The organism is Mesorhizobium sp. B2-4-15, from assembly GCF_006658505.1.
GTDB lineage: Bacteria > Pseudomonadota > Alphaproteobacteria > Rhizobiales > Rhizobiaceae > Mesorhizobium.
Genome location: NZ_VFUZ01000017.1, coordinates 1 through 56,142 on the forward strand (window position 1 = coordinate 1; position 56,142 = coordinate 56,142).

Sequence of the window (56,142 nt, forward strand, 5' to 3'; positions counted from 1 at the left end):
CCCACGGGCTTCATGGCCCAAAGATGCGTCGGCCTCTCGTCCGCCACCGCTCCCGCCATCATAACGGATTCGGCAAATGACAAGTTACAAGGATGCCGGCAGGCAGGTGAGGGGCGGCGCCAGCGGGTCCGAGGTTCGCGCTGCCCCTCATCCGCCCTTCGAGCACCTTCGCCCCGTATGGTGACGGGGAGAAGGTAGGAAACCTACGGCCGCCGAAACCCTGTCGGACCGCCATAGAGATAGCCGATGCGGCCGATGGCATCCTTCAATCCTTCGCGCGAGACCAGCATGGTGTGGCCATTGGCGTGGATCATGGTCTCGGCATCGGTCATGATGGCGACATGGCCTTTCCAGAAGACGAGGTCGCCCCGGCGCAATCCGGCATAATCCGGGCCCGGATCGAGCGGCTCGCCGATGCTTGCCGCCTGCATGTCTGAATCACGCAGCACGTCCCTGCCGGCCATGCGCATCGCCAATTGCACGAGGCCCGAACAGTCTATGCCGAAGCCGGAAACGCCGCCCCAGAGATAGGGCGTACCGAGAAATGTCTCGGCGACCGAAACATAATCAGAGACAACTTCGCCGATTGGCCGCAAGTGGCCGGCGATGATCGCCTCGCCGGAAGCCAGGACGGCATAGTGCGTGCCGCGCGTTTCGGCGGCGTCCGTCACCGTCACCCTCGATCCCATCGACAATTGGCCCGCAACCGGAAAGCGCAGGTCCGGACCCGGATAAAGGAAGGTGCGGGGTACCGAGACGATATGGGTGGGCGCATGGTCGCGTCCGCCCAGCATAGTCTCGGCGACATAACCGACATAGCCGTCGCGTTCGGCCTGGATCCAGGCCCAGCCGTCGGCATCCTCGAAAACCAGCACATCGTCGCCGAACAAGGCCTGCGTGTTGACGCCCGCATCCGGGCGCGGCGCCTTGCGGATATCGGCCATAGGGACCGAAATCCGTGCCGGCCGGCCGGCCACGAAACGGTCGGCAACGATCTCTCCTTTCAACCTTGCATCGGCGAGATCGGTGCGGAAGGCATGAAGGCGTGGATCGTGAACGGTCAAAATCGGCAACCCTGTTGTATCGGCAATACGGTCAGATCGGCAGTTCGTGGGCCTTGGCGATGATACCATCACCGAAGCGCTCGACAAAGAGCGCGCCCTCGACCGTGCGCTTGATCAGCACATTGCGCTTGTCGAGTTCGTCGCGATGGCGTGACACCAGCTTCAGCGCACCCATCGTGTCGAGTGCGCGCGTGATGACCGGCTTGGTCACATTGAGGCGAGCGGCGAGCCCGCGCACCGTGTGCGGCGGCGGATCGAGATAGATGGTGAACAGGATCGCCGTCTGGCGCATGGTCAGATCGGGCGCGTCTTCGCGCACCTGCGACAGCATCACCTGCTGCCACAGTCGCAAGGCCTGGCTGGGGCGCATCGCAATCGACATCCGCCCAGCATGACGGCAAATTGTTTCGGTTCCGTTTCAGTTTCAGCAATCTGCCGGCTCCGCCCGCGGCCGCCACATCAGCCAAACCGTGCCGAGATGACCCGCTCCAGGGCGCGGATGCCTTGCGCCTCGCCTCCGGCGGGACCGTGAGGGCGGTCGGCAGGGTTCCAGGCGAAGATGTCGAAATGCGCCCAGCTTGCCGTCTTCTCGACAAAGCGCTTGAGGAACAGTGCCGCCGTGATCGAACCGGCGAAACCGTCGGTGGTGACATTGCTGATGTCGGCGATCTTCGATGACAGCTTCGCATCGTAAGGCCGCCACAGCGGCATGCGCCACAACGCATCCTCGACCGCCAGCGACGCCGCCGCGAGCTCCGAGGCCAGCGCCTCGTCACCGGTATAGAAGGGCGGCAGGTCGGGGCCGAGCGCGACACGGGCGGCTCCAGTCAGCGTCGCCATGTCGACCAGGAGCTGCGGCTCTTCGTCGTCGGCCAGCGCCAGCGCGTCCCCCAGCACGAGCCTCCCTTCCGCGTCGGTGTTGCCGATCTCGACCGTGATGCCCTTGCGGCTCGCCAGCACGTCGCCCGGCCTGAAGGCATTGCCGGCGATCGAATTCTCGACCGCGGGGATCAGCACCCGAAGCCGCACGTTGAGCCCGGCAGCCATGATCATCGAGGCCAGACCAAGGACATTGGCGGCGCCGCCCATGTCCTTCTTCATCAACAGCATGCCGGAGGACGGCTTGATATCGAGGCCGCCGGTGTCGAAACAGACGCCTTTACCAACCAGCGTCACCTTCGGCGCGCCCTGTTGCCCCCATGTCATGTCGATCAGGCGCGGCGCGCCGGTCGAGGCGCGGCCGACGGCATGGATCATCGGGAAATTCCGTGCGAGCAGGTCGTCGCCCTTGACGACGGAGACTTCGGCCTTGTGGGTTCCGGCCAGGGTCCGCACCGCCTTCTCCAAATCATCCGGTCCCATGTCGCTGGTCGGCGTGTTGACCAAGTCGCGCGTCAGGAAGACGCCGTCGGCTATGCGGCGCACGCGAGCCGCGTCGACACCGGCCGGCACGTCAAAGCGCAGCGCCTTGCCCGGTTTCTTGCCGTAGCGGGTAAAAACATAACCGCCGAGCGCCAACGCGATTGCCGCCAGTTCCGGCTCGGCGAGCGCCGAGGCGAAATGCCAGTCCCCCTCCGGCAGGGTCTTCGACAGCGCGCCGAGAGCAAGCGCGCCCTCTCCATCGCCAACACCGAACAAGGCGCCGGCAAGCGCGCCGTTTTCGCCGGGCACGGCTAGCGTCCTGCCTGCTTCACCCGAAAATCCATTGGCCCTGGCCCAGGCGATCACGGATGGCGCAAGGCCGGCGGCCTCCAGGCCCTCACCGGCGACCAGGTGCACCGGCAACGCGCCATCCAGTTTCTTCTCGACGAGTTCAACAGGCATTCGATGTTCTCCATGCCGAGCCCAGGCCCCGAGTCGGCGTTTCTTAACTCTCCGTTAGGGTTAACAGAATATTTCTGCGGGAGGGAAGATGGCCACGCAACGGCCACGCGTATGAATGGAGGCTTAGGTGCCGATGCCGACCAACCGCACAGTGAATGCAAGGGGAAAACGGCTTGTCGCCACGGCCCTCATGCTGGCGCTCGCGGCGGGCGTCGCCGGTTGCGGAACCAGCAGGCTCACGACTGGCTCGATCTCCCGCACCAGCGGCAAGCCGCTGGAGTCCATGTCGGCTGGAGAATTGCATAATGCCACCGCAGCACTTGGCCAGTCCTACGCCAGGAACCCCAACGACAAGCATATAGCGACCAGCTTCGCGGCCGCGCTGCAGATGGACGGCGATGCCGACCAGTCGCTTGCCGTGATGCGCAAGCTGGCGATCGCCTATCCCAAGGACCGCGACGTGCTCGCCGCCTATGGCAAGGCGCTCGCCGCCAATGGTCAGTTCGAGGCGGCGCTCGATGCCGTGCGTCGCGCACAGACGCCGGAATATCCCGACTGGAAGCTGGTGTCGGCGGAGGCGGCCATCCTCGATCAGATCGGCCAGAAGGACGAAGCGCGCCAGCTTTACCGCAAGGCCCTCGAACTCAAGCCGAATGAGCCTTCGGTTCTCTCCAATCTCGGCATGTCCTACGTGCTGGAAGGGGATCTGCGCACCGCCGAGACCTATATGCGTTCGGCCGCCCAGCAGCCTAATGCCGACAGCCGCGTGCGCCAGAACCTGGCGTTGGTCGTGGGCCTGCAAGGCCGTTTCGACGAAGCCGAGAAGATCGCCTCGCAGGAACTCTCGCCCGAACAGGCGCAGGCCAATGTCGCCTATCTCAGGCAGATGCTGGCCCAGCAGAATGCCTGGAGCCAGCTCAAGGATCAGGACAAGGCGAAAGCCGCGACCAACTAAGAGCGGTTCAGCGTTTGATGGAATCGTTGACCCGGTCTGACTCTTTGCTTTTACGCAATCCCGGATGGAAAAAACCGCTACGCACTTTTCGTTTTCACGGAAACGCCAAGCCGCCGATCCCTTCTACCTTGCGCAAACTCCGTTGCGACACCTGCAGGCATGCGGCGTCCAATCACCGAACCGTGCCAGACAAGAAGGCCGCGCTGCACGCCGCGCGGTTTCTTGTCTGAATGGATACGTCACGGGCTACTGGACTTGTGCTGATCGCCGAAGATGCCGCGCTGGCTGACCTGGATGCCGGCAGGGCCAAGGATGATGGCGAAAAGCACCGGCAGGAAGAACAGGATCATCGGCACGGTGAGCTTGGGCGGCAAGGCCGCGGCCTTTTTCTCGGCGGCGTGCATGCGCATGTCGCGGCTTTCAGCGGCAAGTACGCGCAGCGCGTGCGCCACCGGCGTGCCGTAGCGCTCGGCCTGGACGAGCGCCTGCGACACAGACTTGACCGATTCCAGGCCGGTCCGGCTTGCGAGATTCTCGTAGGCCTGCTTGCGTTCCTGCAGATAGGAAAGCTCGGCGTTGGTCAGGATGAACTCTTCCGCCAGCGGCACCGACTGAGCGCCGATCTCGTCGGCCACCTTGCGCAGCGCTGCTTCCACCGACATGCCTGATTCCACGCAGATCAACATAAGGTCGAGCGCATCAGGCCATGCCAACTGGATCGACTGCTTGCGCTTGGTGGCGCGGTTGTTGACGTAGAGCACTGGTGTGTAGAAGCCGCCATAGGCAACGAGCACGCAGACGAACAGCCGGACGACCAATGGCTTGTCCGGCAATCCTCCGAGTATGAACATGTAGACCAGAGCCAACGCGAAGCCGACGAAAGGGAGCACGAGACGGAAGAAAAGAAACCGCGTCAGCGGATTCTGCCCACGAAAGCCGGCGACCTTGAGCTTCTGCAAGGTGCTTTCGTCTGCCAAAGCGCGCCGCAGATCGAGCCGGTCGACAATGTTGCGCATGCCGATCGACTGTTGCTCGCGCAGGCCCTTGCGGCGGCGATCGGCCTCGCTCGCAAGCCGCGCGCGCTGTTTGGCGCGAAGCTCATCGCGCTCCAGCGCCACCGATTTCATGCGCGCCTTGAGCTGGTTTCCGCCCAGGGCCGGCAGCAGCGTAAACACGGTCGCGAACACGGCGATGCCGACCAGCAGCGCGATCAGAAGGCTGGGATCCGTCAGTGACTTGACGACTTGTTCGCTCATGCCGCGGCCCTAGACTTCAAAGTTCATCATCTTGCGCATCACGAAGATGCCAATCGACATCCAGACGCCGGAAACGCCGAGGATCAGATTGCCAATGCTGGTGTTGAACAGCGGCATCAGATAGTTGGGGCTGGAGAGATAGACGAGAAAGGAGACGATGAAAGGCAGTGCGCCGATGATCGCGGCGGAAGCCTTCGCCTCCATGGACAGCGCCTGGACCTTGGCCTTCATTTTCTTGCGATCGCGCAGCACGCGCGAAAGATTGCCCAGCGCCTCGGAGAGATTACCGCCGGCCTGCGACTGGATCTGGATGACGATGCCGAAGAAACCCGCCTCGGTGCATGGCATGGTTTCGGGCATGCGCAAGGTCGCATCGGGGATCGACAGGCCCATCTGCTGTGAATCGACGATACGGCGAAACTCTGCCTTCACAGGCTCGGGGGATTCGTTGGCGATCAGGCGTATGGCATCGTTCAGCGGCAGGCCCGACTTGACCGCGCGCACGATGATGTCGAGCGCGTTCGGAAATTCGTTGAGGAATGCCTTGACCCGGCGCGCACGGCGAAACGAGACGAACCAACGCGGCAGGCCGAACGCACCAGCCACCAGCACACCGGGCAGGACCAGCAGCGGCGCTCCAAGCATGAAAGCGACAATGGTCAGCGCGAGGCCGCATATCACGGAATAGATATAGAAACGCTCGATCGTAACCTTCATCCCGGCCTGCCGAATCTGCACCTTGAGCGGCGGCTTCTTGACGGCGTTGTCCTTGAATTTTTGCTTCTCGTCGAGCTCCTTCAGCGAATCCTGCACGGATTTACGGCGCTTGGCCGCATCCGTCGCGCGGTCGCGCGTGGCCTTGACGATGGAGCGGTCGGTCTCGGCGGCCTTGATCGTTTCCAGCCGCTTGCCGGCCTGTTTCTCGTTGCTGATCCGGGTGAACAGGAATGCATAGGCGACCGCGCCGGCGCTGAAGCCGGCGAGCACGACAAACGCCAATACGGTGCCGTCAATTCCAAACATCGACCAGAACCTTCACGCCTGCGGATGCGTCAGTCAGCACGTTTCTCCATTGCCTCGAGCGCATTGGCTAGGCGCTGCTCCTCGCCGTAATATCGCGCCCGATCCCAGAAATGCGGGCGGCCGATGCCGGTCGAGACGTGCTCGCCCAGCAGCCTGCCGTTGGCGTCCTCACCCTTGATGTTGTAGAGAACGATGTCCTGGGTGATGATGACGTCGCCTTCCATGCCGATCACTTCGGTGATGTGGGTGATGCGCCGCGACCCATCGCGCAGACGCGCCGCCTGGATGATCACGTCGATCGAGCCGACGACGATTTCGCGCACGGTTTTCTGCGGCAGCGAATAACCCCCCATGGCGATCATGGATTCGATACGGTTCAGGCATTCGCGCGGGCTGTTCGAGTGGATCGTTCCCATCGAGCCGTCATGACCGGTGTTCATGGCCTGCAGCAGGTCGAACACTTCGGGTCCGCGCACTTCGCCGACGATGATGCGCTCCGGCCGCATGCGCAGGCAGTTCTTGACCAGGTCGCGCATCGTCACCTCGCCCTCGCCTTCGAGGTTGGGCGGACGGGTTTCCAGGCGCACGACATGCGGCTGCTGGAGTTGCAGTTCGGCCGAGTCCTCGCAGGTGATGACGCGCTCCTCGCGGTCGATGTAGTTGGTCAGGCAGTTGAGCAGTGTCGTTTTGCCGGAGCCCGTGCCGCCCGAGATGACGATGTTGCAGCGGACGCGGCCGATGATCTTGAGAACTTCGGCGCCTTGCGGCGAAATGGCACCGAACTTCACCAGCTGATCGAGCGTCAGCTTGTCTTTCTTGAATTTGCGGATTGTGAGCGCGGTGCCATCGATGGCAAGCGGCGGTGCGATGACATTGACACGGGAGCCGTCGGGAAGACGGGCGTCGCAGATCGGGCTGGATTCATCGACACGGCGGCCGACCTGGCTGACGATGCGCTGGCAGATGTTGAGAAGCTGCTGATTGTCGCGAAAGCGGATGGTGGTCTGTTCGACCTTGCCGTTGACTTCGATGTAGACGTTCTTGGAACCGTTGACCATGATGTCGGCGATGTCGTCGCGTGCGAGCAGCGGCTCGAGCGGCCCATAGCCAAGCACGTCGTTGCAGATGTCCTCGAGCAGTTCCTCCTGCTCGGCGATCGACATCGCGAAATTCTTGATCGCGATGATGTCGTTGACGATGTCGCGGATTTCCTCACGCGCGCTTTCGGGGTCGAGCTTGGCGAGCTGCGAGAGGTCGATCGTGTCGATGAGGGCCGAGAAAACCTGGCTCTTGGTGTCGTAGTAGGTTTCGCTCTTTTCGCGCGGGCCTCGCTTCTGCTCTGGCGCGATGGGCGGCGCATCGACCGCGCGGCGAGCCGGCGGCGCGACAGGGGCACTCGGCGGAGGCGGCGCCGCGGGCCGGGCAAGCACCGCCGTGTCCGCCGAACCCGCGGCCGCCGGCGTGACGGGCGCCGGTGCTGGCTGGCGGAATTCCGGCTTGAACCGGTTGCCGTCGTCGTTGCCTCTTTTACCAAACATGATCGACTACCGGTCCCAAAAGCGTCACTTCTTGTTGCGCGAGAGCTTGCCGAGCAGGCTGCCGAGGCCCGCCTTCTTTTTCGTCCTGATTTCGCTGCGCCCGGTCAGCACATGGGCGATCTCGTTGATGATGGCGACCACCTGGTTCTTGGCATCCATCTCGCCGAGCATACGCCCGTTGTTGGCTGCATTGCCGAACAGCATCGGATCAAAGCCGATGACCGACATCGGCGTGAGGCCGAGCGGCTCGGCGAAATCGGACGGCGAAATCTCCGGGCGCTTGGGAACACCGGCCTGGTTGATGATCAGCTTCGGCGGCGGGTCGTTGGGGCGAAGCCGCTTGAGCATGTCGAGCAGGTTCTTGGTGTTGCGCAGATTGGCCAGTTCCGGCGTCGCCGTGATGACGATCTCGTCGGCCTTGACCAGCGTGTTCTTGGCCCAGCCCGTCCAGACATGGGGAAGGTCCAGAACCAGCAGCGGCACGCTGCGCTGCGCGGTATCGACAAGCTGAGCAAAGGCATCGGGATCGAAGTCGTAAACGCGCTCCAGCGTCGAGGGCGCCGCGAGCAGCGACAGATGTTCGGCGCACTGGGTCAGCAGCCTGTCCAGATACACCTCATCGATGCGTTCGGGCGAGAACACCGCTTCGGCGATGCCCTGTGCCGGATCCTGATCGAAATTGATATTGGCGGTGCCGAAGGCGAGGTCGAGGTCGGCAACGACGACCTCGGATTTGAACAGCGAAGACATTGCCCAGGCCACGTTATGGGCGATCGTGGACGAGCCGACGCCACCCTTGGCGCCGACAAAGGCAACCGAGCGGCCGAGCGGCTCGGCCTCCGGATCGACGAAGATCGACGAGACGACACTGACGATATCGGCCATCGACACCGGCGCGATGACATATTCCGAGATGCCGGAGCGGATGAGCTCACGATAGAGACCGACGTCGTTGTAATGACCGATCACCACCACCTTCGAGGAGGGGTCGCAGTATTCCGACAGCTGGGCGAGCTGTTCCAGCAGTTGCTTGGGTTCGCTGCGCGACTCCAGCAGGATCAGGTTAGGCGTGGGCGCCGACTGATAGAATTCAATGGCGGTGGGAATGCCGCCCATATGGACCTTGAGATGTGCCTTGGTCATGCGGCGATCCTCGCCGGCACGCTCGACCGGATTGGCAACGCCCTCCGTCTCGCAGAATGCCTGGATCGAGATGCGCGGAACCGGTCGCAACGCCTGCATCGCGGCGATGTCCTGCGGCGAGGTGTCGCCGCCGTCCACGGTGGCGTCATAGGCAAGGTTGCTCATGGTCATGCTCTTTCCGTGGCCCGTTCTTTCGCTGGCTTCTCTTTCCCGAGGGCGGCTCAGTAGGTCACTTCCGAATTGCCGAGGAATTCACCCGAAATGCCCCTGCTGCGATAGACGTCGATCACCGCGCCACGATTTTCCGCGTCGATCGTGGTCTGCTTGCGCGGACCAATCAGGTCGGCCGGGTTGGCCATCTGAGCGGCGAGATTGTTCTGGTAGGAGCAGCCGAAGTCGGCGTAGTGCTTGTTTTCCGACGTCTCGACCAGGTCATCGGGCCAGCGTCCGCATTTGTCGGTCTGGGCTTTTACCGAGATATAGGCGACGCGAACCGGAGCGGATATTTCGCTCGATCCGGCCTGGTAGGCGACCACGACGATCCGGTTGCGCTTGACGCCGCTGGCGACCGCGAGCCTGGCGAAATCACGACCGGCCGCCGTCGCGGCAACCTCGTTGGCCGATCCGCGGGGAATCTGGATCGTCAGCGTCGGTGCGGCACTCTTGTCATAGCCGTCGAGGAAACCGAGAAGCGTATCGCGCTGCGAGCCGGTCATGCCGCGGTCGCCAGCGCCGACGGGAAGGTCGATCTTTTGGTTCTTCTCCGCGATGACGATCGGATGGTTGGTGCGATAGTCATCCGGAATGGCACCGACAGTGACGCTGTCGCGCTGGGCGCAACCGGCCAGCAAGGCCGTCGCCGCAACCGCCAGGAACGGGAGGGCCCGCAGGCGCGAACGGCTGGTGCTCGTCGTCTTGGTGGTCCTTGTCTTCAACGCTGACTGAGACATGTCCGCTTCCCCATTCACTTATAGATGAAGCCGACAACGCCGTGATAGCGGCCGTTGGGCTTGTCGGTCTGCATGGTGCCGTAGACGCGATTGACGCGCCCGAGGAACATGCCGGCGCCGTCGCTCGGAGGATTGAAATTGTCGTCCGGCTTGGCGAGATCGTTGCGTGCAACCGGCCGTGCCAGATAGGGCGTGATGATGATGACGAGTTCACTTTCGTTGCGGACGAAGTCCCTGCTGCGGAAAAGCGCGCCGAGCACTGGAATCTTCGTAAGCCCAGGCAAGCCGTTGACGGCTTGCCTGACATCGTCGCGAACCAGGCCTGCGATCATCATGGAACCGCCGGACGGCAATTCCACGGTCGTGTCGGCAAGGCGCTTGCGCAGCGACAGGGCATTCATGCCGGGACTGGTCACGCCTGAGGACAGCGACACGGATCCCTCGGTGGTCGGCTCGGAAACCGAGGTTCTGACCTTCAGGCTGATGCGGCCGGGAGACAGCACAACCGGCTGGAACTCCAGGCCGATGCCGTACTCGATCTTGTCGATCGTATAGGTCTTCAAGCCTGTCTGGTTGTCAGTGGATACGTTCTGGGAGACCCCGCTCACTATATTGTATTCGCCACCGACCTTGAAGGTCGCCTTCTCACCGGACACCGCGGTCAACGTCGGCTCGGCCAGGGTCTTCATGACCCCGGACTGCTCCATGGCGTTGATGTAGGCCCTCAACGCCGAGTTGCCGATGTTGAAGCCCGAATTCGACAACTGCTTGCCGAGGCCCGTGAAATTGTCGCTGAGCGCGCCGTAGCTGATGCCATTGCTGCCGCCGTTGCCGACCATGTTGACGCCGAGCTGCTTCATTACGGACCGGCTGACTTCGGCCACCGTCACCTTCAGCGTGACTTGGTCGTCGCCGATGATCTGCAAGAGATTGACAATCTTAGAGGTGCGGCGCTGCGTATCCGGGTTGTTGATGTCGACACCGCTCTGGGCCGAGCCGCCGGCCGCGGTCTGTGAATATTGTCCCGTCGTCGCTTCACCGCCCGAGACGAAGATCGTCGCCAGATCAACCGCCCGTTTCGCGTCCAGAGGCGTGTCGACCGTCCCGGTCAAGATGACGTTGTCGTTGAGCAATTCCACCTTGATGGCCGAAGTCGGAAGGAAGCGCTTGATGTAGTCCTCCAGCCCGGCGACGTCGCGTTCGATGGCCAGGTCCAGACTGGCGATCTGTTCGCCGTTCGGACCGAAGACGAAGATGTTGGTCTCGCCGACCGCCTTGCCGAACAGGTAGATCCGCCTCGCGGTCCGGGTTACGGCATCGGCAACTGTCGGGTTGGCGACAAGGATGTCATAGGCATCGCTCGGCAGGTCGATGACGACCGATTTGTTGAGGCCAAGCTTCACGCGTTGGGTGGCCGTCGTGGCTGACACCTGCGTACTCTTCGCCTCGACGACGCCCTGAACATTCGTTCCGACGAGCAGCAGGCCGAATGCCGTGGCTATGATTGCCGGCAGTTTACCGCTTAGCCTCATTTTCTTGCCCCTACTTCGGAAACTTCACCCGACTTGATCAGCCTCACCGTTCCCCTGCGGCCATTGCCGGAAACGAGATAGTCGGCCTCGCCCGGATTCTTCTCCTGGGTGTCCGTGATCGACCGCAGCGCCAGGGTCAGGCGATCGGCCATCTGCTGGGCAACGGTGATGATTTCCGCCTGCCGGGGTGTCAGCTCCAGCGTAGCGGTCTGGCCCACCCTGGTCTTCTTGCCTTCCTCGTCCTCCTGGATGGTCTGGTCGATTGCCAGGACGCGGATGTTCTTGAGGATGGTTTCGGTGTTGAACCCGGTGCTGCCGCTGCTGGCATCCGCCCTGCGGGTCATGATCACGTCGACGAAATCGTTTGGAAGGATGAAGCCGCCTGCCGAAGTGTCAGCCGAAATGGTCGTGGCGACCGCCCGCATCCCGGAAGGCAGGATGGACGACATGAAGCTTTGCCCCTCGCCGATCAGCTTGGAACGCCGCACGGGCTCGCCCGCGTACATCGCCACGCGGGCTATCGACCCTTTCAGTTTCTCAAGCGCGTCGGGGGCGGTCGCCTTGGTGATGAAATTGGCGTTGATGCCGTCAGCCGGCCAGGATTGCCAGGTGATGTTGTTCCCGAGCGCGCTGCCCATCGCGACATCGCCCGACAGCACAAGCACGTCCTGCAGAGATACGGCGGGAGCCTTGGGGCCGGAATCGATGACGATCTGGGGCGGCGGCGCCACGACCATGTTTTTCGCGACATAACCAGCGCCACCCGCCGCGGCCACCGCCACGCTTAGAATAATCAGTCGGGATGCTGGCATTTGTCCGAACCTCGCCTTGGCAAACCTAGCCAAGCCGGACTTTGCAGCGGCAATCGTCAAAACAAGGTTAATGCAATGCTTACGATCGTGATTAATTTAAGGTTTACATAAATTGGATGGAGTGTGTCGCCATGCGTGCAAGTATCGGCCGGTTCCTTCAAAGCCAGGTCGGACAACGCGGTGGGAGATGGGGAAATCAGATCGTGTTCAGCCGGCCAGCCTTGCCAGCGCCCACACCATCAAAGGCGAATCCGGATAGGTCAGCAATCCGCCCAGGCCGAGCGCGATCCCATAAGGAACCCCCGCCGACTCTTCCGCGAAGTGACGCAGGAATGGATTGCGGCCGGTAAATACCGCCAGCGGCGACTTCCGGTAAAGCAGGATGGCGAGCGTCAAGAGGCCGCCAATGAATGTCGAGACGACAAGGTATTCAACGAGATGCACGTTGAGCCCCATCCACACGGCCGTAGCGGCCAGCAGTTTGGCGTCGCCTCCACCCATGCCACCCATCGCGAACAGACCGAACGTCACGGCCAGAACCAGGGCCCCGGCGGCGAAATGCCAACCATAGGCCGCCCATTCCATGCCCGTCAGCGGTGCCACCAGCGCGAAGACGACGACAAGCAGCACCGGCACGCGATTGGCGATCGTCATCGACAGCATGTCGGAGATCGCGGCAAACAGCATGCAGAACGGAAAGACGACGAAGATCAGGGCTTCAAGCATCGGCGCTGTGCCTATTGTCCACGGGGCTCAATCTAGAATGAATCAATTAACGATTGATGAGGCCTGCAATGCAAACACGACCGTTGTCGGCCGCGACATGAACACGCAACACAAAACAGGGGCCACCATTTGGCGGCCCCTGTCCAGAACACGATCTGAACGTTCAGCAATAAGCCGATCAGCTGCCGCTGGAATTCAGGGTGGTTCCGATCGAGGTGAACTTGGCGTTGATGGCATTGCCGAGCGCGCCAGCGCCGGTGATGATGGCGAGTGCGATGAGAGCGGCGATCAGACCATATTCGATAGCGGTCGCGCCGGATTCGTCCTTCACGAAACGTGCAATGAGATTAGACATTCGAGAGCTCCTACTCCACGTGTTACAGCACTTCCGTCAACTTCTGTGATGGTTGATCGGATGCTGCCAATCTAGGGAGAAGCTCTTTCGATCGGCTTAATAAACAGCCTTACCGATTCCTTTCCCGGATCGAACATAGTGCGTGGTTAACTCCGCGCTAAGCGCCGGCTAAAGCACCATTTCCCAGGCCAACACCCCAGAAGGCAAGGGCTTGGCGAAGCTTGCGGCCCAGCCCGGACCTGGCCACGCGAGCAGCGGTGCCGACCGCGACAACCGTCGGCGAGGGTCGACTTAACCGTTGGTTCACCAATCTCGTTCATGTTCCGTTGAACAGTCCGCTTGCGTGGAGCGCCATAATGGCCTTGCCGAGACCCTCAATCCTGATTGCCGTGCTCCTTGCGACCGCGAGTTTGATCACGCCAGCCAGGGCCGGTGCCGGCATCGAGGTCACCATGAACCAGGCCAAGATCGTCAAATTGTCGCGCCCCGCCGACACGGTCGTCGTCGGCAACCCGGCAATCGCCGATGCCTCCGTCCAGGACGCCTCCACGATCGTGCTCACAGGCAAGGGTTTCGGCGTCACCAATCTCGTCGTTCTCGACCAGGAAGGCAGCCCTATCGTCGACGCGCAGGTTACCGTCGTGCGGCAGGCAGCCTCGTCTGTCCGCATTTATCGACGTGCCGAGGTCCAGACCATGTCTTGCACGCCCTATTGCGAAAGCTCCTACAAGAGCGAGGCGGAAAAATCCTCAGAGGCTGAAATGAGCGTCAGCAAATAGGCCGCGCGGCGGACCGGCGGCCGGGTTACCGCCCGGTTAAGACCCCCGCGCCGACTTTAATGATCATTCAAACCGGACCTCAATTGGTTTGCGTTAGTACCCCTGTCGGGACCGTCCAGGGATGGCAGGAACAGTATGGGCAAGGCAATCGGTTCGACGGATCAACGCAAGATGGCGCGCGCCCGGTCTTTCAGGCGCTTCGTTCGCGACCGGCGCGGCAGCACGGCCCTGGAATTCGCGCTGCTTGCATTGCCTTTCGCTCTCCTGGTGTTCGCCATCCTCGAGAGCTGCATCTCATTCGCCGGCCAGGAGGTGATGGCCAACATCACCGACGATGTCGCGCGCCAGCTGCGCACCGGCCAGTTGCGGCCGGCCGATGTCGCTGGGAATAATTTGACAACCCTGATCTGCAACAAACTGGAAATCATCGTCTCCACGGATTGCCCACAACAGCTGCTCGTCGATCTTCGCCAGTATTCGACTTTCGCCGACGCGGCCCAGGCGGGCTTCAAAATCCAGAACGGTGATGTCGTGCTGATGCAGGGCACCAGTTCCCAGACATTCGTGAACTCCCCGGGGCCGGCGGAATCGAAGAATATGCTGCGGGTCTTCTACAAATGGCCTGTCATGACCGACCTGATGGCCAAGTCGATGGCCAATCTGAGTGGCGGCAGGACGCTGCATTTTGCGTCGGTGACTTGGCAGAACGAGCCGTTCAATTGAGTTCGGAAGCACCGACAAGAAAAAAGGCAATGGTATGATGCGTGCGGGGGCACATCTGGAAATTGCAGGGATCCGGAGCAAGGCGGTTGGGTTCTGGTCCAATCGCCGTGGCGTGGCGGCGGTCGAGTTTGCCCTTATCGTGCCTATCCTGCTGATCCTGTATTTCATGACCATGGAGGCTTCGCAGGCCATCGAGACCAGCAAGAAGGTCAGCCGTATCGGCAGCATGGTGGCCGATCTCGTCACGCAACAGCCGACCATCGTGAAGGCGGATCTCGACGCCATCATGCAAATCGGCACGTCAACCATCCAGCCCTACAACCGCTCGACGCCCAACATCACCATCACCGCGATACAGGTCACCACCGACACGCCGCCCAAAGTGCTGGTGGTGTGGTCACGCAAGGTGGCCAACGGCGTCAACAGCGTCGGCGCCACGGCAGGCTCGGCCACCACGGTTCCGACAACGCTCAAGGTCGCCGGCACCTTCCTGATCCGCGTCGACAGCACACTGGGCTACCAGCCCATCATCAGTTGGACCGCGGACACTCAACAGAAGCTTGGATTGACCGCCGCCCTCGCCAACGGCATATCGATGGGCGAGACTTACTATCTGCGCCCCCGCAGAAGCCTGACGATCCCCTGCGGCGACTGCTGAGCAATTCCAGGAACAGCATGCAGCGTGCCTTTCGGCCGGAATTGCGTAAAAACAAAGACTTAGAGCGGCTCGGCGATTCCATCAGACACTGGATCGCTGGGGCTTTTTTACTGCTGCCCACCATCGGGCGAGACCATGCGCACGATGGCTTCCGCCGTCGCATAATCCTTTGGAGCCACGGTCAAAAACCCGCCAGAGTGCTTCGTTTCCAGGAGATCGTAGACGTCCGGCATCGTCGATTTGAGGTTGGTGAGGAACACGGTCAGCCGCCGTTTGGCTTCCGGGTCGAGATCGCTGCGCACGGTGTGGGGACCGTATCTCAGCAGCGCCGATGTCCACACGACCTGGAGAGCGGATGCCGAAAGGCCGGCCACCTCGAGCCTTGCCTGCGTGCCACCAGATAGGTGCGGCTGGCCATCAGCCGCGGCCCTGACCCAGCCGAACATGGCGTCGGCCTTGCCGTCGACGAGCATCATTTCCACCGCCGACGCTGAATCCGCGTGGATCAGAAACGGTGCATCTTCGGCAACCTTGACATGCTCGGCGGCCAGCCCTGCCAGGGGCAAAAGCGAACCCCCGACACTGTCAGGCGGCGGCATGGCGATCCGATGGGTCTCCATATCAGCCAGGCCAGGCAGCTTGCCGTCCCTGGTCAGCAACACGGAGCGAATGCCCGCCGCACCGTCGGAATCGACGGGAGCCACGAGCGGCTCGACGCATCCGCAGCGTTGCCGCGCGGTGGCATAGGCGATCGCCGAATAGATGGCGTATTCGATCCGGGCATTGGCCTGCGCCTCGATCAGCGCGGCATAGTCGCGGGCAACGACGAACTCCACCTTCATGCCCAGCGCATTGGTAAAGGCCTGCGTCAACTGCGCCACACCCGGAACGGTGTTTCCGCCACCAGGCCCGGCGACAATGCCGATGCGAAACGTGCCGATATCATCGCGCCAGTCGGCCCGTGCCGGACCACACCAGAATGCGCCGTGCAGGGCGATGAGAGCAGCGCCTGCCTTGAGTGCAGCCTTCATGACAACACCGTCATTGCGTTTTGTTCGATCCCTGCGTTGGCCGGTCGCGACGCATTGTCTCGCGGCGCACTTTTGGGCGACATGCATCGGACTATCGCGCCAAGCCGTTGCCGTTCGGTTTCCGATTTGCCAACGCCGCCGTGGAACCCTATGTCTGGTCGTCCACACTGGCAACAATGATCCGATGGCGCGTGCTTTCCTCTTCGTCCTGGATTCCTTCGGCATTGGCGGCGCGGCCGACGCCGAGCGCTATGGCGACGCCGGCGCCAACACCCTCGCGCACATCGCCGAAGCTTGCGCGGAAGGCCGCGCCGATCGTGAAGGCCTTCGTCAGGGCCCGCTGTTTGTTCCCCACATGGCATCGCTCGGGCTTGGCAAGGCGGCCGAGACGGCGACAGGACTGGGTTTTGCCCATTTCGGAACGGATGTGCTCGCCAATGCCTTCCATGGCGCGGCGCAAGAAGTTTCGAGCGGCAAGGACACCCCTTCCGGTCACTGGGAGATCGCGGGCCTGCCGGTCCGCTTCGACTGGGGCTATTTCCCGGATACCGTTCCCGCCTTCCCGGCCGATCTGACCGAGGCGATGATCCGCGAGGGCAAGGTGCCTGGCATTCTCGGCAACTGCCATGCGCCGGGCACCGAGATCATCGAGCGGTTCGGCGAGGAGCACATCCGTACCGGCAAGCCGATCTGCTACACGTCGGTCGATTCGGTCCTGCAGGTCGCCGCGCATGAAGTCCATTTCGGGCTGGAGCGGCTTTATGAGTTCTGTCAGGTGGTGCGCCGACTGGTTGACCCATTGAGGATCGGCCGCGTGATCGCACGGCCGTTCGTCGGCGAGACCACCACGACCTTCGCTCGAACCTACAACCGCCATGACTACGCCGTGCCACCGCCAGAGCCGACCTTGCTCGATAGATTGACGGCGCGGGGAAGCCGCGTCATCGCCGTCGGCAAGATCGGCGACATCTTCGCCCATCGCGGGATTTCGGAAGTGCGCAAGGCCGCCGGCAACATGGCCATGTTCGACAAGGCGCTGGGCGCAATGGACGACGCCGGCGACCGCGATCTCGTCTTCGCCAATTTCGTCGATTTCGACACCGAGTTCGGCCATCGCCGCGATGTCGCCGGCTATGCCGCCGCGCTCGAGGCCTTCGACCTGCGGCTGCCGGAGGCATTCGCAAGGCTGCGGCAAGGCGACCTTCTCATCCTGACGGCCGATCACGGCAACGACCCGACCTGGCGGGGCACCGACCACACGCGCGAGCGCATTCCCGTCATCGGCACCGGGCCGGATCTGAAAGGCGGCGACATAGGGCTGAGGGCAACCTTCGCCGATATCGGCGAGACCGTAGCCGAACATCTCGGGGTGGCGCGCGGCCGCTACGGCACTTCTTTCCACGCGACGATTGGCGGCCATGCCTGAATTGCCCGAAGTCGAAACGGTCCGGCGCGGCCTGCAGCCGGTTCTCGAAGGCGCCCATCTGGCCCAGGTCGAGGCGCGGCGGCCGGATCTCCGGTTTCCGTTTCCCGAACGGTTCTCGGAACGGCTGACCGGCAGGAAAATCACCGCGCTCGGCCGCCGGGCGAAGTACCTGACCATGCATATGCAGGATGGTCCGGTTCTGATCTGCCATCTCGGCATGTCGGGCTCCTTTCGCATCGAGACCGACGACAGCGAGATGCTGGGCGTGTTCCACCACGAACGCTCGAAAAGCACGGTGCACGACCATGTCGTGTTCCATGTCGTCTCCACGGCCGGCGTCCGGTCCCGCGTGATCTTCAGCGACCCGCGCCGCTTTGGCTTCATGCTTTTTTCAGAAGAGCCGGCGGAGACGCATCCCATGCTGGCCGGATTGGGCGTGGAGCCCACGGGCAATGCGCTGGACGGCGTGCTGCTCGCCTCGCTGCTGAAAGGTCGCAGATCGCCGCTCAAGGCAGCGCTTCTCGACCAGAGGCTGATCGCGGGGCTTGGCAATATCTATGTCTCGGAGGCGCTGTGGCGTGCCGGCCTGTCACCCCTGCGCGAGGCGGGCACCATCGCCAAGCCCGGCAAGAAGGCAAAGGGACAGAGCGAACGCCTCGCCGGGGCGATCCGCTCGGTCATATCGGACGCCATCGCCGCCGGCGGGTCATCGCTGCGTGACTATGTGCACGCCGACGGGTCGCTGGGCTATTTCCAGCACTCCTTCGCCGTTTACGACCGCGAGGGAGAGTCCTGCCCAAAGCCCGGCTGTGGCGGTCACGTCGAGCGCATCGTGCAGAGCGGACGCTCGACCTTCTATTGCCGGACGTGTCAGAGCTGAGTTAGACCGGGGTCGAGCGAGGAGGAGCAGCATGGCCTATGAGACGATCATCACCGAGACGCGCGGCAAGGTCGGGCTGATCACGCTGAACCGGCCGCAGGCGCTCAACGCGCTGAATTCCCAGATCCTCAATGAACTCGTCGCAGCCGTAAACGGTTTCAGCGCCGATCCCGGCATCGGCGCCATGGTTGTTACCGGCTCCGACAAGGCGTTTGCCGCCGGTGCCGACATCAAGGAGATGCAGGCGATCTCCTACGTCGACGCTTACAGCCAGGACTTCTTCGCTGGCTGGGAAGAATTCACGCGGGCGCGAAAGCCAATCATCGCGGCGGTGGCCGGCTATGCGCTGGGAGGGGGGTGCGAACTCGCGATGATGTGCGATTTCATCATCGCCGCCGATACGGCCAAATTCGGCCAGCCCGAAATCACGCTCGGCGTTATTCCCGGCATGGGCGGGTCGCAACGACTGACCCGGTTCGTCGGTAAGTCGAAGGCCATGGATATGTGCCTGACCGGGCGGATGATGGATGCGGCGGAAGCCGAGCGCTCGGGCCTGGTATCGCGGGTCGTGCCCGCGGGCGAGCTTGTCGAGGCGGCGATCAAGGCGGCTGCCAAAATCGCTGATTTCTCACTGCCGTCGGTGATGATGGCGAAGGAAGCTGTCAACCGTGCCTATGAAACGACGCTTGCCGAGGGATTGCGGTTCGAACGCCGCCTGTTCCACTCGCTTTTCGCCCTCGAAGACCAGAAGGAAGGCATGGCGGCCTTCGCCGAAAAGCGGAAGCCGAATTTCACCAACCGGTAGGGCATCGCCGGCCCGGGCCCGAAACCCCGTGACGCCGGCCAAAAAGAACGCCAGGCAGCGTTGACGCGCCGGAAAAGCTGAACTATAAGCCGCACCAACCGAGGCGGCCCCGTGGCTGCCCGTTTGTTTTTTGCGCCCTGCGGCATGCCGCGTGCGCCGACCAGATCAGAAGAGAGGCATCATGGCCAACACATCCTCGGCCAAAAAGGCAACGCGTAAGATCGCCCGCCGCGCGGCGATCAACAAGAACCGTCGGTCGCGCGTCCGCACCTATGTCCGCCAGGTCGAGGAGGCACTCGCCTCCGGCGACAAGGTAGCCGCCCAGGCCGCTTTCAAGGCCGCCGAGCCGGAATTGATGCGCGCCGCGACCAAGGGCGTGATCCACAAGAACACCGCGTCCCGCAAGGTGTCGCGGCTGGCCCAGCGCCTCAAAGTGCTCTCGGCCTGACATCGCCTTTCCAGGCTTATCTTCTTTAAAACCCGGCCGATCGTGCCGGGTTTTTTCGTTTGCCGGCAAGTACTTAAAAAGAATACTGAGAAATGGCGTCCAATACGGATTCCAGGGTTCGAAATGCTTTGCCGGCACATGCATGCCTACTGATGGTCGACATGCTTGAAAAGTGTAGGCTGAAAAATTCCAAGCCAGCATAAATAATCAATATTTTTCAATCAATTAGCGATAGTCATCCACAACTTGTCCACAGCACGCCGGAGGGACGGGAGGACAACTGGCTGTCAAGCGAATTATTTCAGAAAATTTCAAACCGGCCCGGCTTTTTCATATTCGCCGGAAAAGGGTTTGAATCACAATGGCTTTGTTAAAACATCCCGCCGCAGCATGGCGCCCGAACCCGCCCGAGGTAACCAGATTCCTTAAAAATCCGTTAGACGTGGCCTTGCCCTATCCACAGCGATTTCGGTAATGTCCATCCATCGAAAGGGACGGGGCCCTGAGCCCTTAACCCAGCCTGAATCGGGCCAGCTTAAATTGGCGGGATTTGCGACGCGGATCAAGTCCGCGGACGGTTTGGTTTGCTCTTTTTCGGTACGGTAGGGGACTGGCGTAACTAGACATGGCAGGTAGACAGCGCGCCGGCGCTCTTTCGCCGGACGGTGTCGTGTTGCCCTGACGTACCCAACGCGGACTGGCTTCCATGGGCCGGCACCGGTTCCCCCGGATAGTGGGCGACGTTCATTGCCGGCGGCGGCAAGGAGCTTCGTAGCGAAGGCACAGTCGCTGGAAAAGATGCAGGAGGCGCATCCCCAGCGGAAAAACAGGTACAGAAAGGCAAGGAACTCGATCATGCAGAGCGGCATCGAAAGGGAGCTTACGGGCGACCTCCCATTTCCTGGAACTTTGATCGGAGCAAACGAGATGATGGTCTCCAGCGACGCGGAGCAGAAGTTCGACCGGGTCAAGACCCAGTTGAAGGCGCGTCTGGGGGCTGAAGTCTATTCGAGCTGGTTCGGCCGCATGAAGGTCGCGGAGGCTTCCAAGGGCATTGTCCGCATCTCGGTGCCCACCGCGTTCCTGCGCTCGTGGATCAACGGTCATTATCACGACCTCATCTCCGAACTGTGGAAGCAGGAGGATTCCGAAGTCCTCAAGATCGAGATCGTCGTCCGCACGGCCACTCGCCAGGGGCGCAGCCATGCCGAACCGGAATTGGCGCCGGCGCGCAAGATGACGCGGCAAACACAGACGGCGCTGGCCGCCGGCACCGTGAGTCCAGGCAGGGTGGAGCGGCCTCCGGTGCCGCGGCCGGGCGTTTCGGCCGAGAACGAGTTCCGCCACAATGTGCTGGGGTCGCCGCTTGATCCGCGCTACACTTTTAGCTCCTTCATCGAAGGACCGTCGAACCGGGTGGCGTTCGCTGCCGCCAAGGCCGTAGCGGAATCGCAGTCGAGCGCGGTGCGCTTCAATCCGCTTTTCCTGCACGCGACCGTCGGGCTTGGCAAGACGCACCTCCTCCAGGCCATCGCGGCGGAATCGCTGAAGCAGAATCCCAAGTCCCGCGTCGTCTATCTCACCGCCGAATATTTCATGTGGCGCTTCGCCACGGCGATCCGTGACAACAATGCGCTGACGCTCAAGGAGCAGCTGCGCGACATCGATCTCCTGATCATCGACGACATGCAGTTCCTGCAGGGCAAGTCGATCCAGCATGAGTTCTGCCATTTGATCAACATGCTGCTCGACAGCGCCAAGCAAGTCGTCGTCGCCGCGGACCGGCCGCCATCGGAGCTGGAATCGCTGGAGCCGCGGGTGCGTTCGCGCCTCAATGGCGGCGTCGCGCTCGAGATGTCGGCGCCCGATTTCGCCATGCGCCTCGGCATGCTCAAACTGCGCCTGGCCACGGCCAGGACCGACGACGCGTCGCTCGACATTTCCGATGAAATCCTCAATCACGTCGCCCGCACCGTGACCGGCAGCGGCCGCGAACTCGAGGGTGCGTTCAATCAGCTGCTGTTTCGCCAGTCGTTCGAGCCGCAGATCACCATCGACCGCATCGACGAGATCCTCGGCCACATCTATCGCACGGGCGAGCCGAAGCGGGTTCGCATCGAGGACATCCAGCGCATCGTGGCGCGCCACTACAACGTGTCGAAGACGGAACTTTTGTCCAACCGGCGCACGCGCACGATCGTCAAGCCCAGGCAGGTCGCCATGTATCTGTCGAAGGTGATGACGCCGCGCTCCTTGCCCGAAATCGGCCGGCGCTTCGGCGGCCGCGACCACACCACGGTGCTGCATGCCGTGCGCAAGATCGAAGACCTTTCCGGCGCCGACAACACGCTGGCACAGGAACTAGAACTGCTGCGGCGCCTGATCAACGACCAGGCCTGACCGGTACCGCGACAGGCAAGCCAGAACCGTTCTGGAATTCAATGGCTTGCCTGCCCGGCCGTGAACCCGAAATGGACCCACGGCATTGCCGGGAGACGATCCGGATTCCGGATTCGCCGCACCGGCCGGCGGACTTCGTGCCCTTTATCCCCAGAAAGCCTGTGCAGCCGGCCTGAACCGGTGGCGCGGGCTTGCGTTTGCTGGCTTTTTCCTGTCAGTTTACGCAGATTCTGAGCCTGTTCAGACCTTTCGCGGGGCGCCGCCAGCCGGAGACCCGCTCATCCTTTCAAGCGAGCCTGTTTCGTCATGCGTGTTATCCTGGAACGGTCAAATCTCCTGAAGTCGCTCAACCACGTCCACCGCGTGGTCGAACGGCGCAACACCATACCGATTCTGTCCAACGTGCTGCTCAGCGCCGAGGGCGCCAGCCTCGAAATGAAGGCCACCGACCTCGACCTGGAGGTGACGGAAGCGACACCGGCCAAGGTGGAGCGCGGCGGGGCGACGACGGTTCCGGCCCACCTTCTCTACGACATCGTGCGCAAACTCTCCGACGGCGCCGAGGTGATGCTGAAGACGGATGAGGACGGCAACGCCATGACGGTGACGTCGGGCCGCTCGAGCTTCCGCCTGCAGTGCCTGCCGCAATCCGACTTCCCGGAGCTTTCGGCCGGCTCTTTCTCGCATATCTTCCGCCTCGACTCGGTTGCCCTGAAGGGGCTGATCGAGAAGACGCAGTTCGCCATTTCCACCGAAGAGACGCGCTACTATCTCAACGGCATCTACCTGCACACGCATGAGGTCGGCGGCAAGCTCAAGCTGCGCTCCGTGGCCACCGACGGCCACCGCCTGGCCCGTGCCGAGATCGACGCGCCGGCGGGTTCCGAGGGCATGCCGGGCATCATCATTCCGCGCAAGACGGTCAGCGAGCTGCAGAAGCTGGTCGACGATCCGGATGTCGCCGTGACCACCGAACTGTCGGACACCAAGATCCGCTTCACCATCGGCAGCGTGGTCCTGACCTCGAAGCTGATCGACGGCACCTTCCCCGATTATCAGCGCGTCATTCCGACCGGCAACGACAAGAAGCTGATCCTCGACCGCCAAAGCTTTGCCGCCGCGGTCGATCGCGTCTCGACCATTTCCTCAGAACGGGGCCGCGCCGTGAAGCTTTCGATCAGCGAAGGCCAGGTGACGCTCGCCGTCAACAACCCGGATTCCGGCAGCGCCACCGAGGAACTGACCGCCGACTATTCGGCGGACCCGATCGAGATCGGCTTCAACGCCAAGTACCTGCTCGATGTCGCCGCGCAGTTGACCGGCACCGAAGCCAAATTCATGCTGGCCGACGCCGGCTCGCCGACGCTGATCCACGACATGGCCGACGAGACCGCGCTTTATGTGCTGATGCCGATGCGGGTATAGCCGGCACTTGTCGTCACGCGGTTCCGCCGCGGACCGGCAGCGAGAACGATGGCGACTTCTACAGGCGGATAGCGGTTGCCGGTACAAACCCATATAAGTAAGCTAACACTTACTAACTTTCGCAATTATGCGGCGCTGGCGATTGATCTCGCGCCCGGCCCCGTGGTCTTTTCCGGCGACAACGGCGCCGGCAAGACCAACCTTCTCGAAGCCATTTCCTTTCTGACCCCCGGACGTGGCCTGCGCCGTGCTCCTTACGCGGATGTCGCGCGCGAGGGCGGCGACGGCGGTTTTGCGCTGCACGCGCGGCTCGACGGACCTGACGGCCAGGTCGAGATCGGCACCGGCATTTCCGGCGGCGACAGCGAGGGCGGCAGGCGGGTGCGGATCAACGGGGCCAACGCACGGTCGGCCGAGGACATGCTGGAATGGCTGCGCGTCGTGTGGCTGACGCCCGCCATGGATGCGCTGTTCACCGGACCGGCGGCGGATCGCCGCCGCTTTCTCGACCGGCTGGTGCTGGCGATCGACCCCGGCCACGGCCAGCGCGCCCTCGACTACGAGAAGGCGATGCGCGGCCGTAATCGTCTGCTGACCGAAGGTTCGCGCGACGACCGCTGGTTCGAGGCGATCGAGACCCAGATGGCCGAAACCGGCGTGGCGATCGCCGCGGCGCGCGCCGAGATGGTGCGCCTGCTGGCCGCCATGATCGACAGGCTGCCCGACACGGGGCCGTTCCCGCAGGCCGACATCGGCCTCGCGGGCGATTTGGAGGCCGAGATCGCAAACGCGCCGGCGGTCGATGTCGAGGAGCGGTTCCGGCGGGCACTCATGGAAGGCCGCGACCGCGACCGCGCCGTCGGGCGCACGCTCGAGGGGCCGCACCGTTCGGATCTCGTTGTCCGGCACCGGCCCAAGGCGATGCCGGCAGAGCTCTGCTCGACCGGTGAACAGAAGGCACTGCTGGTCGGCATCGTCCTCTCGCATGCTAGGCTGACCGGCGAAATGTCCGGCATGACGCCGATCCTGCTCCTTGACGAGATCGCCGCGCATCTCGACGGCGGACGGCGGGCGGCGCTGTTCTCGATCCTGGAGGAATTGAACTGCCAGGCTTTCATGACGGGAACCGATGCGGCGCTGTTTTCCAGCCTGCTGGGCCGGGCACAGTTCCTGACGGTCGACCACGGCAAGGTCAGGCCAACCGTCTAGCATGCATGTCGGCACTCCAAAACCGCCTCACACTTTTGGGCGAGATGCATGAAGACCTGACAAGGTTTTTCGGCCACGATATGGTCCTGACATGACCACTGCGCTCACCGCCGACGAGATCGAACGTTATGCCCGCCACATCGTGCTGCCCGAGGTCGGCGGCGCGGGCCAGCAGAAGCTCAAGCAAGCGCGTGTCCTGGTGATCGGCGCGGGCGGGCTGGGGGCGCCGGTGCTCGAATATCTTGCCGCGGCCGGCGTCGGCACGCTCGGCATTGTCGACGACGACACGGTGTCGCTCTCCAATCTGCAGCGTCAGGTCATCCACGGCACCGATACGGTCGGCATGTTGAAAACCGATAGCGCCAAGGCGGCGATCATCCGCATCAATCCCAACACCACGGTCGAGACGCACACATTCCGGCTGACGGCGGAGAACGCCCCTGCCCTCGTCGCACGCTATGACATCGTCGTCGACGGTTCCGACAATTTCGAAACCCGCTATACGGTGGCCGACGCCTGCGCGAGCGAAAGAAAACCGCTGGTGCATGCCGCTGTCGGACGCTTCGACGGTTCGGTGACGGTGCTGAAGCCATTCGAGGACGGCAAGGATGGCAAGCCGAACCCGAGCTATCGCGACCTCTTTCCCGAAGCACCGCCGCCGGGACTGGTGCCGTCCTGCGCCGAGGCCGGGGTGCTCGGCGCGCTGACCGGCGTCGTCGGCACGCTGCAGGCGATGGAGGCGATCAAGCTGATCACCGGCATCGGAGAACCGCTGGTCGGCCGGCTGCTGCTCTACGATGCGCTCGCCGCGCGCTTCGAAACGATCCGCTACACCAGGCGCTGACCTTGAAGCAGACCGTGCCCTTCTCCATCATCCGCATCGCCGCCGATTTCGACCGCTGGGATGATGTGCTTGCCCTGATCATGCAGGCCTTCGCCTTCATGGACGGCGTCATCGACCCGCCATCCTCGGCCCACTTGCTCACTGTCGACACATTGCGTGACAAGGCTCGGCGGGAGACCGGCTTCGTGGCCCTCAACGACGGCAGGATCGTCGGCTGCGTCTTTGCTCTCGAACGGGGGGACGACTTTCATGTCGGCAAGCTCGCCGTCGCACCGGACTGCCAGGGGCAAGGCATTGGCCGGCAGCTGATGCGGGCGGTCGAACGTCTTGCGCTCGACCGCGGCAAGGCGGCGCTGGAACTTCAGACACGGATCGAACTCATCACGAACCATGCCGCCTTCGCCCGCCTCGGCTTCCACGAGACCGAACGGACGGCGCATGAAGGCTACGCCAGGCCGACCTCGATCACCATGCGCAAAGCCATTTCGTAAGCTTTGGGCCATTTCGTAAGCTTTGGCTTTCACTTGAAGGAAGGCGAGCCGTCAGGTTCTGAGCGGCAACACGCGGTCCGGCGGACGATGCCCGTCAACGAAGGCCCTGATATTGATGATGACCTTCTCGCCCATGTCGATGCGGCCCTCGAGTGTCGCCGAGCCCATATGCGGCAAGAGCACGACCTTGCCCTTGGCGGCGAGCTTGAGCAGCTTGCTGTTCAGGGCCGGCTCGTGCTCGTAGACATCGAGGCCGGCTCCGGCGATCTTGCCGTCCTGGATCAGCTTGACCAGCGCTTCTTCATCGATGATGTCGCCGCGCGCGGTGTTGACGACATAGGCCGTGGGCTGCAGCAACGCCAGCCGCCGCGCCGACAAGAGGTGGAAGGTCGCTGGCGTCGACGGACAGTTGACCGAGATGATGTCCATGCGGGCCAGCATCTGGTCGAGGCTTTCCCAATAGGTCGCCTCCAGCCCGTCCTCGACCGCCGGCAGCACGCGATGGCGGTTGTGGTAGTGGATGGAAAGGCCGAAGGCCTTGGCCCGCCGGGCAACGGCCGTGCCGATGCGGCCCATGCCGACAATGCCGAGCCGCTTGCCCCAGATGCGCCGGCCAAGCATCCAGGTCGGCGACCAGCCGGCCCATTTCTTGTCTCCTGTCAGCACATTGGCGCCTTCCGCGAGCCGGCGTGGCACCGCCAGCATCAGCGCCATGGTCATGTCGGCGGTATCTTCCGTGAGCACATTGGGCGTGTTGGTGACGGTAATGCCCCTCTTGGCCGCCGCCGCCACGTCGATCTTGTCGACGCCATTGCCGAAATTGGCGATCAGCTTGAGGTTGTCGCCGGCCTGGGCGATGAGCGCGGCGTCGATCTGGTCGGTCACGGTCGGCACCAGCACGTCGGCTTCCTTGACCGCGGCAACCAGTTCCGGCTGCGTCATCGGTCTGTCCTCGACATTCAGCCTGGCATCGAACAACTCGCGCATGCGGGTCTCGACCGGGTCGGGCAGCTTTCGCGTGATGACCACGAGAGGCTTCTTTTTGCCTACCATTGTTTCCCTCGTTGAGACCTCTTTAACCAAGACCGGCGAAACTGAAGGCCGGTCGCGGTAGCCGATTTACCCATGTAACAAGCGGTGCCGCCGAAGACAAAGAAAAAGGGGCGCCGCAGCCACCGGGCCGGCACCGAAAGGAACGAAAGTGTCTGGTTTCGCGTCGCTTCGCCTGACCCTCAGCGCAGCATTTCTCGGCGCTCTCCTTTATTCTCCGCTTGCCACGGCGCAGAGCGCGGCGGCACCCGCCCAGAGCGCCGTCACGCTCGGACCGAGCGGCCTGCCGCTGCCGCGATTCGTCAGCCTCAAATCCGGCCGCGTCAACTCGCGCGTCGGGCCAGGCGCCAACTACTCGGTCGACTGGATGTACCTGAAGGCCGGGCTGCCGATGGAGATCATCCAGGAGTTCGATACGTGGCGCCGCGTGCGCGATGCGGACGGTTCGGAAGGCTGGGTCAACCAGTCGCTGCTCTCAGGCCGACGCACCGCCATCATCGCGCCCTGGCAGCGCGGCAAGGGCGCCCAAGTCAATCTTCTCAAGAGCCCTGACAAGGATGCCAGGGTGGTGGCGATCGTCGAGCCGGGCGTCATGGGCACGATCAAGTCCTGCGACGGCCAGTGGTGCGAGATGACGCTCGACGGCCATACCGGCTGGCTCGCCCAGGCGGCGGTCTGGGGCGCGTATCCGGGCGAGCGGGTCAAGGACTGAACGTCTCGCGTTTACGCCCGATACGGCCGAGATGGGTATCCTGGAAACCGGTTGACAGCTCGAGGCCATAGCCAAGCGCACGGTCGATGGCGATGTGAGCGATCCAGATCAGTGCGACCGCGATTGCCGTCGCATTGCCGACCAGGCGACCAACGAGCAACAGCAGCCCGGTACGATCACGATGTGCAGGGCGTTGTAGGCGATGGCGCCGATGCTCGGGCCGCCGAGATAGCCCAACATCGACAGGTCCGGCGCCAGGATGAGCAATCCGAAGAGCCACCAGGAAACGCCCGTTGAACCGTAGAATACGACAGCGGCCATGGTCACGACAGCCCATTCGAGACGGACTATCAGGTCGAGCGGCTTCATCCCAGGCCGATTATTCTGGCCGGGCCGACTATTCGGGCCGGGCCGATTGGTCTGGCCCCGGCTGTCATTCCTGGCGCTTGGGGCGCAGTCTCACGACGATGTCGACATTGGCGATTTCCATACCCTCGGGCGGGTCCGGCAGGTTGGTGACCGTCACCGGGCCGTCGGCGATGTCGAAAATCCGGTTCTCGCCTTCGATGTAGAAATGATGGTGGTCGGAGGTGTTGGTGTCGAAATAGGTCTTGGCACCCTCGACCGCGAGGATGCGCAGCAGCCCCGCCTGGGTGAACTGGTGGAGCGCGTTGTAGACGGTGGCCAGCGACACCGGCACGCCGGCGGCCAGCGCCTCTTCGTGCAGTTCCTCGGCGGAGAGATGGCGATCGCCCTTGGCAAAAAGCAGGTCGGCAAGCGCGATGCGTTGGCGCGTCGGCCTCAGCCCCGCTTCCCGTACCCGCTTGTCCACAGCGACATTTTCCTTCCGGCAGCCCCGGTCCATCTGGTCTTCCAAGCTCACAGTCCCGCCTCAAGACACGCCCAGAATGGCAAAAAATGAATGTCTGCCGAAACCGAGCGCCCTGTCGACATATATTCTGTCGTCCGAATGCGATCAATAGCGCGCATTGACCCGGGCTGACTGGCGGGTTAAGCGCAAACGCCGGTTTCCGGCCTGAAACAGATTGTGTTAGGACACCAACGACAAGGGCGCGCTACCGCCCGGACGATATGGGGACGAGATTGATGGCGGGTTCGAAATCCAGCTACGACTACGAAGAATTGCTGGCCTGTGCCCGCGGCGAGCTGTTCGGAGAGGGCAATGCCCAGCTGCCCTACCCGCCGATGCTGATGTTCGACCGCATCACAGAGATCAGCGAGAGCGGCGGCGCCTTCGACAAGGGCTTCATCCGAGCCGAATTCGACATCAAGCCGGACCTTTGGTTCTTTGCCTGCCATTTCATCGGCAATCCCATCATGCCGGGATGCCTCGGCCTCGACGCTTTGTGGCAGTTGACGGGTTTCTACCTTGGCTGGCTCGGCGAACCCGGCAAGGGAATGGCGCTGTCGACCGGCGAGGTCAAGTTCAAGGGCATGGTCACGCCATCGGTCAAGAAGGTCGAGTACGGCGTGGATTTCAAGCGCGTGATGCGTGGTCGGCTCGTGCTGGGCATCGCCGATGGCTGGATGAAAGCGGATGGCGAGCCCATATATGCGGCGACGGACCTGAAGGTCGGTTTGTCCAAGCAGTCGGCGGTCGCTTGACCACAGCCCTGGCCCGCCCATTGGCCGGCATCCCTGGAAGGAGTTGCGAATGAGACGTGTCGTAGTCACAGGCCTCGGCATCGTGTCGTCGATCGGCAACAACGCCAACGAGGTGCAGACCTCGCTGCATGACGCCAGATCCGGGATCAGCTTCTCCAACTCCTTCGCCGAGCATGGCTTCCGCTGCCAGGTCTGGGGTGCGCCGACACTCGACCCTTCCGCCATGATCGATCGCCGCGCGATGCGCTTCCTGTCGCAGGGCGCGGCCTGGAACCATGTCGCCATGGACCAGGCGATCGCGGATGCGGGGCTTGGCGAAAGCGACATCACCAATGAGCGCACCGGCATCGTCATGGGCTCGGGCGGCCCCTCCACCCGCACCATCGTCGAAGCGGCCGAAACCACGCTCAAGAACGGCAGCCCCAAGCGCATCGGCCCCTTTGCGGTGCCGAAGGCGATGTCATCGACGGCCTCGGCCACCTTGGCCACGTGGTTCAAGATCCATGGCGTCAACTATTCGATCTCGTCGGCCTGCTCGACCTCGGCGCATTGCATCGGCAATGGCTATGAGCTGATCCAATGGGGCAAGCAGGACATGGTCTTTGCCGGCGGCCACGAGGATCTCGACTGGACGATGTCGGACCTGTTCGATGCCATGGGCGCCATGTCGTCGAAGTTCAATGACCGTGCATCGACCGCTTCCCGCGCCTACGACGCCAATCGCGACGGCTTCGTCATTGCCGGCGGTGCCGGCGTGCTGGTGCTGGAAGAGCTTGAGCATGCCAAGGCGCGCGGCGCCAAGATCTACGCCGAGATCGTCGGCTACGGCGCGACCTCGGACGGCTACGACATGGTCGCGCCTTCGGGCGAAGGCGCGGTCCGCTGCATGCGGCAGGCGCTGTCGACGGTCACCACGCCGGTCGATTACATCAACACCCACGGCACCTCGACGCCGGTGGGGGATTCCAAGGAAATGGGCGCCATCCGCGAGGTGTTCGGCGAGAAGATGCCGTTCATCACCTCGACGAAATCACTGACCGGCCATTCGCTGGGCGCGGCCGGCGTGCAGGAATCCATCTATTCGATCCTGATGATGCAAGGCGGCTTTATCGGCGAAAGCGCCCATATCGAGACGCTCGATCCTGAATTCGAGGGCATGCCGATCGTGCGCAAGCGCATCGACGACGCCAAGATCGACACCGTCCTGTCAAATTCCTTCGGCTTCGGTGGCACCAACGCAACGCTCGTTTTCCAGCGCTATTCCGCATAAGGCCTGGTTTTTGTAGAAGGATTGGCGGCCATGGACGGATTGATGAAGGGCAAGCGCGGGCTTGTCATGGGTGTCGCCAACGACCATTCGATCGCTTGGGGCATCGCCAGGAAATTGTCCGAACATGGGGCGGAACTGGCGTTCACCTACCAGGGTGAGGCCTTCGGCCGCCGGGTGAAACCGCTCGCCGACAAGCTCGGCGCCTCGCTGGTCGTTCCCTGCGACGTCGAGGACAGCGCTTCGGTCGCCGAAACCTTCGAGACGCTTGGCAAGGCCTGGGGCGGGCTGGACTTCGTCGTCCATGCCATCGGCTTTTCCGACAAGAATGAGCTGAAAGGCCTTTACGCCGACACCAGCCGGGACAATTTCGTCCGCACCATGGTGATCTCCTGCTATTCCTTCACCGAGGTGGCCCGCAATGCCGCGCCGCTGATGAAGGATGGCGGCTCGATGATCACGCTGACCTATGCCGGTTCGGTCCGCGTCATGCCGAACTACAACGTGATGGGCGTCGCCAAGGCCGGTCTCGAGGCCAGCGTGCGTTATCTCGCCAACGATTACGGCCCGCGTGGCATCCGGGTGAACGGCATCTCGGCGGGACCGGTGCGCACGCTCGCCGGCGCCGGCATTTCGGACGCCCGCCACATGTTCTCCTACCAGCAGCGCAACTCGCCGCTGCGCCGTACCGTGACCATCGACGAGGTCGGCGGGTCTGCGCTTTATCTCCTGTCCGACCTCGCCTCCGGGGTCACCGGCGAGATCCACTATGTCGATTCCGGCTACCACATCGTCTCGATGCCGACGCTGGACGAGTTGAAGCAGACGGATGGCTGAGGAGCGGATTTGCGGCCCTACGCTTTGCGCGACATGTATCCTGGCGTTGGAAATAGCTTCTTTCCAGGAAAGAAATAACCCTCTCCGGTAAAATTGGATGCATTCGCGGAAAGCCATTTTAAGAAGGCGCCCGCTATAGAGTCCCGCAATCTGGGGACCGTTCAATGCCTGCCGTCAGCAACCCGAAGCGAACACCGGTGTTCCGACTGCTCACGATAGCAAGTTCGGGTATCGGTAGTTTCATCCTGGGCATCTGGGGCCTGAAGCACGGTCTCGGCAACGGGTTTGCCGGCATATCGGTGGACATGATGGTCGCGATCATGGCCGCGCTTTGCGCGCTGGCGGCATCGGGGGCGGCAATGTCCTTCTTCGCCGGCATCGATGAATCGGCGGATTTCGTCTTCAACGAGACCCATTTCGACAAGCTGACCGGACTGCTGGCCCGCCCGGCGATGGTCGGCAAGATCGCCGAGGCGGCATGCACTACAAGCCGGACCGGAGAACCGGTGTTCCTGATCGACATCGACATCGACCGGTTCAAGCAGATCAACGACGCGATCGGCTACACCCAGGGCGACGAGTTGATCCGCGCCTTCACCGAGCGGCTGAAAACCTGCGTTCCCGCGCGCACCGTGATCGGGCGCATTGGTGCCGGCGAGTTCGCCGTGCTGCTTCAGGATCACCATATCCAGGGAACGATGGAAAGCATGCTCGAGAGGCTCATCGACGAGATGATGGAGCCCTATGAACTCAGCAGCCATCAGCAATCCGTGAGCCTGTCGGTGGGTATCGTGGCCATGCCCAAGGATGGCATCGACCCGGTCCTCATCCTGCGCCGCTCCAACCTTGCGCTGCAGAACGCGCGCGCCAGCGGCGTCGGCAACTGGTCGGTCTTCGACAGCGAGATGGGGCGGGTGGCCGACTACCGCCAATGGGTCGAATCCGAACTGCACACCGCCTTCGAACGCGGAGACTTCGACCTGCACTATCAGCCGCAACTCGATCTGCCGACCGGCCGCGTCGTCGGCTATGAGGCGCTGATCCGCTGGAACCATCCAGAGCGTGGCATGATCCCGCCGATGGAGTTCATCCAGATCGCCGAGGAGACGGGGATGATCAACCCGATCGGCGAATGGGTTCTGCGCAAGGCCTGCAGCGACGCCAGCCATTTGCCGGACGACTGCTTCGTTGCTGTCAACATCTCGCCGGTCCAGTTCATGACCAAGGACTTCGTCGGCATCGTGCGCGACACGATGAGGACCACCGGCATCAAGCCGTCACGGCTGGAACTGGAAGTCACCGAGACGGCGATGATGCAGGACCGTGACCGCGCGGCCGCCATCCTGAAAGAGCTTGCCGAGATGGGCATATCCGTGGCCGTCGACGACTTCGGCACCGGCTATTCTAATCTCAGCTACCTGATCGACTTCTCGTTCGGCAAGCTGAAGATCGATCGTTCCTTCGTCAGCCGCATCGATACGGATTCCAGTTCCGGTGCCGTCGTCTCCACCATTGTCGGGCTTTCACGTGCGCTCGGCGTGAGCATCATCGCCGAAGGCGTCGAGACCGAGAGCCAGGCAACGCTGCTGCGGGCGGCAGGCTGCGAAGTCGTGCAAGGCTACCTGTTCGGGCGGCCGGCGCCGCTGAAGGTCGGGGGCGTCGATGGGCACGCCGGCGAGGACATGCGGCGCGTCGCCACTCTGCATTGAGCGACGCCCGCTTATATCAGCGCCGAGCGGAAAACACCTTGAACATACCGTCGCGGGCAAGCTCGGCGTGGCTGGCAAAGGCGGCCGACAGCACGGGCTCGTAGGGAAGCTGGCGGTTGGCGACCATGAACAGCCTGCCGCCGGGCTTCAACGCCTTGGCTGCGGCACGGATAATGCCGGCGCCGATCTCCGGCTCCGCCGCGCGGCTGCGGTGAAAGGGCGGGTTCATGGCGATAACGTCATAGCGGCGCTCGACAGGCTCGGCGAGCAGATCCGTCCAGAAAAAGCCCTGTGCCACGGTGTTGACCAGGTTGCCCTTGGCCGCCTCCAGCGCATCGAAATCGGCCTCGTAGAGATCGAGAGCCGACAGGCCTGGCGAGCAGGCAGCCATTTCCGCCGCCACATAGCCCCAGCCGGCGCAGAAATCGGCCGCGCTGCCACGCAGATCACCGGGCAGGTTGTCGACCAGCAGTTTCGAACCCGCGTCGACGCGGTCGAAGGAGAACATGCCGGGTGCGGTGTGGAACCGGTCCTCGACCAGCAAGGCCGGGTTGGCGACGCGTAGCGCAGCGGCAGCCTGCATGTCCATCGGACGGCGCAGCCAGAAGGCGATGCCGTGATACTTCGGCATATGGCCGTCGAGCGGCACAAGCTCGTCGATACACCTGCGCAGGCTGGCAATGCCGTCGTCCTTGCTGCCGGCAATGACGATCAATCCGCCCGGCGCCACGCGCTGGAGAGCCTCCGCGACGCGCAATTCGTTCTGGCCGCGATGGCGGCCGGCGATCACCAGCGCGGCCTCAAAACCATCATCCGCCGGTTGCGGCGTGACCGCGAAGCCAGCCGCCTGCAGTGCACGGAAATAGGGCCGGAAGCCTTGGACAAGATGCAGTGTGGCGGCGAAGCCCTGGGGCAAGTGCAGGTCGGGCTCGGCGCCGAGGAAAAGGACGCGTTCGCCCTTGCCTGGCAAGGCAAGAGCCTCGGTCTCGAACGGATGGAAAAGCGTCTTCAGCGCCTCAGCAGACATGTTCCTCTGCCCTTTGGTGTCTTGCGCAATTCCGGACGGAAAGCCGCTTCGCACCTTTCCTGGAATTGCTGCAAATGAAAACGGGCGCGACAACAGCCGCGCCCGCTTCGATTTCGTTGTCAGATCGCTCAGGCGGCGTCTTCTTCGCCTTCGGCCTTCTTGTCGCGCACGATTTCCTTGCCAGTCGCCTGGTCGACGACCTTCATAGACAGGCGAACCTTGCCGCGCTCGTCGAAGCCCATCAGCTTGACCCAGACCTTGTCGCCTTCCCTGACGACGTCCGAGGTCTTGGCGACGCGCTCATTGGCGAGCTGCGAGATGTGGACGAGACCGTCACGCGGGCCAAAGAAGTTGACGAAGGCGCCGAAGTCGGCGGTCTTGACGACCGTGCCTTCGTAGATCTCGCCGACTTCCGGCTCGGCGACGATGGTGTGGATCCACTTCTTCGCCGCCTCGATCTCCTTGGCGTTCGAGGAAGCGATCTTGACCGTGCCGTCGTCCTCAATGTTGATCTTGGCGCCGGTCTTCTCGACGATTTCGCGGATGACCTTGCCGCCGGAGCCGATGACGTCGCGGATCTTGTCGGTCGGGATGTGCATGACCTCGATGCGTGGCGCGAACTCGCCGAGCTCGGCACGTGCGCCGGACAGCGCATGGGCCATTTCGCCGAGGATATGCAGGCGGCCGTCCTTGGCCTGGCCGAGGGCGATCTGCATGATCTGCTCGGTGATGCCGTCGATCTTGATGTCCATCTGCAGCGAGGTGATGCCGTTGGCGGTGCCCGCGACCTTGAAGTCCATGTCGCCGAGGTGATCCTCGTCGCCCAGGATGTCCGACAGCACGGCGAAGCGCTCGCCTTCCTTGATCAGGCCCATGGCGATGCCGGCAACCGGCTTGGCCAGCGGCACGCCGGCATCCATCAGCGCCAGCGAGGTGCCGCAGACAGTGGCCATCGACGAGGAACCGTTGGACTCGGTGATCTCCGAGACGACGCGCAGCGTGTAGGGGAACTGGTCAGCGCTGGGCAGCATCGGGCGGATGGCGCGCCAGGCGAGCTTGCCGTGGCCGATTTCGCGGCGTCCCGGCGAACCCATGCGGCCGGTCTCACCGACGGAGTAGGGAGGGAAGTTGTAGTGAAGGAGGAACTTCTCCTTGTACATGCCGGTCAGCGAATCGACATACTGCTCGTCCTCGCCGGTGCCGAGCGTGGCAACGACCAGCGCCTGGGTCTCGCCGCGGGTGAACAGCGCCGAACCATGGGTGCGCGGCAGGACGCCGACTTCGGAGACGATCTTGCGGACCGTCTTCAGGTCACGGCCGTCGATGCGCGAGCTGGTGTCGAGGATGTTCCAGCGCACGACCTTGGCCTGGAGTTCCTTGAACACGGAACCGATCTGCTCGGAGGCATATTTGGGCTCTTCGCCCTCGGCCGGAGCAAATGCGGCCTTGACCTTCGCCTTGACGGCGTCGACGGCGGCATAGCGCTTCTGCTTGTCGGTGATCTTGTAGGCGTCGCGAAGCTCGTCGCCGACGATCTTCAGCATCTCGCCTTCGAGCTCGGAATAATCCGGCGCGGTGAAGTCGCGCGGATCCTTGGCGGCGACTTCGGCCAGCTTGATGATGGCCTCGATCACCGGCTGGAAGCCCTTCTGGCCGAACATCACGGCGCCGAGCATCAGCTCTTCGGAAAGTTCCTTGGCTTCGGATTCGACCATCAGCACGGCGTCGGTGGTACCGGCGACGACGAGGTCGAGCTTGGATTCCTCCATCTCGTCGATGTGCGGGTTGAGAACGTATTCGCCGTTGATGTAGCCGACGCGGGCGCCGCCGATCGGGCCCATGAAGGGAACGCCCGACAGCGTCAGCGCGGCCGAGGTGGCGACGATCGACAGGATGTCCGGGTCATTTTCGAGGTCGTGCTGGACGACGGTGACGACGATCTGGGTGTCGTTCTTGTAACCGGCGGCGAAAAGCGGGCGGATCGGGCGGTCGATGAGGCGGGAAACCAGCGTTTCCTTCTCGCTCGGACGGCCTTCACGCTTGAAATAGCCGCCCGGGATCTTGCCGGCGGCATAGGTCTTTTCCTGGTAGTTGACGGTCAGCGGAAAGAAATCGAGGCCGGGCTTGGGCTCCTTCATCGAAACGACGGTGGCGAGAACCACGGTCTCGCCGTAAGTGGCAAGCACGGCACCGTCAGCCTGGCGCGCGATCTTGCCGGTTTCGAGGATGAGCGGGCGACCGCCCCATTCGATTTCCACTTTGTGTTGATTGAACATGTCTTGTCCTTTGTATGAGGAAGGGCCGCGCCGTTTCATCGTGCGCGGGTGCCCTTCCTCTGGCTTCCTTTCTCGGGCAGCCACGGGCAAGACAACGGGAAGCTCGGGTTTGACTGGCACAATGGCCATACGAGCGTCCTGCAATCCTGCCCCATGACCGTCCATGGGTGACTTCGAGTGGCCCTCTGCGCGCTCGAAGCCGGATATGGCCAATCGATCGACTGGCCTGCGCATGACACCGAAACGGCTTGCGGAACGCGTCATGCGCAATTCAACTCTTCGGAGCGTCCGTCCGGCATCCAGATGGGGTGCGCGGCGCTCCAGTCCTGCATTCGAGTTCGGGTTGCCCCCGGTGCTCAAATGCGCGACCGGCGGACTCCCTGTGGGAGCCCGCCGGTCAATTCGTCAACGGCGCAGACCGAGCTTCTCGATCAGTGTCTGGTAGCGCGCGTCGTCCTTGCGCTTGAGATAATCAAGCAGGCTGCGGCGCTGGGACACGAGAGCGAGCAGACCACGGCGGGAATGGTTATCCTTCTTGTGGTCCTTGAAATGGTCGGTCAGGTTCTTGATGCGCTCGGAAAGGATGGCCACCTGGACTTCCGGAGACCCGGTATCGCCTTTGGCGGTAGCGAATTCACCCATCAATTCCTTCTTGCGCTCGGCAGTAATCGACATCGTGTTTTTCCTTATCTGTTCGAGGAAACGGGTCGCCCTCAGCCGGGATGTCGTCCAGCAGGGGCCGGTGCAAGCAAAGCGTCCTAGCGCTATGCTGCGGCGCATATAGTGCAATTCCCGGCAAAACACCAGCCCAATTCACGGAGCCGGCTTTTCAGCTCCAGATGCCAAGTTTTATCGCGGTTAAAGCCATTTCTTCCATTTGAAGAAAGCAATCAGCCCGAGCGCGATAACGGCCATGAACAGCAACGACGCGGGATAGCCGTAATAGGCCTTCAGCTCCGGCATGTTCCAGGGCGAACTTCCGGGATCGAAGTTCATGCCCCAGACGCCAACCAGGAATGTGAGCGGCATGAAGATGACCGAGACGATGGTGAGATAGCTGATGACATCGTTGGTGCGCGCCTGGCTCAGCGACAGATGCATCTCGATCAGTCCGGTCAGCATGTCGCGCTGGGTCTCCACCAGCTCGATCAGCCGGAGCGAATGGTCGAGCGTGTCGTTGAGGAAAACCTTGGTCTCGGCTCTGACACAGGGCACGTCGTTGCGGATCAGCGTGGCCAGGGCATCGCGCATCGGCCACAGCACGCCCTTCAGCACATTGGCGTCTCGCCGCAATTCGTGCAGCTGCCGCATCTGGTGCTTGTGCGTCGAATGCAGCATCTGGTCCTCGATGCCGTCGACAAGGTCGCCGGCCGCCTCGATCGGTGGGAAATAGCTGTCGACGATGGCGTCGATCAGCGCATAGGCCAGATAGTCGGCGCCACGGGTGCGCAACCGGTTGGGCGCCGAACTCTCGATGCGCTTGCGCACCGGATCGAACGGATCGCCCTCGCGCTCCTGGAAGGTGACGACGAAATTCTCGCCTAGGAAGAGAGCGATCTGTTCGTAGCGATGCGCGGTGACATCATCGATCATGCGCACGACGACGAAGGCATGATCCTCGAAGAAGTCGACCTTCGGCCGCTGGCCAGTGTTGACGACATCCTCCAGCGCCAGCGGGTGAAGGCTGAAGATGCGACCGATCTCCTCGATCAGCTGGATGTTGGCAAGACCAGTACAGTCGAGCCAGATCACCGGCCATTTGTGGCAATTGGCCTCGACGTCGTCGATGCTGGCATTGTCGATGGTCTTGAATTTCTGCGGCGAGATCAGGGTCAGCCGCAGTTCGGAGCGCCGCGCCGCCGGATCGGCGATCAGCGTGCCCGGCGAGGCGCCGACCGGCGGCCGCCTCGTCTTCACCGGCGCTCGCTTTTTTACCGCCTCGGCCTTTGCCATGTGGCCCCCGATCTTAAGTCAAACCGAAGTTAGACGAGAGCCATTAGCCGGCAAAGACCCGCTTGGGCTTGAACATGCCCTGTTCGACCGCGCCGATGGCAACCAGCTTGCCGCGTGCCGTCGCGCAGGCTTCTTCCGCCTCCACGGGCGCATCGCGGCCACGAATGATGACCGGGTTGCCGAGACGGATCTTGGTCGCGGCGTCGTCGCTGATGGCGATCTGCGGCAGGCAATCGAGAGCCGCTGACGTATCGACAAGAAGCGCATCGATCGCGCCGAAGTCGATCGGCGCGTCCAGGGCGTCGCCGCACTCGTCCGAACCTGACTTGTCTTCACCTTGCGCGCCGAAGCGCGCCGCCTCGAGTTCGGCGATGGTGACGAAATCCCGCGGCGTGAACGGCTCGACCTCGACCCGGCGCAGGTCGGAAACATGGCCGAAGCAGCCGAGATCGCGGCCCATGTCACGCGCCAGCGAGCGCACATAGGTGCCCTTGCCGCATTCGACCTCGAAAACCGTGTGATCGGCGCTGTGCTCGACGACGTCGAGACGCCCGATCTCGATCTCGCGCGCGGGTATGTTGACCGTCTCGCCTTCGCGGGCGAGGTCATAGGCGCGTTCGCCCGCGATCTTGACGGCCGAGAATTGCGGCGGCGTCTGCATGATGACGCCGGTGTATTTCGGCAGCAGCGCCCGCACCTCGGCTTCGGCCGGACGCAGGTCGGAGCTTTTCGTCACCGGCCCTTCAAGATCGTCGGTGGAGCGCTCATCGCCCCAGGCGACGGTGAAACGATAAATCTTGGCGCCGTCCTGCACGTAAGGCACGGTCTTGGTGGCTTCACCGAGCGCGATCGGCAGCATGCCGGAAGCCAGCGGGTCGAGCGTGCCGGCGTGGCCGGCCTTTTCGGCCTGGAACAGCCATTTGATCTTGGACACAGCCTCTGTCGATCCCATGCCGACCGGCTTGTCCAGCACCACCCAGCCGGAGACCGGACGGCCCTTCTTCTTGCCGCGACGCCCCATTATTCGCTGTCCCTGTCGTCTTTGGCCCTGTCGTCTTTGGCTTCGTCCGCGTCGAGATCGCGCGCCACTTCGGGCGACTTCAGCAGGTCGTTGATCCTGGCGAAGTTGTCGAAGGATGTGTCCAGCCGGAAGCGGAACTCCGGCATGTATTTCATTTGCCTGAGCGCGCCGGAGACACGGCCGCGGACGAATTTCGCATGCCTGTTGAGCGCTTCGATGACGGCACCGGCGTCCTTTGCACCGAGCGGGGAAACAAAGGCCGTGGCGATCTTGAGATCGGGCGACATGCGCACTTCGGAGACCGAAACGACCGAGTTTTCAATCAACGGGTCGATGATCTCGCCACGCTGCAGGGTTTCGGAGAGCGCATGGCGCACCTGCTCACCAACGCGCAGCATGCGCTGGGATGGACCGGATGTGATGGAACGGGGCATTTTTCTCAATCCTGAAAGCGTGAGGCGCGGGATAGGACCGTGCCGCATGTCTCAAACAGTCATTCTCAACGGCTTTGGCTCAACAGGCTTTGGGCGGCGGTCTTACGACCACCGCCCGATACCGACAAGTCACTCTAACTCAGAGTGTCCGGGTCACCATCTCGACGCGGAAGCACTCGATGATGTCGCCGACGCGCATGTCCTCGTAGTTCTGGAAGGCCATGCCGCACTCCTGGCCGACGGGGACTTCCGAAACCTCGTCCTTGAAACGCTTCAGCGTCTTCAGCGTGCCTTCGTGGATGACGACATTGTCGCGGATCAGGCGCACGCCCGCGCCGCGCTCGACCTTGCCTTCGGTGACACGGCAGCCGGCGATCTTGCCGACCTTGGTGATGTCGAAGATCTCGAGGATCTCGGCATTGCCGATGAAGGTCTCCCGACGCTCCGGCGACAGCAGGCCCGACAGAGCCGCTTTCACATCATCCACGAGGTTGTAGATGATCGAGTAGTAGCGGATCTCGATGCCCGCGGCCGCGGCCGCTGCACGCGCCTGCACATTGGCACGGACGTTGAAGCCGATGATCGCCGCGCCCGAAGTCTCGGCCAGAGAAACGTCGCTTTCGGTGATGGCGCCGGCGCCGGCGTGGACGATGCGCGCACGCACCTCGTCGGTGCCGAGCTTGTCCAGCGCGGCGTTGATCGCCTCGATCGAACCCTGAACGTCGCCCTTGATGACCAGCGGGAATTCCTTCAGCCCGCTCGTCTGCAGTTGCGACATCATCTGTTCGAGCGAGCCGCGCTGGCCGGCATGCTTGGCAACCGCCTTCTCGCGCGCCAGACGCTGGCGATACTCCGTGATCTCGCGAGCGCGAGCCTCGTTGTTGACGACCGCAAAGCGGTCACCCGCCTGCGGCGTGCCCTGAAGGCCGAGCACCTCGACCGGCATTGCCGGCGGCGCTTCCTTGATCTGCTCGCCGCGATCGTTGACCAGCGCGCGCACCCGGCCCCATTCGTTGCCGGCGACGAGGATGTCGCCCGGCATCAGCGTGCCGGTCTGCACCAGCACGGTGGCGACGGGGCCGCGGCCTTTGTCGAGCTGGGCCTCGATGACGACGCCCTCGGCGGTCCGGTCCGGATTGGCCTTCAGGTCGAGGATTTCGGCCTGCAGCAGGATCGCTTCGAGCAGCTTGTCGAGATTAGTGCCCTTGGTCGCCGACACTTCGACGTCAAGCACTTCACCGCCCATCGATTCCACGAACACCTCGTGGCGCAGCAGTTCGGAGCGCACCTTCTGCGGATCGGCGTCGTGCTTGTCGATCTTGTTGATCGCCACGATGATCGGAACGTTGGCCGCCTTGGCATGGCTGATCGATTCGATCGTCTGCGGCATCACGCTGTCGTCGGCAGCCACCACGAGAATGGCAATGTCGGTGGCCTGGGCGCCGCGGGCGCGCATCGCCGTGAAGGCGGCGTGGCCGGGCGTGTCGATGAAGGTGATCTTCTGACCGTTCTTCTCGACCTGATAGGCGCCGATATGCTGGGTGATGCCGCCGGCCTCGCCGGACACGACATTGGCGTTGCGGATCGCATCCAGCAGCGAGGTCTTGCCGTGGTCGACGTGACCCATGATGGTCACGACCGGCGGACGCGGCACCAGGTCTTCCGGACGATCGGCGATGTTGAACAGGCCTTCCTCGATGTCGGACTCGGCGACGCGGCGGACCGTGTGGCCGAATTCGGTGGCGACCAGCTCGGCCGTATCAGCGTCGATGACGTCGCCCGGCTTCAGGATCTGGCCCTGTTTCATGAAGAACTTGACGACATCGACCGCACGTTCGGACATGCGCTGCGCCAGTTCCTGGATGGTGATGGTCTCGGGCAAGATCACTTCGCGCATGACTTTCTCGCGCGGCTCGTTGTGCATCGCGCGCTTGAACTTCTCCTGACGGCGACGCATCGACGACAGCGAACGGGCCCGCGCATCCTCGTCGGAAAGCGCGGAATTCAGCGTCAGCTTGCCGCGGCGACGGTCTTCCTCGCCTTTGGTCGGCTTGGCCGGACGCGCCACTTCGGGCGTGACCGGGCGGCGTACCGGCGCCCCGGCACCAGCCCGCTTCGGCTTGACCTCTTCCTCTTCGTCCGATGTCGCCAGTTCCGCGGCCAAGGGCGCGCGGCGGCGTGCCTCTTCCTCGGCGCGACGGCGGGATTCGGCTTCGGCCTGCAGGCGCGCTTCCTCCTCCGCCTGCCGGCGCGCGGATTCCTCGCGCTCACGCTTGCGGCGCTCTTCTTCCTCGGCGCGGCGCTTGGCCTCCTCGGCGGCGCGCTGGCGGTCCTCGACTTCGCGAACCTTCGAGCCTTCGAGTGCCCTGCGGCGCGCTTCCATTTCACTGCGCGACAATTCGTTCAGCACCATGCCGCTGCGCTCGACCGGAGGCGGCGGGGGCGGCGGCGCCTTGGGGGCTTCCTGGACGACGGGCGCGGCAGCCGCGACCGGCGGCTTTGGCGTGAGAACGGGCGCAGGGGCAGCGGCTACCGGCTCCGGCCTGTCGCCGGGCAGCGAGAACTTGCGCTTCTTGGTCTCGACCACGACCGACTTGGTACGGCCATGCGAGAAGTTCTGGCGCACAGTGCCCTGTTCCATGCCGGGGCGCTTCAGCGTCAAGGTCTTCTTCGGCGTAACACTCAACGTCTTGTCGTCGCCCGATTTCGTATCGCTCATTCCATATCCTCTGCGGCCTCATCTTCGTCAGCAACGGCCGCAAGCATTGCCAGATCGTCCGGGGTACCGCCCCGATACCGGTCGAGCGCAACCATGCGCTTCTGGACCGCCTTACCCGCGTCTCCCGCGAGGACGGCAGCATGTATCACATTTGTACCCCCCAATGCCAAGCTCAACTCGGCCTCGGAGAAAAGTTTGTAGGCAAGGATGGAGGGGCCGCCGACATGGACGGTCGCCCGCCGCGCCTGGCTGATCTTGCGCACACCATCGTCGGACGCTTCGGTAGCGTGAAGCACGAAAAGCGCCAGCCCGCCGCGCACCGCGCTCTCGACCTTGGTGGCGCCCAGCGCTATCGCGCCTGCCTTGCGGGCGAGACCCAGCATACCCAGCGCGGATTTGGAGAGCAACCCGTCGACCATGCCACCCAGATCGGGCGGCACAACCACCTGTGCCTTGAAGGCGCGGGCAAAGAGGTTTTTGGCCGCCGCCTTGTCGATATGTAGGCGGTCAGCACTCACCCAGCAACCACGGCCGGGCAGATTTCTCTTGAGATCGGGAACGACGGCCGAATCCGGGCCGACGACGAACCGGATCAGATCATCCGGTTCGGCCTGCTTGCGGGTGACGATGCAGGTGCGATCGTTCATCTCGTCCAGGGGCGGGTTCTGTGCGATGCGGTTTCACCTCACGCACCAACGGCTTCGTCAGCCGATGCTTCTTCGGCTGCAAGCTCGTCCTCGGAAATCCAGCCGGCCTTGAGACGGGCGGCGAGCACCATCTGCTCGGCGTCGGCGCGCGAAACGCCGTGACTGGCCAGCACGCCGGGATACACCTTGGTTTCGCCGTCCTTGCGTTCCTTCCAGCCGGTCAGGTCGTCGGCGGCATAGCCGGCGAAATCCTCGATCGTCTTCACGCCGTCTTCGCCAAGCGTCACCATCATGGCGGTGGTGATGCCGGGGATTTCGCGCAGCTCGTCCTTGACACCCAGCGCCTTGCGCTTCTCGTCATGCTCGGCCTCGATCTTCTCCAGATACTCACGGGCGCGGGTCTGGATTTCCGAAGCGGTGTCCTCGTCGAAGCCATCGATCGAGGAGATTTCGCCGGAATCGACGTAGGCCACTTCCTCGACGCTGGTGAAGCCTTCCGAGGCAAGCACCTGGCCGACCATCTCGTCGACGTCGAGGGCTTCCATGAACAGCGCCGAGCGCTCGACGAATTCCTTCTGGCGGCGCTCGCTCTCTTCCTGCTCGGTCAGGATGTCGATGTCCCAGCCGGTGAGCTGCGAAGCAAGGCGCACGTTCTGGCCGCGACGGCCGATGGCCAGCGACAGCTGATCGTCCGGGACCACAACCTCGATGCGCTCGGCATCCTCGTCGAGCACCACCTTGGCGACTTCGGCCGGCTGCAGCGCGTTGACGATGAAGGAAGCGGCCGAGGGCGACCACGGAATGATGTCGATCTTCTCGCCCTGCAATTCGCCGACGACCGCCTGGACGCGGCTGCCGCGCATACCGACGCAGGCGCCGACCGGATCGATCGAGCTGTCGCGCGAGATGACGGCGATCTTGGCGCGCGAGCCCGGGTCACGGGCGACCGACTTGATCTCGATGATGCCGTCATAGATTTCCGGCACTTCCATGGTGAAGAGCTTGGCCATGAACTGCGGATGGGTGCGCGACAGGAATATCTGCGGGCCGCGCTGCTCGCGGCGCACGTCGTAGACATAGGCACGGACTCGATCGCCGTACTTGTAGTTCTCGCGCGGGATCAGTTCGTCACGGCGGATGATCGCCTCGCCACGGCCGAGATCGACGATGACATTGCCATATTCGACGCGCTTGACGGTGCCGTTGACGATCTCGCCGATGCGGTCCTTGTATTCGTCGTACTGGCGGTCGCGTTCAGCCTCGCGCACCTTCTGCACGATGACCTGCTTGGCGGACTGGGCGGCGATGCGGCCGAAATCCATCGGCGGCAGCTGTTCGGCGATGAAATCTCCGAGCTGAGCGTCGGGATTGCGCTCCCGGGCAGAGGAAATGGCGATCTGCGTGGCATAGTCGTCGACCTTATCGACCACTTCCATCAGCCGCTGCAGCTTCATCTCGCCGGTGTTCGGGTTGATGTCGGCACGAATGTTGGTCTCCTGGCCGTAACGCGAACGCGCCGCCTTCTGGATCGCATCGGCCATGGCGGCGATGACGATCGACTTGTCGATCGACTTTTCACGCGCGACCGCATCGGCAATCTGCAGCAGTTCAAGTCTGTTGGCGCTTACAACCATATTTTTTTCTCCCGAGCCTGTTTGCCGGACCTTCGGGCCCGGCAGCTCAATCAACTTTCCTGTTCGTGTTCTTCCGTGGCGTCCGTATCCGCACCCTCTGGCACATCGTCGTCCGGCTCGCCGCAGCGTTTCTTGGCTTCCTTGCGCGCCCTGTTGTCCTTCGACAAGGCATCGCGGATGAGGTCGTCGGTCAAGATCAGGCGCGCCTCGGCGATCGCATCGTAAGGCACGCGCACCGTCGGCTCCTCGCCATAGGCCGCCTTATCGCGCTCGATCAGCACGTCATTTTCGCCGGCCTCGACGATCTTGCCCTTGAAGCGCTTGCGGTCGGCGACGACGACCGACGTCTCCATCTTCACCAGGTGGCCAGTCCACGCCGTGAAATCCGATTTGCGGACCAGCGGCCGGTCGATGCCGGGAGAAGAGACTTCCAGATGATACGCCTTTTCGATCGGATCGTCGACGTCGAGCGCCGGCGACACCGCGCGGCTGACCTCTTCGCAATCCTCGACGGTCATGGTGCCGTCCTCGCGCTCGGCCATGATCTGCAGCGTCAGTCCGTTCTGACCGGACAGGCGCACGCGCACCAGGCGAAACCCGATGCCGCGCAGCACCGGCTGGATGATCAGCGCGATGCGCGCATCGATGCCGCTTTCGCGGATGATGCGGTCGTCACCTTCGCTTGCAGTTGCAGTCATCTAATCCCTGTCGTTCTTTTCGAACCTATCGGCAGGTAATAAAAAAGAGCGGGACCGGGTGGACCCACTCTTCGTCATACCGACCAAGAACTTGAAGCTGATATAGACGATCCGGGCCGGCGTTTCAAGTCCGCAGTGCCGGGGCGGCAAAAGCCCCGACGGCATCCGCGCTGCTTCAGACGCATGGCCCCCCATGCGGGCAATCCCCCTGTGAGCGCCGACAGGATGCTCCTATCTGTTAGCCACGACACGAACAGAATTGGCGCGCGGTGGCGCGCGAAAGGACAGGATCATGAGCAACCGCGGAATATTTTCCGCCTTGGGCGATCTCTTCACAACGTTCGGCAGCGCCGTCGCCGCGTCGCGCGCCGTGGAAGCCGGCCGCGCGCGGTCGACCTGCGCAAGCTCGGCATGGATCCGGCCGTGTTCAACCGATTCGGCCGTTTCTGAGCCTGCCGTGAAGGCTTACGTCCTGACGAAAGTCAGATAGGCCGGCGGCCTGCCCTCGCGAATGGCCTTCGCCTCGTAACGGGTGCCTGGCCAGCCATCGTAAGGGCGATGCCAGTCCGCCGCTTCCGCGGCCTGCCATGCGAAGGCGCCATGCGCCCGGCAATGCAGCAAGGTCCAGTTCACATAGGTGTCGATATCGGACGCGAAGCGGAATTTCGAACCCGGCTTCAGGACGCGCGCGAAACGGTCGAGATTGATCTGGCTGACGAAGCGCCGCTTCCAATGCTTCTTCTTCGGCCAGGGGTCGGGATAAAGAAGATCAATGCCATCCAGCGAGGTCGGGGGCAGCCAGTCGAGCAACTGTGTGGCATCGTCGTCATAGACCCTTAGATTGGGAAGCGGCGTTGCCCGGACCGCCATCATCATCTTGGCCATGCCGTTGACGAAGGGCTCGACGCCGATGAAGCCGATCGTCGGCGCCTCGACGGCGCGATGCAGGAGATGTTCGCCACCGCCAAAGCCGATTTCGAGCCGCACGGCCGAAACGTCGGCTTCAAACAGAGTGCGCAGATCCGGGGGTGCCGCGGTCGCCAGATCGAGCCGATAGGCGCCAAGGCCGCTTTCCAGGGCAGCGGCCTGCTGCGGGCGAACGGGCTTGCCGCGCCGACGACCGAAAAAGGCTTCGGTCGTACGGCTTGGCCTGTCTTGCGGGCTCATCTGGTTGGGCGCGGGGACCGTCGTGGCGTTCAGGCCGCGACAGCATCCTTGAGCGCCTTGGCGAGATCGGTCTTTTCCCAGGAGAAAGACCCATCACGGCCGGCCTTGCGGCCGAAATGGCCGTAGGACGACGTCTTGGCGTAGATCGGCTTGTTGAGGTCGAGATGGCGGCGGATGCCGGACGGCGACAGGTCCATCACGCTGCGCAGCGCATCCTCGAGCTTTGCCTCGTCCACCTTGCCGGTGCCGTGCAGGTCGACATAGACCGACAGCGGCTGGGCGACACCGATGGCATAGGAAAGCTGGATGGTGCAGCGGTCGGCAAGTTTCGCCGCCACGACATTCTTGGCCAGGTAACGCGCCGCATAGGCGGCCGAACGGTCGACTTTGGTGGTGTCCTTGCCGGAAAAGGCGCCGCCGCCATGCGGAGCCGCCCCGCCGTAAGTGTCGACAATGATCTTGCGGCCCGTGAGGCCGGCGTCGCCGTCAGGCCCGCCGATGACGAACTTGCCGGTCGGGTTGATGTACCAGTTGCAGTCGTCGGCGATCTTGAGGTCGCCCAGCGCTTCGCGAATGTAGGGTTCCACGACCTTGCGCACCTTCTTCGAGTCCCAGGTCGCGTCGAGATGCTGAGTCGACAGCACGATCTGCGTTGCCTCGGCCGCCTTGCCGTCGATGTAGCGGACGGTGACCTGGCTCTTGGCATCCGGCCCGAGCCTGCCGGCCTCGCCGTTGTTTTCGTGACGCGCGGCGGCCAGCAGTTCGAGGATCTTGTGGCTGTAGTAGATCGGCGCCGGCATCAGGTCCGGCGTCTCGCGGCAGGCATAGCCGAACATGATGCCCTGGTCGCCGGCACCTTCCTCACCCTGGCGGTCGGCGGCGTTGTCGACGCCCTGGCCGATGTCGGGCGACTGGCCGTGCAGCAGAACCTCGATCTTGGCCGTCTTCCAGTGGAAGCCTGCCTGTTCATAGCCGATCTCACGGATAGCCTTACGGGCGACGGATTTGAATTTCGCCGGGTTCACGACAGGGTGCCCCGCCGCGTCCTTGAGGATGTTACCGGCCTTGTCCTTCTTCAGCAGCGTCTCGGGGACGCGCACCTCACCGGCGATGACGACGCGGTTGGTGGTCGCCAGGGTCTCGCAGGCAACGCGGACTTTCCATGGGTCCATGCCGGTCTTCTTGGCTTCACGATAGACCAGATCGACGATCTCGTCGGAAATCCGGTCACAGACTTTGTCGGGATGGCCCTCGGCAACGGATTCCGAGGTAAAGAAGTAGTTCTGCCGCGTCACGGGTGTCCCCTCTTGAAAAACGATCGGCAGGCTGCCGATTTTGGCGCGCCACGTGTTAGCGGGGCAGAGCGCCGCTCGTCAAGCGTTGCCTCCGTTCTGGCATGAATGTCGACGCCGATATCTTGTGCCACCGGCGGCTGGTTGCCGCCGGTTCGAAGCGCGTCGCGGATCAGTCGAGATCGTCCGCTGCGAGCGATTTCACCAGGTCGATGATCCTGCGGCGCACCTTGACGTCGGCGATCTTGACAAAGGCGCGGTTGAGCTGAAGGCCTTCCGGGCTGCCGCAGAATTCGACGGCAAAAGCCATCGAGGCATCCTCGGCAAAGCCGCGGTTGGCCGCGGACTCCTGGCCCGGCGCATCCTCGAAAAAGAAGGCGACGGGCACGCCGAGTATGGAGGCAATCGCCTGCAGGCGGCTGGCGCCGACGCGGTTGGTGCCCTTTTCATATTTCTGGATCTGTTGAAATGTGATGCCGAGATTTTCGCCCAGCTTTTCCTGGCTCATTCCGAGCATGTTGCGGCGGAGCCGAACCCGGCTTCCAACATGGATGTCGATCGGATTCGGTTTCTTCTTGTTTTCTTCTGTCATTTTTTCCTCGCCGAATTTTTTCGGCTTTGTGTTTTTTTCCTGCCCAAAGAAAGCCGGAGGCGAACTGCCCCAACAGAACGATCCACCGGCTTCGAGAAATTTTCAGGCGGTACAGTATGAGTTTCTAATGTGCCAACTGTCAATTCACCCGTAGCCTTTGCCTTACATTCAACAGGGCCCCGACCAGCGCAAACAGCAACATGATCAGCATTCCGTCAATGCGTCGCTGGCCTGAGGAAACGACCGTCTGTTCGGAAATCGGCACCTTCACATCAATGGCTCCGCGCGCGTCGATCGCCAGCGCGTCGACGACGCGTCCGTGTCGATCGACGACGGCCGAGATGCCGTTATTGGCAGCGCGCAGCAAGGGCAATCCGTTCTCCACCGCGCGAATCTGAGCCTGCCGGAAATGCTGGTATGGCCCCGGCGTGTCGCCAAACCACGCATCATTGGTGACGTTCACAATAAGCTGCGCTGACGTAGCGTCAACCGCCACGAGGTCGGGAAAGATCACCTCATAACAAATAAAAGGCAGGGCATGGATGCCGCCCGGAAGCGTGATTGCGTGGCGCTCGTTGCCGGCCGTGAACGTCATCGGCCCGGCGACGAGCTGGTCGATACCGAAACGGCCGAGCAGGTCGGCAAAAGGCAGGTATTCGCCGAACGGCACCAGATGGACCTTGTCGACGGCGTCAGCGATTTCGCCCTTGTCGTTGATCGCCACCACGGAATTGTAATAGCGGCTGTCAGGGCTGGCCGCCGAGCCGGCCTCCTCGCGAACGACGCCGGCAATCAGCATCTGGCCATCGGCCAGCATGTCGCCCAGCGCCGTCAACGCATCAGGCCGCTCGGTGAAAAGGAACGGCACAGAGGTTTCCGGCCACAGGATCAGCTGCGGCTTTCCGTGGCCGGGCTCCGGTGCCTTGGCGGACAGGCCCAGCAAGGTGGCGAAGATGCGGTCACGCACCGAGGCGTCCCACTTTTCCGACAGATCCACCGCCGGCTGGACGATGCGGACATCCAGGCTGCGCTCAGCCGGCTTTTCAGGAGCGGCAAGCCTGACATAGCCGAAGCCGACATGGGCGGCGGCAAGCAGCACAAACAGGGCCGCGCCCAGGCGAAGATGCCGGTGCGCCGCCAGCAATGCGGGCAGGGAAAAGAGGAACACGGCAAGAGCGTTCATGCCGATCATGCCGGTCACCGAGACGCTCTGCATCAGAAGAGGCACAGGCATTGCCGCGTAGCCGATCGCATTCCAGGGAAAGCCGGTGAACAGGAAGCCGCGCAGCCACTCCATCAGCCCGAAGCCGAAGGCAAGAGCGGCGATGCGGCCGATATCGCTGCTCCACAGGAGCCGGGCGACCATCGTCGCAAAGCCATAGAAAAAGGCGAGCGCGAAGGGAATGCCGATTACAGCGAAGGGAAGTGCCCAGGCAAAGCTGTCGGCCTCGACCAGCAGCGCCGAGCCGACCCACCAGAGGCCGGCGAGGAAATAGCCAAAGCCGAACCACCAGCCGACGGCGAAAGCCGGTAGCAGGCGCCGGAACAGGCTGCCGGAGGCTTCGCCGGTTGCGCCGTCCAGCAGCCAGACCAGCAAGGGAAACGAAATAAAGCAGGCGGCGAAGAAGTCGTATGGCGCCTGGCCGAGCACCGCCAGCGCTCCGGCAAGAAAGGCAACGAGCGCGCGCCGCCAACCCCAAAGCAGAATTATCCGGCCGGCAAGGCGCACCATGCATACTTCCGAGTCGCGCGAATCAGGACGCCAGATTTATCAGGCCGCGGCTTGCACTCCAAACGCCGACGGCCGCGATGCGCCAACCCGCCGCTCTATCGGTGCCAACCCTCGATCCGCAAGCCGCTCAGGCGTTCGGCCTCTTCGCGGGAAACGGAACGGATCGGCTGCGTGAAGGTCCAGACGTGACCCTCGGGATCGCGGGCCCGATACTGGCGCTCGCCATAGAACTGATCCGTTGGCTCCTGGATTATTACCGCACCGGCTGCTCGCGCCTGCTCACAATGCGCTTCGAGGCCGTCCTTCAGCCTGGCATAGACCGACTGCGTGTTCTTGCCGGAGACCGCGGCGGGGCTGGCGACATAATCGCTCCATTCGGAATCGACGATGATGTAGCAATCGCCGAACCGCATCTCGGAATGAACGAGCTTTCCATCGGCGTCACTGACCACCATGCTGCGCTCGAAGCCGAACGCCGCTTCCAGCCACGCCAGCGCGGCAACAGGGTCCCTGTAGAAGACACCGGACCCCAGGCTCGCGTGCTTGAACGGATCCTCAATCGTCATCGGCGAGCGAGCGGCTCAGGCCTGTTCGGTGCGCGCCGCGGCACGCCGGCGGCGTTCGCCCTTCTGGCTCTGCACGATGCGCACGCGCTTGACGCGGCGCGGATCGGCATCGAGCACATGGAACTCGAAGCCCGGAATGGCCTGCACCACCTCGCCGCGCGCCGGCACGCGGCCGAGCGTGTTGAAGATCATGCCGCCGATGGTGTCGACATATTCGCCATGTTCGCCAGCGGCGAAATCGCCGCCGATCATCTTGGCGACGTCATCGATCTCGGCCTTGCCGTCGACGACGAACACGCCGTCGCCGGCCTGGGTGATCATCGGCTCGTCATCGTCATGCTCGTCCTCGATGTCGCCGACGACCATTTCGACGATGTCCTCGAGCGAGACAAGGCCGTCCGTGCCGCCATATTCGTCGATGACCAGTGCCATCTGCGTGCGCGTCGTCTGCATGCGGCCCATCAGGTCGGAGGCAAGCATCGATGGCGGCACGAACAGAACCGGGCGGATCAGGTTGAGTTCGCCGATGGTGCGCGCGAGGTCGACCTGGGCAAGATCAAGCTGCGTGGCGGCCGGCGTCTTCCTGGTCGTGCGCCCCTTCCTGACGCGCGCGAGCTTGGTGATGTGCGCCAGCACGTCGCGGATATGGACCATGCCGCGCGGATCATCGAGCGTCTCGGAATAGACCGGCATGCGGGAGTGGCCGGATTGTTCGAAGGTGCCCAGGAGGTCGCCGAGCGTCGTGGTGATCTCGACGGCCTCGATATCGGCGCGGGGCACCATGACGTCCTCGACGCGCACTTCACGCAACCGCAGGATGTTGTTGAGCATAGCGCGCTCGCCGGGCGAGAAGGATTCGGCATCGCTGGCTGTCTCGGCAAGCGCGCCGGCGATTTCCTCACGCAGGCTGGTTCCATTGCGTTGCCGGAACAGGCCCAGAACACGCTCGAACAGGGAGGGGCCGGCAGGCGAAGACTCGCTGGCAACGCTGCCGGTGTTGGCAACACCAGGGGTAACGGTACTCGGACTTGATCCCTCTTCCGACGTATCGGAAGCCTTGGCGGCACTGCCGGCGTCGGGGCGGGCGGCAGTCTCTGGTTTGTCGTTCATCGTCGTCCGGTCAATTGTCAGATGTAGTTACGCGTAGGGATCGGGAATGGCAAGCCTTGCGAGCGCTGTACGTTCGAGAGCTTCCATCTCCTCGGCCTCGGCGTCGGTCTCGTGATCGTAGCCCAGCAAATGCAGCAGGCCATGGATGACGAGATGGGAGATATGGTTCTCCAGGGGCTTGTCTTCCAGTGCCGCCTCGCGCGCCACCGTCTCGGCGGCGAGCACAATGTCGCCCAACATCGGCGGCAGCGGAGCGCCTTTCGCATGCGGAAAAGCCGGGAAAGACAAGACGTTGGTCGGCTTGTCCTTGCCGCGCCAGCCGGCGTTCAGCGTGCGGATATGGGCGTCGTCGGAAAAAACGACGCTCAGTTCGGAATGTCCTGCCGCGCCGGTTTCGGCGAAAGCGGCCGCGGCGGCTTTGTCGACAAGCTGCAAAAGCACCGCCTCTCCAGGCCAGTTTCCCGCCTCGACCATCAGATCGATGTCGACGGGAAGGGGCAGGCCTATCCCATCAGGCCTTTCGGGCTCGCTCATGGGGTCAGATCAGCCTTCGGTCCCCATGCCGCGCGCGAGCTTGCCGTCCCGGTCATAGGCCTTGACGATCTCGGCGACCAGCGGATGCCGGACGACGTCACCCTCGTTGAAGCGCACCGTCACCATACCCGTCACGCCGTCAAGGATCCTGAGCGCCTCGACGAGGCCGGACTTGGTGTTCGGCGGCAGGTCGATCTGGGTCGGATCGCCCGTGACGATCATGCGCGAATTTTCGCCAAGACGCGTCAGGAACATCTTCATCTGCATCGGCGTGGTGTTCTGCGCCTCGTCGAGGATGACCGCGGCATGCGCCAGCGTGCGCCCGCGCATGAAGGCGAGCGGCGCGATCTCTATCACTTCGGCCGCAATGGCGCGTTCGACCTTGTCGGCCGGCATCATGTCGTAGAGCGCGTCATAGAGCGGCCGCAGATAGGGGTCGACCTTCTCCTTCATGTCGCCGGGCAGGAAGCCCAGCCGCTCGCCGGCCTCGACCGCGGGGCGCGACAGCACGATGCGCTCGACCATGCCGCGTTCGAGCAGCATCGCCGCATGCGCCACCGCCAGATAGGTCTTGCCGGTGCCGGCCGGACCGATGCCGAACACCAGTTCCGACCGCTCCAAGGCCCGCATATAGGCGTCCTGGGTGAGCGAGCGGGCGTAGATCGTCTTCTTGCGGGTGGATATCTGGGCGGCGGAAACCTTGCCCTTGCGCTCCAGCGTCGGCAGCGTGAGCTGATCGTCGGCGGCCACCGCCATGCGCACGGCGCCGTCGACATCGGACTGACTGATATCGACGCCCTTCTGCAGAATCCCGTAGAGATTGTCCAAGGCGCGGCGCGCCTGTTCGGCGGCCGAAGCAGACCCCTTGATGGTCAGCTGGTTGCCGCGCGAGCGTATGTCGACGCCAAGCTTCTGCTCGAGCCGGGCGAGGTTCTCGTCGAACTGACCGTAAAGGGCGCTGGCAAGCTTGTTGTTATCGAAAGTCAGAACGATGTGCGCCATGTCAGAAGCCCCAGATGCCGGTACCGGGGGCAGATTCTTCAGCTCCGCTGCGCTCAACCGTCTCTCCTCATCTGCCGAGACCATCAGGCCAATTCGGCGAACAGGCTGTTGTAGCCCGTCTTCGTGATTCGTACCTGGATAATGTCACCGATTTCGCCGGCCTTTTCATCAACAATAACCGGCTGCAGCCAAGGCGAGCGGCCGACCTTCTGGCCGGCCTGCCGGCCAGGCTTCTCGATCAGCGTGTCGATGCTGCTGCCGACCAGGCTCGAGCCGAAATCCTGCTGTTGTTTCAAGAGCAGAGCCTGCAGGAGCTGCAGGCGTTCGTCCTTGACCGATTCCGGCACATGACCGGGCATATCGGCGCCCGGCGTGCCGGGGCGTGGGGAATATTTGAACGAAAAGGCCGAGGCGTAGTTCACCTGACGCACCAATTCCATGGTCGCTTCGAAATCGGCATCCGTTTCACCGGGGAAGCCGACGATGAAGTCGCCAGACAGTGCGATATCCGGCCGCGCGGTACGGATGCGATCGAGCAACGCCAGATAATCCTCGGCCGTGTGCCTGCGGTTCATCGCCTTGAGGATACGGTCGGATCCCGACTGCACCGGCAGGTGCAGATAGGGCATCAGCGACGGCAGGTCGCGGTGGGCAGCGATCAGCTCGTCGTCCATGTCGCGCGGATGGCTGGTCGTGTAGCGCAGCCGCGCAAGGCCGGGGATTTCGGCCAGCCGGAACAGCAGCCGGCCAAGACCCCATTCCTCGCCGTTTTCGCCTTGGCCGTGCCAGGCATTGACGTTCTGGCCGAGCAGCGTCACCTCGCGCACACCGGCCTCGGCCAGGCGTTCGGCCTCGGCGACGATCTGCGCCACTGGCCGCGACACTTCCGAGCCCCTGGTATAGGGCACGACGCAGAAGGTGCAAAACTTGTCGCAGCCTTCCTGCACGGTGAGGAAGGCGGTGACGCCGCGCTTGATGATCTCGGCGCGCCTGGGTCGCGGCAGATGCTCGAACTTGTCCTCGATGGCGTATTCGGTCTCGACGATCTTCTCGCCGCCGCGGACTCTCGCCAGCACGTCCGGCAAGCGGTGATAGGTCTGCGGACCGATGACCAGATCGACAGCCGGAGAGCGCCTGATGATCTCGGCGCCTTCGGCCTGCGCCACGCAGCCGGCGACGCCGATCAGCAGCTCGCGGCCGGCATCGGCGCGCTCCGCCTTCATGTCACGGATGCGGCCGAGCTCGGAATAGACCTTTTCGGCCGCCTTCTCCCTGATATGGCAGGTGTTGAGCAGCACGAGATCAGCCTCGCCGATGGCATCGGTCGCGGTGTAGCCGTCGGCGGCGAGCGCGTCGCTCATGCGCTGTGAGTCGTAGACGTTCATCTGGCAGCCATAGGTCTTGATGAAGACCTTCTTCGCTGCCGTGGCACGCGCTGCCGGCTGTCCGGCGACAGTGCCGATGTCGTCGCTTTCAATCGTGTTCAAGTCCATCCGGCGGCTTCTAACGCCTTTCCGTGACAAAAAACAGACGATTCTCGGTATGCGCCCGCAGGAGCGTGCCGGGGCTAGGGGCTCGGGCGCGGATCGGCGAGTGACGCCTGCATCATCTCGCGCACCTGGCTTTCCATCAGCCTCGCCGTTTCCTTGCGGTTCGAGCCCTTGGAAAAGGCAATCGCTTCGCCGAAATGCACCTCGACATCGAGGGCGCCTTCGGCCATCAGCACCTTGAGATGCGGCATCAAATCCTCGTCGCCGATCCAGGCCGCGATGGGGCGGTGCCGGCGGCCGAGCGGCACCCCATGCAGGCGCGTATAGACAATTGCCACCGGCTGGACGAACACCTGCTCGGCCGCGCCTTCCGAAATCGCCATCGAGGCGGCCCCGAACAGCGTGCTCTTGAACGGCAGGACGACATTGCCGTCACCGGTCGAGCCCTCGGCGAACAGCACCATGGCGTCGCCCTTGGCCATGCGGCCGGCGATCTCGCTGGCCTGGTCGCCCGAAGAACGCTTGCGTTCGCGCTCGATGAAAACGGTGCGCTGCAGTTTCGACAGCATGCCGATCAGCGGCCAGCCTTCCATGTCGGCCCTGGCGATGAACTTCACATCGGCAAAAGAGCCCAGCACCATGATGTCGGTCCAGGAGATGTGGTTCGCGGCAACCAGCAAGGGGCGCTTGGCCGACAGCGTCCCCTTGACATGGATGCGCATGCCGAGCGCCCGCACGATCAGCCTGTGC

55 protein-coding genes (1 of these 55 only partly in view) are annotated in these 56,142 nt (G+C 63.1%); 18 read left to right on the top strand and 37 right to left on the bottom strand.

Annotation, left to right across the window (positions count from 1 at the left end):
• Positions 1–203: 203 nt before the first annotated feature.
• From FJ930_RS19845 to FJ930_RS19855, 3 genes are all read right to left on the bottom strand, one after another.
• Positions 204–1,064 (bottom strand): NlpC/P60 family protein, encoded by an 861-nt coding sequence (locus FJ930_RS19845; RefSeq protein ID WP_141839785.1) that lies wholly within the window; start codon positions 1,062–1,064, stop codon positions 204–206.
• Positions 1,065–1,095: 31 nt separating this feature from the next.
• Entirely contained in the window at positions 1,096–1,446 is a 351-nt protein-coding gene (locus FJ930_RS19850; protein ID WP_015319324.1) for a MarR family winged helix-turn-helix transcriptional regulator, read from the bottom strand.
• 77 nt (positions 1,447–1,523) lie between these two features.
• Positions 1,524–2,888, bottom strand: coding sequence for a M17 family metallopeptidase (locus FJ930_RS19855; protein WP_141839786.1), 1,365 nt, complete (start codon positions 2,886–2,888; stop codon positions 1,524–1,526).
• Between the two features lie 133 nt (positions 2,889–3,021).
• Here FJ930_RS19855 and FJ930_RS19860 point away from each other — a divergent pair, with 133 nt between their 5' ends.
• Positions 3,022–3,843: a tetratricopeptide repeat protein gene (locus FJ930_RS19860; protein WP_141839871.1), complete on the top strand. Its 822-nt coding sequence runs from the start codon at positions 3,022–3,024 to the stop codon at positions 3,841–3,843.
• Between the two features lie 239 nt (positions 3,844–4,082).
• Here FJ930_RS19860 and FJ930_RS19865 read toward each other — a convergent pair whose 3' ends face one another.
• The 9 genes from FJ930_RS19865 to FJ930_RS19905 all read right to left on the bottom strand — a co-directional run bounded on the left by FJ930_RS19865 (position 4,083) and on the right by FJ930_RS19905 (position 13,178).
• Positions 4,083–5,099 (bottom strand): type II secretion system F family protein, encoded by a 1,017-nt coding sequence (locus tag FJ930_RS19865; RefSeq protein ID WP_140744162.1) that lies wholly within the window; start codon positions 5,097–5,099, stop codon positions 4,083–4,085.
• Between the two features lie 9 nt (positions 5,100–5,108).
• Positions 5,109–6,122: a type II secretion system F family protein gene (locus FJ930_RS19870; RefSeq protein ID WP_141839787.1), complete on the bottom strand. Its 1,014-nt coding sequence runs from the start codon at positions 6,120–6,122 to the stop codon at positions 5,109–5,111.
• A 29-nt stretch (positions 6,123–6,151) separates the two neighbouring features.
• The gene (locus FJ930_RS19875; RefSeq protein WP_141839788.1) at positions 6,152–7,660 is read right to left on the bottom strand and encodes a CpaF family protein; all 1,509 of its coding nucleotides are present in this window, start codon (positions 7,658–7,660) and stop codon (positions 6,152–6,154) included.
• A 24-nt stretch (positions 7,661–7,684) separates the two neighbouring features.
• On the bottom strand, positions 7,685–8,974 hold the full coding sequence (locus FJ930_RS19880) for a CpaE family protein (RefSeq protein WP_141839789.1): 1,290 nt from the start codon (positions 8,972–8,974) through the stop codon (positions 7,685–7,687).
• Positions 8,975–9,024: 50 nt separating this feature from the next.
• Positions 9,025–9,753, bottom strand: coding sequence for a CpaD family pilus assembly protein (locus tag FJ930_RS19885; RefSeq protein ID WP_140744166.1), 729 nt, complete (start codon positions 9,751–9,753; stop codon positions 9,025–9,027).
• A gap of 14 nt (positions 9,754–9,767) precedes the next feature.
• A complete protein-coding gene (locus tag FJ930_RS19890; protein ID WP_140744167.1) occupies positions 9,768–11,285 on the bottom strand; it encodes a type II and III secretion system protein family protein in 1,518 nt (505 codons plus the stop codon).
• Complete coding sequence (gene cpaB / locus FJ930_RS19895) at positions 11,282–12,097, bottom strand: Flp pilus assembly protein CpaB (RefSeq protein ID WP_140744168.1); 816 nt, start codon at positions 12,095–12,097, stop codon at positions 11,282–11,284. The genes FJ930_RS19890 and cpaB overlap by 4 nt, the downstream gene beginning before the upstream one ends.
• Positions 12,098–12,304: 207 nt before the next feature.
• Complete coding sequence (locus FJ930_RS19900; RefSeq protein ID WP_140744169.1) at positions 12,305–12,823, bottom strand: prepilin peptidase; 519 nt, start codon at positions 12,821–12,823, stop codon at positions 12,305–12,307.
• Between the two features lie 178 nt (positions 12,824–13,001).
• Positions 13,002–13,178: a Flp family type IVb pilin gene (locus FJ930_RS19905; RefSeq protein ID WP_140607708.1), complete on the bottom strand. Its 177-nt coding sequence runs from the start codon at positions 13,176–13,178 to the stop codon at positions 13,002–13,004.
• A 356-nt stretch (positions 13,179–13,534) separates the two neighbouring features.
• Here FJ930_RS19905 and FJ930_RS19910 point away from each other — a divergent pair, with 356 nt between their 5' ends.
• The 3 genes from FJ930_RS19910 to FJ930_RS19920 all read left to right on the top strand — a co-directional run bounded on the left by FJ930_RS19910 (position 13,535) and on the right by FJ930_RS19920 (position 15,338).
• On the top strand, positions 13,535–13,957 hold the full coding sequence (locus FJ930_RS19910; RefSeq protein ID WP_140607709.1) for a pilus assembly protein N-terminal domain-containing protein: 423 nt from the start codon (positions 13,535–13,537) through the stop codon (positions 13,955–13,957).
• A 135-nt stretch (positions 13,958–14,092) separates the two neighbouring features.
• Complete coding sequence (locus FJ930_RS19915; protein ID WP_140744170.1) at positions 14,093–14,680, top strand: TadE/TadG family type IV pilus assembly protein; 588 nt, start codon at positions 14,093–14,095, stop codon at positions 14,678–14,680.
• Between the two features lie 34 nt (positions 14,681–14,714).
• The gene (locus tag FJ930_RS19920) at positions 14,715–15,338 is read left to right on the top strand and encodes a TadE/TadG family type IV pilus assembly protein (RefSeq protein ID WP_141839790.1); all 624 of its coding nucleotides are present in this window, start codon (positions 14,715–14,717) and stop codon (positions 15,336–15,338) included.
• A gap of 107 nt (positions 15,339–15,445) precedes the next feature.
• On the opposite strand, the gene FJ930_RS19925 is transcribed toward FJ930_RS19920, so the two are convergent.
• Entirely contained in the window at positions 15,446–16,369 is a 924-nt protein-coding gene (locus FJ930_RS19925) for a phosphate/phosphite/phosphonate ABC transporter substrate-binding protein (RefSeq protein ID WP_141839791.1), read from the bottom strand.
• Positions 16,370–16,553: 184 nt separating this feature from the next.
• Here FJ930_RS19925 and FJ930_RS19930 point away from each other — a divergent pair, with 184 nt between their 5' ends.
• From FJ930_RS19930 to FJ930_RS19970, 9 genes are all read left to right on the top strand, one after another.
• Entirely contained in the window at positions 16,554–17,795 is a 1,242-nt protein-coding gene (locus FJ930_RS19930) for a phosphopentomutase (protein ID WP_141839792.1), read from the top strand.
• A complete protein-coding gene (gene mutM, locus FJ930_RS19935; protein ID WP_141839793.1) occupies positions 17,788–18,675 on the top strand; it encodes a bifunctional DNA-formamidopyrimidine glycosylase/DNA-(apurinic or apyrimidinic site) lyase in 888 nt (295 codons plus the stop codon). The genes FJ930_RS19930 and mutM overlap by 8 nt, the downstream gene beginning before the upstream one ends.
• Before the next feature lie 31 nt (positions 18,676–18,706).
• Complete coding sequence (locus FJ930_RS19940; RefSeq protein ID WP_141839794.1) at positions 18,707–19,480, top strand: enoyl-CoA hydratase; 774 nt, start codon at positions 18,707–18,709, stop codon at positions 19,478–19,480.
• Positions 19,481–19,661: 181 nt separating this feature from the next.
• Positions 19,662–19,928 carry a 30S ribosomal protein S20 gene (gene rpsT / locus FJ930_RS19945; RefSeq protein ID WP_135903695.1) on the top strand — a complete coding sequence of 89 codons (267 nt, stop codon included), beginning with the start codon at positions 19,662–19,664 and terminating at the stop codon, positions 19,926–19,928.
• 927 nt (positions 19,929–20,855) lie between these two features.
• Complete coding sequence (dnaA, locus tag FJ930_RS19950) at positions 20,856–22,328, top strand: chromosomal replication initiator protein DnaA (RefSeq protein WP_246676961.1); 1,473 nt, start codon at positions 20,856–20,858, stop codon at positions 22,326–22,328.
• Positions 22,329–22,634: 306 nt separating this feature from the next.
• Positions 22,635–23,753 carry a DNA polymerase III subunit beta gene (gene dnaN, locus FJ930_RS19955; RefSeq protein ID WP_141839796.1) on the top strand — a complete coding sequence of 373 codons (1,119 nt, stop codon included), beginning with the start codon at positions 22,635–22,637 and terminating at the stop codon, positions 23,751–23,753.
• A gap of 75 nt (positions 23,754–23,828) precedes the next feature.
• Positions 23,829–24,962 (top strand): DNA replication/repair protein RecF, encoded by a 1,134-nt coding sequence (gene recF / locus FJ930_RS19960; RefSeq protein WP_141839797.1) that lies wholly within the window; start codon positions 23,829–23,831, stop codon positions 24,960–24,962.
• 91 nt (positions 24,963–25,053) lie between these two features.
• Positions 25,054–25,806, top strand: a complete 753-nt coding sequence (locus FJ930_RS19965; RefSeq protein WP_141839798.1) for a molybdopterin-synthase adenylyltransferase MoeB — start codon at positions 25,054–25,056, stop codon at positions 25,804–25,806.
• Positions 25,807–25,808: 2 nt separating this feature from the next.
• The gene (locus FJ930_RS19970) at positions 25,809–26,297 is read left to right on the top strand and encodes a GNAT family N-acetyltransferase (protein WP_246676962.1); all 489 of its coding nucleotides are present in this window, start codon (positions 25,809–25,811) and stop codon (positions 26,295–26,297) included.
• A gap of 51 nt (positions 26,298–26,348) precedes the next feature.
• Here FJ930_RS19970 and FJ930_RS19975 read toward each other — a convergent pair whose 3' ends face one another.
• Positions 26,349–27,350: a D-glycerate dehydrogenase gene (locus tag FJ930_RS19975; protein ID WP_141839799.1), complete on the bottom strand. Its 1,002-nt coding sequence runs from the start codon at positions 27,348–27,350 to the stop codon at positions 26,349–26,351.
• A 148-nt stretch (positions 27,351–27,498) separates the two neighbouring features.
• Here FJ930_RS19975 and FJ930_RS19980 point away from each other — a divergent pair, with 148 nt between their 5' ends.
• Positions 27,499–28,059, top strand: a complete 561-nt coding sequence (locus tag FJ930_RS19980; RefSeq protein WP_141839800.1) for an SH3 domain-containing protein — start codon at positions 27,499–27,501, stop codon at positions 28,057–28,059.
• Here the strand turns inward: FJ930_RS19980 and FJ930_RS30840 are convergent.
• The 3 genes from FJ930_RS30840 to irrA form a co-directional block, all read right to left on the bottom strand.
• On the bottom strand, positions 28,049–28,219 hold the full coding sequence (locus FJ930_RS30840; RefSeq protein WP_348642737.1) for a DUF4260 family protein: 171 nt from the start codon (positions 28,217–28,219) through the stop codon (positions 28,049–28,051). The two genes, FJ930_RS19980 and FJ930_RS30840, sit on opposite strands and share 11 nt — an antisense overlap.
• Positions 28,168–28,428 (bottom strand): DUF4260 family protein, encoded by a 261-nt coding sequence (locus tag FJ930_RS19985; protein WP_348642738.1) that lies wholly within the window; start codon positions 28,426–28,428, stop codon positions 28,168–28,170. Before FJ930_RS19985 ends, FJ930_RS30840 begins: the two co-directional genes overlap by 52 nt.
• A gap of 64 nt (positions 28,429–28,492) precedes the next feature.
• On the bottom strand, positions 28,493–28,924 hold the full coding sequence (irrA, locus tag FJ930_RS19990; protein WP_181176405.1) for an iron response transcriptional regulator IrrA: 432 nt from the start codon (positions 28,922–28,924) through the stop codon (positions 28,493–28,495).
• 242 nt (positions 28,925–29,166) lie between these two features.
• On the opposite strand from irrA, the gene fabA reads away from it, so the two are divergent.
• The 4 genes from fabA to FJ930_RS20010 all read left to right on the top strand — a co-directional run bounded on the left by fabA (position 29,167) and on the right by FJ930_RS20010 (position 33,498).
• Positions 29,167–29,685, top strand: coding sequence for a 3-hydroxyacyl-[acyl-carrier-protein] dehydratase FabA (gene fabA, locus FJ930_RS19995; protein WP_141839801.1), 519 nt, complete (start codon positions 29,167–29,169; stop codon positions 29,683–29,685).
• Positions 29,686–29,734: 49 nt separating this feature from the next.
• On the top strand, positions 29,735–30,955 hold the full coding sequence (gene fabB / locus FJ930_RS20000) for a beta-ketoacyl-ACP synthase I (RefSeq protein ID WP_141839802.1): 1,221 nt from the start codon (positions 29,735–29,737) through the stop codon (positions 30,953–30,955).
• Between the two features lie 30 nt (positions 30,956–30,985).
• Positions 30,986–31,789: an enoyl-ACP reductase FabI gene (gene fabI / locus FJ930_RS20005; RefSeq protein ID WP_140744183.1), complete on the top strand. Its 804-nt coding sequence runs from the start codon at positions 30,986–30,988 to the stop codon at positions 31,787–31,789.
• A gap of 164 nt (positions 31,790–31,953) precedes the next feature.
• Entirely contained in the window at positions 31,954–33,498 is a 1,545-nt protein-coding gene (locus FJ930_RS20010) for a bifunctional diguanylate cyclase/phosphodiesterase (RefSeq protein ID WP_141839803.1), read from the top strand.
• A 16-nt stretch (positions 33,499–33,514) separates the two neighbouring features.
• Here FJ930_RS20010 and FJ930_RS20015 read toward each other — a convergent pair whose 3' ends face one another.
• The 20 genes from FJ930_RS20015 to FJ930_RS20115 form a co-directional block, all read right to left on the bottom strand.
• A complete protein-coding gene (locus FJ930_RS20015; RefSeq protein ID WP_141839804.1) occupies positions 33,515–34,525 on the bottom strand; it encodes a class I SAM-dependent methyltransferase in 1,011 nt (336 codons plus the stop codon).
• A gap of 128 nt (positions 34,526–34,653) precedes the next feature.
• On the bottom strand, positions 34,654–36,801 hold the full coding sequence (gene pnp / locus FJ930_RS20020; RefSeq protein ID WP_141839805.1) for a polyribonucleotide nucleotidyltransferase: 2,148 nt from the start codon (positions 36,799–36,801) through the stop codon (positions 34,654–34,656).
• 405 nt (positions 36,802–37,206) lie between these two features.
• Positions 37,207–37,581 carry a 30S ribosomal protein S15 gene (rpsO, locus tag FJ930_RS20025; protein ID WP_281406662.1) on the bottom strand — a complete coding sequence of 125 codons (375 nt, stop codon included), beginning with the start codon at positions 37,579–37,581 and terminating at the stop codon, positions 37,207–37,209.
• Between the two features lie 78 nt (positions 37,582–37,659).
• Positions 37,660–38,754, bottom strand: a complete 1,095-nt coding sequence (gene corA / locus FJ930_RS20030) for a magnesium/cobalt transporter CorA (RefSeq protein ID WP_141839806.1) — start codon at positions 38,752–38,754, stop codon at positions 37,660–37,662.
• 43 nt (positions 38,755–38,797) lie between these two features.
• Positions 38,798–39,775, bottom strand: coding sequence for a tRNA pseudouridine(55) synthase TruB (truB, locus tag FJ930_RS20035; protein WP_141839807.1), 978 nt, complete (start codon positions 39,773–39,775; stop codon positions 38,798–38,800).
• On the bottom strand, positions 39,775–40,209 hold the full coding sequence (gene rbfA / locus FJ930_RS20040) for a 30S ribosome-binding factor RbfA (RefSeq protein WP_141839808.1): 435 nt from the start codon (positions 40,207–40,209) through the stop codon (positions 39,775–39,777). The genes truB and rbfA overlap by 1 nt, the downstream gene beginning before the upstream one ends.
• A 139-nt stretch (positions 40,210–40,348) precedes the next feature.
• On the bottom strand, positions 40,349–42,928 hold the full coding sequence (gene infB, locus FJ930_RS20045) for a translation initiation factor IF-2 (protein ID WP_141839809.1): 2,580 nt from the start codon (positions 42,926–42,928) through the stop codon (positions 40,349–40,351).
• On the bottom strand, positions 42,925–43,575 hold the full coding sequence (locus FJ930_RS20050; RefSeq protein ID WP_140744191.1) for an RNA-binding protein: 651 nt from the start codon (positions 43,573–43,575) through the stop codon (positions 42,925–42,927). Before FJ930_RS20050 ends, infB begins: the two co-directional genes overlap by 4 nt.
• 38 nt (positions 43,576–43,613) lie before the next feature.
• Positions 43,614–45,209, bottom strand: a complete 1,596-nt coding sequence (gene nusA / locus FJ930_RS20055) for a transcription termination factor NusA (RefSeq protein ID WP_140744192.1) — start codon at positions 45,207–45,209, stop codon at positions 43,614–43,616.
• Positions 45,210–45,259: 50 nt separating this feature from the next.
• A complete protein-coding gene (rimP, locus tag FJ930_RS20060; RefSeq protein WP_141839810.1) occupies positions 45,260–45,907 on the bottom strand; it encodes a ribosome maturation factor RimP in 648 nt (215 codons plus the stop codon).
• A gap of 465 nt (positions 45,908–46,372) precedes the next feature.
• Complete coding sequence (locus tag FJ930_RS20070; RefSeq protein ID WP_140744194.1) at positions 46,373–47,074, bottom strand: tRNA (guanosine(46)-N(7))-methyltransferase TrmB; 702 nt, start codon at positions 47,072–47,074, stop codon at positions 46,373–46,375.
• A gap of 29 nt (positions 47,075–47,103) precedes the next feature.
• On the bottom strand, positions 47,104–48,369 hold the full coding sequence (gene metK / locus FJ930_RS20075; RefSeq protein ID WP_141839811.1) for a methionine adenosyltransferase: 1,266 nt from the start codon (positions 48,367–48,369) through the stop codon (positions 47,104–47,106).
• 169 nt (positions 48,370–48,538) lie between these two features.
• Positions 48,539–48,958: a helix-turn-helix transcriptional regulator gene (locus FJ930_RS20080; RefSeq protein WP_140607758.1), complete on the bottom strand. Its 420-nt coding sequence runs from the start codon at positions 48,956–48,958 to the stop codon at positions 48,539–48,541.
• A 139-nt stretch (positions 48,959–49,097) separates the two neighbouring features.
• Entirely contained in the window at positions 49,098–50,690 is a 1,593-nt protein-coding gene (lnt, locus tag FJ930_RS20085; protein ID WP_141839812.1) for an apolipoprotein N-acyltransferase, read from the bottom strand.
• Positions 50,691–50,785: 95 nt separating this feature from the next.
• Positions 50,786–51,256 (bottom strand): VOC family protein, encoded by a 471-nt coding sequence (locus FJ930_RS20090; RefSeq protein ID WP_141839813.1) that lies wholly within the window; start codon positions 51,254–51,256, stop codon positions 50,786–50,788.
• Positions 51,257–51,271: 15 nt separating this feature from the next.
• Positions 51,272–52,366: a hemolysin family protein gene (locus tag FJ930_RS20095; RefSeq protein WP_140744198.1), complete on the bottom strand. Its 1,095-nt coding sequence runs from the start codon at positions 52,364–52,366 to the stop codon at positions 51,272–51,274.
• 27 nt (positions 52,367–52,393) lie between these two features.
• On the bottom strand, positions 52,394–52,900 hold the full coding sequence (gene ybeY / locus FJ930_RS20100) for an rRNA maturation RNase YbeY (protein ID WP_141839814.1): 507 nt from the start codon (positions 52,898–52,900) through the stop codon (positions 52,394–52,396).
• Between the two features lie 9 nt (positions 52,901–52,909).
• The gene (locus FJ930_RS20105) at positions 52,910–53,902 is read right to left on the bottom strand and encodes a PhoH family protein (RefSeq protein ID WP_226890477.1); all 993 of its coding nucleotides are present in this window, start codon (positions 53,900–53,902) and stop codon (positions 52,910–52,912) included.
• Between the two features lie 83 nt (positions 53,903–53,985).
• Complete coding sequence (gene miaB, locus FJ930_RS20110) at positions 53,986–55,395, bottom strand: tRNA (N6-isopentenyl adenosine(37)-C2)-methylthiotransferase MiaB (protein WP_141839815.1); 1,410 nt, start codon at positions 55,393–55,395, stop codon at positions 53,986–53,988.
• Between the two features lie 74 nt (positions 55,396–55,469).
• A protein-coding gene (locus FJ930_RS20115; RefSeq protein ID WP_141839816.1) for a 1-acyl-sn-glycerol-3-phosphate acyltransferase crosses the window boundary here: on the bottom strand, positions 55,470–56,142 show its 3' portion. It continues 128 nt past the right edge of the window; only the last 673 of its 801 coding nucleotides appear in the window; its start codon lies beyond the right edge, outside the window — the gene reads right to left on this strand; its stop codon occupies positions 55,470–55,472.

What these genes read in the sequence shown, in the direction of transcription:
- FJ930_RS19915 (WP_140744170.1), top strand. Translation starts at nt 14,093, where the DNA reads ATGGGCAAGGCAATCGGTTCGACGGATCAACGCAAGATGGCGCGCGCC.
- nusA (WP_140744192.1), bottom strand. Translation starts at nt 45,209, where the DNA reads ATGGTTGTAAGCGCCAACAGACTTGAACTGCTGCAGATTGCCGATGCG.
- FJ930_RS19875 (WP_141839788.1), bottom strand. Translation starts at nt 7,660, where the DNA reads ATGTTTGGTAAAAGAGGCAACGACGACGGCAACCGGTTCAAGCCGGAA.
- rbfA (WP_141839808.1), bottom strand. Translation starts at nt 40,209, where the DNA reads ATGCCCCGTTCCATCACATCCGGTCCATCCCAGCGCATGCTGCGCGTT.
- FJ930_RS20090 (WP_141839813.1), bottom strand. Translation starts at nt 51,256, where the DNA reads ATGACGATTGAGGATCCGTTCAAGCACGCGAGCCTGGGGTCCGGTGTC.
- irrA (WP_181176405.1), bottom strand. Translation starts at nt 28,924, where the DNA reads ATGGACCGGGGCTGCCGGAAGGAAAATGTCGCTGTGGACAAGCGGGTA.
- truB (WP_141839807.1), bottom strand. Translation starts at nt 39,775, where the DNA reads ATGGGGCGTCGCGGCAAGAAGAAGGGCCGTCCGGTCTCCGGCTGGGTG.
- cpaB (WP_140744168.1), bottom strand. Translation starts at nt 12,097, where the DNA reads ATGCCAGCATCCCGACTGATTATTCTAAGCGTGGCGGTGGCCGCGGCG.
- FJ930_RS19865 (WP_140744162.1), bottom strand. Translation starts at nt 5,099, where the DNA reads ATGAGCGAACAAGTCGTCAAGTCACTGACGGATCCCAGCCTTCTGATC.
- FJ930_RS20050 (WP_140744191.1), bottom strand. Translation starts at nt 43,575, where the DNA reads ATGAACGATCGCACCTGCATCGTCACCCGCAAGCAGGCCGAACCGGAT.
- corA (WP_141839806.1), bottom strand. Translation starts at nt 38,754, where the DNA reads ATGGCAAAGGCCGAGGCGGTAAAAAAGCGAGCGCCGGTGAAGACGAGG.
- rpsO (WP_281406662.1), bottom strand. Translation starts at nt 37,581, where the DNA reads ATGCGCCGCAGCATAGCGCTAGGACGCTTTGCTTGCACCGGCCCCTGC.
- FJ930_RS19930 (WP_141839792.1), top strand. Translation starts at nt 16,554, where the DNA reads ATGGCGCGTGCTTTCCTCTTCGTCCTGGATTCCTTCGGCATTGGCGGC.
- FJ930_RS19905 (WP_140607708.1), bottom strand. Translation starts at nt 13,178, where the DNA reads ATGTCTAATCTCATTGCACGTTTCGTGAAGGACGAATCCGGCGCGACC.
- FJ930_RS19920 (WP_141839790.1), top strand. Translation starts at nt 14,715, where the DNA reads ATGATGCGTGCGGGGGCACATCTGGAAATTGCAGGGATCCGGAGCAAG.
- FJ930_RS19900 (WP_140744169.1), bottom strand. Translation starts at nt 12,823, where the DNA reads ATGCTTGAAGCCCTGATCTTCGTCGTCTTTCCGTTCTGCATGCTGTTT.
- FJ930_RS19925 (WP_141839791.1), bottom strand. Translation starts at nt 16,369, where the DNA reads ATGAAGGCTGCACTCAAGGCAGGCGCTGCTCTCATCGCCCTGCACGGC.
- FJ930_RS19890 (WP_140744167.1), bottom strand. Translation starts at nt 11,285, where the DNA reads ATGAGGCTAAGCGGTAAACTGCCGGCAATCATAGCCACGGCATTCGGC.
- FJ930_RS20105 (WP_226890477.1), bottom strand. Translation starts at nt 53,902, where the DNA reads ATGGCGCACATCGTTCTGACTTTCGATAACAACAAGCTTGCCAGCGCC.
- fabA (WP_141839801.1), top strand. Translation starts at nt 29,167, where the DNA reads ATGGCGGGTTCGAAATCCAGCTACGACTACGAAGAATTGCTGGCCTGT.
- FJ930_RS19965 (WP_141839798.1), top strand. Translation starts at nt 25,054, where the DNA reads ATGACCACTGCGCTCACCGCCGACGAGATCGAACGTTATGCCCGCCAC.
- mutM (WP_141839793.1), top strand. Translation starts at nt 17,788, where the DNA reads ATGCCTGAATTGCCCGAAGTCGAAACGGTCCGGCGCGGCCTGCAGCCG.
- miaB (WP_141839815.1), bottom strand. Translation starts at nt 55,395, where the DNA reads ATGGACTTGAACACGATTGAAAGCGACGACATCGGCACTGTCGCCGGA.
- FJ930_RS19860 (WP_141839871.1), top strand. Translation starts at nt 3,022, where the DNA reads ATGCCGACCAACCGCACAGTGAATGCAAGGGGAAAACGGCTTGTCGCC.
- FJ930_RS19910 (WP_140607709.1), top strand. Translation starts at nt 13,535, where the DNA reads ATGGCCTTGCCGAGACCCTCAATCCTGATTGCCGTGCTCCTTGCGACC.
- FJ930_RS19985 (WP_348642738.1), bottom strand. Translation starts at nt 28,428, where the DNA reads ATGAAGCCGCTCGACCTGATAGTCCGTCTCGAATGGGCTGTCGTGACC.
- FJ930_RS20095 (WP_140744198.1), bottom strand. Translation starts at nt 52,366, where the DNA reads ATGAACGACAAACCAGAGACTGCCGCCCGCCCCGACGCCGGCAGTGCC.
- FJ930_RS19855 (WP_141839786.1), bottom strand. Translation starts at nt 2,888, where the DNA reads ATGCCTGTTGAACTCGTCGAGAAGAAACTGGATGGCGCGTTGCCGGTG.
- FJ930_RS19850 (WP_015319324.1), bottom strand. Translation starts at nt 1,446, where the DNA reads ATGTCGATTGCGATGCGCCCCAGCCAGGCCTTGCGACTGTGGCAGCAG.
- fabB (WP_141839802.1), top strand. Translation starts at nt 29,735, where the DNA reads ATGAGACGTGTCGTAGTCACAGGCCTCGGCATCGTGTCGTCGATCGGC.
- FJ930_RS20080 (WP_140607758.1), bottom strand. Translation starts at nt 48,958, where the DNA reads ATGACAGAAGAAAACAAGAAGAAACCGAATCCGATCGACATCCATGTT.
- FJ930_RS20015 (WP_141839804.1), bottom strand. Translation starts at nt 34,525, where the DNA reads ATGTCTGCTGAGGCGCTGAAGACGCTTTTCCATCCGTTCGAGACCGAG.
- FJ930_RS20010 (WP_141839803.1), top strand. Translation starts at nt 31,954, where the DNA reads ATGCCTGCCGTCAGCAACCCGAAGCGAACACCGGTGTTCCGACTGCTC.
- pnp (WP_141839805.1), bottom strand. Translation starts at nt 36,801, where the DNA reads ATGTTCAATCAACACAAAGTGGAAATCGAATGGGGCGGTCGCCCGCTC.
- infB (WP_141839809.1), bottom strand. Translation starts at nt 42,928, where the DNA reads ATGAGCGATACGAAATCGGGCGACGACAAGACGTTGAGTGTTACGCCG.
- FJ930_RS19975 (WP_141839799.1), bottom strand. Translation starts at nt 27,350, where the DNA reads ATGGTAGGCAAAAAGAAGCCTCTCGTGGTCATCACGCGAAAGCTGCCC.
- FJ930_RS20070 (WP_140744194.1), bottom strand. Translation starts at nt 47,074, where the DNA reads ATGAGCCCGCAAGACAGGCCAAGCCGTACGACCGAAGCCTTTTTCGGT.
- ybeY (WP_141839814.1), bottom strand. Translation starts at nt 52,900, where the DNA reads ATGAGCGAGCCCGAAAGGCCTGATGGGATAGGCCTGCCCCTTCCCGTC.
- FJ930_RS19885 (WP_140744166.1), bottom strand. Translation starts at nt 9,753, where the DNA reads ATGTCTCAGTCAGCGTTGAAGACAAGGACCACCAAGACGACGAGCACC.
- rpsT (WP_135903695.1), top strand. Translation starts at nt 19,662, where the DNA reads ATGGCCAACACATCCTCGGCCAAAAAGGCAACGCGTAAGATCGCCCGC.
- FJ930_RS19880 (WP_141839789.1), bottom strand. Translation starts at nt 8,974, where the DNA reads ATGACCATGAGCAACCTTGCCTATGACGCCACCGTGGACGGCGGCGAC.
- dnaN (WP_141839796.1), top strand. Translation starts at nt 22,635, where the DNA reads ATGCGTGTTATCCTGGAACGGTCAAATCTCCTGAAGTCGCTCAACCAC.
- dnaA (WP_246676961.1), top strand. Translation starts at nt 20,856, where the DNA reads ATGATGGTCTCCAGCGACGCGGAGCAGAAGTTCGACCGGGTCAAGACC.
- lnt (WP_141839812.1), bottom strand. Translation starts at nt 50,690, where the DNA reads ATGGTGCGCCTTGCCGGCCGGATAATTCTGCTTTGGGGTTGGCGGCGC.
- fabI (WP_140744183.1), top strand. Translation starts at nt 30,986, where the DNA reads ATGGACGGATTGATGAAGGGCAAGCGCGGGCTTGTCATGGGTGTCGCC.
- FJ930_RS19870 (WP_141839787.1), bottom strand. Translation starts at nt 6,122, where the DNA reads ATGTTTGGAATTGACGGCACCGTATTGGCGTTTGTCGTGCTCGCCGGC.
- FJ930_RS19940 (WP_141839794.1), top strand. Translation starts at nt 18,707, where the DNA reads ATGGCCTATGAGACGATCATCACCGAGACGCGCGGCAAGGTCGGGCTG.
- rimP (WP_141839810.1), bottom strand. Translation starts at nt 45,907, where the DNA reads ATGACTGCAACTGCAAGCGAAGGTGACGACCGCATCATCCGCGAAAGC.